The sequence below is a fragment of the Mobilicoccus massiliensis genome, from assembly GCF_000826525.2.
Lineage (GTDB): Bacteria > Actinomycetota > Actinomycetes > Actinomycetales > Dermatophilaceae > Mobilicoccus > Mobilicoccus massiliensis.
Window position 1 is genome coordinate 57,672 of sequence record NZ_LN651323.1, and the last position, 40,605, is coordinate 98,276.

Consider the following 40,605-nt stretch of genomic DNA (forward strand, 5'->3'; position numbering starts at 1 on the left):
CCGCGGAGTGCTAACGGCGCTCGACGAGGCGGGGATCTCATTGCGGGCGTTCGTCGCTCACGACCTCGACAGCGACAACCTCGACCTGCTCCGCGCCGGTCGTCTCACCGCCGTGCTGCACCACGACGTGCGCGTCGACGCCCGTCGCGCGATCAAGGCGGTACTGCAGCTGCAGGGACTGCTCCCTGGAGCGCCGGCCTCACTCGCCACCCCGGTCGGCGTCGTCACCCCGCACAACATCCCCTCCCGACTGTGACGAACGAGGCGGGAGCGTGGCGTCGTGTTCCGGCAGGTCAGCGCAGGGCGAGGACGACACCGGAGGCCAGGGCGACGAGCAGGATCGTCCACTCGAAGACGTCGCGGCGGATGCGTCCGATGAGCCAGCGGCCGAGCGCCGCCCCCAGGAGCACGAGCGGCACGAGTGAGAGCAATAGGCCGAACCGCTCGAGCCGCACGAGGCCGATGCCGATGCTGAAGGGCAGCTTCATGAGGTTGACCACGGCGAAGAACCACGCGAACGTCCCCACGAAACCGCGCACGGGCAGGTCGGCGCGCACGAGGTAGAGGCTCATCACCGGTCCGCCGGAGTTCGCCACCATCGTCGTGAACCCGGCCAGGCTCCCAAACGTGTGACCGGCGGTGCGCGAGTGCGCATCGGTCAACGGGGGAACGGCGGCAGGAGCCTGCGAGTCGCCGGCAGAGCGAGCGCGACGCCGTCGGGCCCGGACCCGCGCGAGTCGCTGCCCGATCTCCATGAGCGACATGACGACGACGATGCCGCCGATGAGCGGAGCGATCCACCCGCTCGGCGCCCACTGCAGGAACGCCGCGCCGGCGAGCACCCCGACGAGCACCGGCGCGATGAGCCGGCTGAGCAGGGGCAGGTCGGCGTCGCGACGGTAGGTCCACACGGCGATCGCGTCACCGAGCAGGAGCAGGAGCAGCAGGGCGCCCGTCGACTCCCGGGTCGGGAGAACGGTGGCGAACGCGATGACCGAGATCGTCACCGCCCCGCCGATCGCGGTCTTGCCGAACCCGACGAGCAACGCGCCGAACGCCAGCACCAACCACCCGGTCAGGTCGACACCCAGGTCCATCGGGTCTCCTCCCGCGTCGTCCTCTCGCCACCTGCCGCGCGAGACCTTTCCTCAGGCAGCGGCATCGTCACAGGCGGGTGCGCGCCGCGCCACACGGCGACGGCGGCCGCTGCGGGCCGCCGTCGACGTTCTACGAGCCGGAGGAAGAGTCAGAGGTACTGGCGCTGATCCGCCTTCTCGGCGGTGTACTCCTCGAACGCGGTCCGGGTGCTCTCGAGGTCGGAGACCTGGCTCACGGGCACGTCCCACCAGGCGGTCGCGGGCGGGTTGGGGCCGGTGAGGTCGGTCTCGATGTAGAGCACGGTCAGGCGATCGCTCGCGGCGGCCTTCTCGTAGTTCTCGCGGAAGGCGGCGATGCCGTCGCAGGTCAGCACGTCCGCCCCCCAGCTCGCGGCGTTCGCGGCGAGGTCGAAGGGCACGTTCTCGCCGTCGAGACGCCCGGTGTCGCGGCTGCGCATGCGGTACTTCGTGCCGAAGCGCTGGGAACCGCGGGATTCCGACAGCGCGCCGATCGAGGCGTAACCGTGGTTCTGCAGGAGAACGATGATGACCTTGAGGCCCTCGGCGACCATCGTCGCGATCTCCATCGGCATCATCTGGTAGGTGCCGTCGCCGACGATGGCGACGACCTGCCGATCGGCATGGCCGTGATCCTCGAGCGCCATCTTGGTGCCCATCGCGGCGGGGATCTCGTATCCCATGCAGGAGTAGGCGTACTCGACGTGGTACTGCTCGGGAGTGCTCGCGCGCCACAGGGCCTGCAGGTCGCCGGGCATCGAGCCGGCGGCGTTGATGACGACGTCCTTCTCGCCCATGAGTTCGTTGAGGGCGCCGAAGACCTCGGTCTGGGCGGGCAGTGGGGTGTGGTCGCGGTGGTAGCACTCGTCGGTGGCGCGGCGCCACTGCGCGGCGAGCTCTCGCGTGCGCTCCCGGTAGGCGTCCTCGACGCTCCACCCCGACAGCTTCTCGGTGAGGGCGATCAGGGCGTCACGGGCGTCGGCGACGAGCATCGTCGCGCTGTGCTTGGCCGCGTCGAACGCCGCGACGTTGATGTTGGCGAAGCGCACGTCGGGGTTCGCGAAGATCGTGTGGCTCGCGGTGGTGAAGTCGGAGTACCGGGTGCCGATGCCGATGACGAGGTCGGCCTCCCGCGCGAGAGCGTTGGCCGAGGAGGCACCGGTCGAGCCGACGCCACCCACGGCGCACTCGTGATCCCAGTTGATGGCGCCCTTGCCGGCGTGGGTGTCGGCCACGGGGATGCCGGTCGCGCTCGCGAAAGCGCGGAGCTGCTCGCTCGCCTCGGAGTAGACGACGCCGCCACCGGCGACGACGAGCGGGCGCTTCGCGGCGCAGATCTGCTCGATGACCCGGTCGAGCATGACCCGTTCGGGCGCCGGGCGGGCGACGTGCCACACGCGCTTGCGGAAGAACTCCACCGGCCAGTCGTGGGCCTCGGCCTGGATGTCCTGCGGCAGGCAGATCGTGACGGCGCCCGTCTCGGCCGGGTCGGTGAGCACGCGCATCGCGGCGAGCAGGCTCGGGACGAGCTGCTCGGGCCGGTTGATGCGGTCCCAGAACCGCGAGACCGGACGCAACGTGTCGTTGACCGAGACGTCGAGGCTCGTCGGATCCTCGAGCTGCTGCAGCACGGGGTCGGGCGCACGGGTGGCGAAGATGTCGGAGGGGAAGAGCAGGACGGGCAGCCGGTTGGTCGTCGCGAGCGCGGCGCCGGTGACCATGTTCGTCGCGCCGGGACCGATCGAGGTGGTCACGGCCATCGTCTGCAGCCGGTTCGTCGTGCGCGCGTAGGCCGCCGCCGCGTGTACCGCGCCCTGCTCGTTGCGCACGAGGTAGTACGGCAGCTCGGAGGCCAGCCCGCCCGCGGCATCCCCGGATTCGGTGGCGGCGAGTTCGGCCTGGAGCAGCGCCTGCCCGAGGCCGGCCACGTTGCCGTGGCCGAAGATGCCGTAACAACCGGGCACGAGGCGCTGCTCGACGCCGTCGCGCTCGCTGTACTGCTGGGCGAGGAACTTCACCACGGCCTGGCCGACCGTCAGGCGGACCGTGTTGCTGGACGCCATCGTCTCTCCTTGAGGATGCTGCGGGCGGGGGCGCCGGCCTCCGCTCGCGGTGGTGTTGCGGATCAGGGGGCCGGGATGAGGATGTCACGCACGATGCCGTCGAGATCCTCGTCAGCACCGAGGAACTGGCGCAGCGTCTTGCGGGTGGCGCCGAAGGTGATGAACTCCTCGGGCGTCATGCCGTCGACGTCGAACGCCTTGACGAACTCCGGCATCGTCTTGAGGGTCTCGAGGACGTGGGCGTCGACGGGGACGTCGATCCGCGGCTGGGGGTCGATGTCGCTGGCCTGGAAGCGCTGCTGCCACGCGAACGGCGGGGAGAGCACGACCTTGCCGCCGACGAACTCCGTCCACTGCAGGGCGTTGCGGTAGGCCGCCGAGAGCAGGCGGGCACGCAGGCCGCGCTCGCCGAAGATGCGGTAGGCCTCCTTGAACACGGCGACGCCGGCCCACTCGAGGTAACCGGGGTCGAAGCACAGCTTGTCGCGGTCGTAGACGTGCTTGAGCCAGTCGTCGAGGCGACCGCACATGATCGTGACGACCGGGCCCATGTCCTCTGTCGGCAGGCCCTCGGCCTCACGCCTCTTCAGACCACGCTCGATGGCCTCACCTGCGGCGACGGCCTGGGGAACGGTGAACGAGACGGTGACGTTGACGCTCACGCCGCGATACGTGGCGTCCTCGATGGCCTCGATGCCGGTCTGCGTGGCCGGGATCTTGACGATGATGTTCGGCGCGAGCGAGGAGAAGTGCTCGGCCTGGTCGGCGAGGGCCTTGGCGTCGCGGTGCAGGCGGGGGTCGGTCTGCATCGACAGGCGGCCGTTGACGCCCTTGTACTTCTCGAACGACGGCATGAGGAGCTTGGCCGCGTCGATCGAGACCTCCTCGACGACCTTCCACCCGATCTCGGACTCACCGGCGGTCGGCATCTCCTTCGCGAGCTCGGCAATACGGGCCGACCAGCGCGGCAGGTCGGACTTGATCGCGGCGAGCGCGATGACGGGGTTGCACGTCGCTCCCACCGCGCCGTAGGAGATGGACTCGGTGAGCTCGGAGATCGTCGCGGAGTCGTTCCAGAGGACGGTCGGGCCGTTCTCGACCATCGTGTTGAGCGGGCGGCTGTTCGTCATCGGTTCCTCCACGTCGAGGGCGGTCGTGGGCGTCGTGCCCCGTCGCCTCTCATCCCACCAGCGAACAACGGCTCTGTCAATCTATTGTCCTGACATTTTTCACTGATGGCCCGGATCTTCGATGGTCAGGGGGCCCGGGTACGTCTGCTCGGCTCTCAGACCCGGGAATCGGTGCGGTCGAGCACCGCGGCCGTGATCGCGATGACGGCGGCGGCGAGGACGAGCGAGGTCACCACCGTCGTCGCCGAACTCCCGAGGCTCAGATCGGTCACGGTGAAGCTCGTCATCTGCATCCGGCTGCCGATCTGCGTGGTCTGCGTGAGCAGGGCCTGCGGCAGGAGGAACGCGGCCGGCACCTTGAGGAGCAACGCCATCGTCCCGACCCCGGTGAGCACGAGGGCGAGTGCCACCGGCACCGCGAACGACCTGATGAACGTGGAGAGCGCCGACTGAAGTGCGGCGACGGGAATCTGGGCCACCGCGATGAGCAGGCTGGTGACCACGTAGGTGCCGGGCAGCATCCCCGGCAGCCCGAAGGCCACCTTGCCGAGCACGACCACGGTGAGCAGGAGCACGAGCTGCATGACGGCGGCCAGGATCGAGACGGCGGCGGTCTTGCCGGCCACGATCGTCCACGTCGGCCGGGTGCCGCTCATCAACGCGTTCCAGTTGCCGCCGCGGTGCTCCACCCGCCAGACGAGGGAGGCGAGGATGGCGATGCCGGCGGACACGACCGCCATGCCGTAGAAGCCGATGGAGCGGATCCACAAGGTGTGCCACCCGTCGGAGAACCCGTCCGAGACGGCGGTGCTCACCGAACCGGCGACGACCATCGTGACGGGCAGCACCACGACGACGGCCCAACTCAGCGAGCGCTTGAGCTTGACGAATTCGAGCAGGATCGCGGACATGTCAGGCCTCCTGACGGTCGAAGCGGTCGGTGACGAACCAGAACAGTGCGGTGCCGGCGAGAGCGAGGACGACGACACTCGCACCGGGCGGGTCGAAGTACACGAGTTGCTCGCCGACGAAGTCGGCCTGCGTGGTCAGGGGGTAGTGACCCCAGGGAAGAAGATGCGCGAGCCACGCCGGGAACAGCTGCCCGAACACGGCCAGGAAGATGCCGATGACTCCGACCCCGATGCACACGAGTTGGTTCTCGACCTTGGCCGACAGCAGGACGTGGAACGCGAGCACCGCGAGGTTGACGACGACGAGAGCGGCGACGTACGCCATCCACCGCGCACCGGGGACCGGCGCGGTGACTCCCATGACCGTCCCGAACGCCACGACGAGCAGCCCCGACATCACGGTCACCGCCACGACCGGCAGGGCCAGGGAGACGAACTTGGCACGGCAGACCCGGCCGGGGGTGTGCCCGGAGGTGCTCGACGCCAACCAGCCGTTGCCGAGATGTTCGACCTCCACCTGCCGACTGGCGATCACCGCCAGGAGGACGGGAGCGGCGAGGGACATGGCCATGCCGAACCCGGCGAACAGCATCTTCCAGCCGTGCCCATCGGGGGAGGCCGCGTGGTCAAGCAGTCCCGAGAGCAACGCGTAGAACATGGTCAGGCCCGAGGTGCCCACCATGAGCAGCGCCATCACGGGCACCACGTGCAGGCGGCGCATCTTGGCGTACTCGTTGCGGACGAGGGCGTTCACAGCCGACCTCCTGCCGTGATGTCCATGAAGACGTCCTCCAGCGACTGCTCGTCGCGTCGGACGTCGTAGATCGCGCAGTTCGCGCCGACGAGGGTCCGAACGATGTCGGCGGTGTCGTCCTCGTCCATGCCGCTGATCCGGAGGATGTCGTCGTCGAGGTGCGCCGGCACGCGACCGGAGAGCGCGTGCAGGGCCGCCTCCTGGTCGGCGGTCCGGATGAGCACGTCGGGCGTGGAGGCCGAGAACAACTCGGCCCGGGTGCCCTGGAACACCATGCGCCCCGCACTGAGAATGCCGAGGCGGTCGGCCGTCCTGTCGATCTCACCGAGCAGGTGGCTCGAGACCATGACGGTGACTCCACGGTCGGCGAGGGTCCGCACGAGGCCCCGGATCTCCTCGATGCCGGCCGGGTCGAGGCCGTTCGTCGGCTCGTCGAGGATGAGCAGTCGAGGCTCCCGAGCCAGGGCCATCGCGATCCCGAGACGCTGCTTCATGCCGAGGGAGTAGTCGCGGACGCGCTTGTTCATCTGCTCGCCCATCCGCACGATGTCCACCGCGCTCTGGACCTGGCCGTCCTCGAGACCCAAGGAGCGCTGCACGATCCGCATGTTCTCCCCGCCGGTCAGATGCCCGTATCCCGGCGGGGCCTCGATGAGCGAGCCGATCTGGGTGAGCAACTCGCGCCGGGTTCGACGGGTCATCGGGCGTCCCAGCACCTCGACCTCGCCCGAACTCGGCTGCACGAGGGAGAGGAGCATCTTCATCGTCGTCGACTTGCCCGATCCGTTCGGGCCGAGGAATCCGTACACGCACCCGGCCGGGATGAGGAGCTCGAGATCGTCGACGACACAGTGCGATCCATACGTCTTGCCGAGTCGATGAGTGGTGACGATGTCCATGTCTCGACGATGCGTGTCGGCGGTGCCGTGCGTCGCCCTGCTCGAGGACGATTCGGCGCCTCCTCCCGGGGGAGGAGGATGCCCCGGCGCGCAACTGCCACGACCCCACCACCCGCACCCCGCGTACCCCGGGCCACCCGAGATGGCAGATGGGGTGGAAGCAGACCTGGGGTGATCACCCCCGAATCGCCGCCATCCCGCCTTCCACGACGCCTGCCATCACGGGTCGGTCAATCGGGGACGGTGTCCTCGTCTCCGCCTCTCACGGCACCGCAGTCCCACACCCGGCAGCACGGCTCGACGACACTCGCGCAACAAAGACCGGTCACTGTGCCGACTCGAACTCCGACCTGCGAGATCTCCCCTGGTCAGGGGCCTGACGCCGAATCGAGCCGAGACAGTGACCGGTCTTTGTTGCGCGAGTTTCCCGACACCCCGTCCGCCGCTGCAGGCAGATCGCGTCTCCGAACGCCTCGATCCTCAGCGCCGGCCGAAGACGATGACGTCGTCGAGGTAGCGCCAGACGACGTCGGCCTCGGTCCAGCCCGCGGCGCGCATGGACTCGAGGTGGAACGAGAGCGGAGCAAGGGCGTTCGGACTCACCCCGGCCCACACCTGCGCCCGTCGTTCGGCGTGGGCGGCCATGCCCTCGAGCGGTCGAGAGGTTCGGGAGCGGAGCACGCGCACACGTATATGAGAGTGGTTATCGTTTAACTGACGGGTAGGGGACAGTGGCCGACCCTCGGAGCCTCCCCTGACACGGCGCCCGTCCCCACATCTCCGCCATGTTGCCTCGACATGGAAGACGGGATGGCAGCGGAAGTGGGGTGATCACCCCGGATCGCTGCCATCCCAACTTCCACGACGTTTGCCATCGCGGATCGGTCACTTCGCGAGGACGTTCTCGATCCGCAGGCGACCGGACAGCGGCCTGAGCTCGGCGTCGCAGCTCGCCGACACTCGCGCAACAAAGACCGGTCATCACGCGGCCTTGGATCACCTGCCCGCGAATCTCCGCTGGTCACAGACGTCCAGCAGGATCAGGTCGGCAGACTGACCGGTCTTTGTTGCGCGAACTCCGCGATGCCGTATCGGTGTCCGCGTCAGTCGCCCGGGTGGAGGCCGAAGTCCACGGGGTGGCCGGCAGGGCTGACGTAGGTGGAGAACAGCTCGTTCCCCTCGGGGTTGTCGGCAAACGGTGGCTGGCTCAAGCCGGTCTTCGACGAGGGCGTCGGCGCGGCCGTCGACTCCTGGTTCGACCGGTGCGGAGCGCTTCTGCTGGGGCACCGGACCTACGACAAGGCCGGCCTCCAGGGGCTCTTCCCAGAGGATCGGGGCCTGCTCCCACTCGAGGTGGAAGATGGGATGGCAGGAGGAGTGGGGTGATCACCCCCGAATCGCTGCCATCCCATCTTCCACGACGAACCCCGTGCGCGTCGGTCTCGGTCGTCGAGGTCCGGTGGATGGCCGAACACGCACACCCCCGGAGCCGCCAACCCGTTCGAGTCCGCACTGCGGGCGTGCGTGCTGGACGTTCCGGGACTGACCGTGAGACCTCAGGTGGAGATCCGCGGCGTAGCGGCATTTCGACTACATGAACGGCACCCTGCTTGAAAGAACCGCAGGTCACGAGGCTGTCACACCGCCAGGGGCCGCCCGTATCGTCGAAATGCAGCTACGCCTGACGACGCCCCGCAGAACGACGCGGTGTCGTCAGCCGCCCATCGCGCGCACGCCGTGGAGGATGCCCTGTGTCAGCACCGGATCGGCGAGCATGTGCGGCAGGGCGTGCCCGACGAGCACGGGCGTGAGGCTGCGCCGGCCCCACACGTACAGCGCCGAGAGCAGCGCGAACATGATGAAGGACGAGATCGCGTACGTGATCGTGTAGTGGCCGCCGACGAACCCGTGGTAGCTGCCCATGGCCACGCCACCGAACACGATCTGCAGCCAGACGGGCACCCGCGCCCGATGCAGGTTGTGCAGCATGAAAGCCCGCGCTACCTCCTCGCCGAACGCGAGCACCGGGCCGGCGAGGATCATGGGCCAGCGCTGCCACGGCATCGCCAGCGGATCTCCGCCTCGCGCGAACGTGAGAGCCGCCCACAGCACGCCGAAGACGACGCCGACCACGAGGGCAGACGTCGTCGTGGGGCGACGCCATCCCAGGTCGGCGAGGGTTCCGCCAGTGCGTCGGTGCCAGACGAGGGTGATGGCCGTGACGACGAGGAAGCCGGCCACGAACACGATGTCCAGCAGGAACGCGGCCTGCACGTCGACGCCGGCGTTGTCGTGCACGTAGCTCGCGCCGAAACCGAAGCATCCCAGACCCAGCACCAGCCACAGCACGGCGGTCATGCCGAGAGCTCGACCCCACGCCGTCCCCGCCCCGAGGGCGAGCGTGGAGGTGTCCGATGTCGTGGTCGTCCGCATGATGCCCCCGTGCTCGTGTGGGTCCCGGCCCGACACCGGGAGCCTCCGGTGACCATAGGGACGGACCTGTCACTCGCTCAGGACAACAGCGTGAACTGAGCGCGGCGGGCAGGTGTCTGCCGGGTGGCGGGGTGATCGATCGAGGCGAAGGGCGAGGGGTCGCGGTCAGCGATGCTGGTCGAGTGCGTCCGTGACGGCCCGGGTCCTGGCGTCGAGCTCGTCGGGCACGAACGGGCCCAGGTCCACGTGGGCGCACAGCTGCCCGTCGGCGAGGACGAGGAGCCGCTGAGCCCGCGCCGCCACGCGGGGGTCGTGGGTGACGAGGACGACCGCCACGCCCTCGGCGTTGACCTGCAGCAACAGGTCGAGCACCGCGTCCGAGGCCCCGCTGTCGAGCGCACCCGCCCGGCCGGGCACGACGCCTGTCGTGGAGTCGAACGCCTCACGCTCGGTGTTTCACGGCGCCAAGACAGCTCTGACATCGCCATCACGCACCGATCGCGCACCGAGGACGAAGCAGGTCGCCGCCACGATCGGCGCTGTCGCCCGACCCAGCCCACCTCGGCAGACCACGATCGGCGTCGCACACCAGTGCCGCCGCGGCCACGAACAGCAGGAGAGTCGGACCCTGCTCACGCAGACGAGCTGCGAGAACGCGGGTCGTGGAGAACTCTCTCCAGACGCGAGCAGAGGCCACTCTCTTTGAAGAGAGGGGCCTCTGACCAGGTGAAATGTGGAGCCTAGGGGACTCGAACCCCTAACCCCCTGCTTGCAAAGCAGGTGCGCTACCAATTGCGCCAAGGCCCCGTGAACGACCGGTCTGGCCGTTCGATGTCGAGATCAGTGTGATCCGACGAGGTCGCTGCGTTCCGCCGGAGCGGGACGGTGCGTCGAGTCGAGGTGGTCGTGCGGTGCCGGGTCGGTGATCTCGGCCCACAACGCCTGTTCGGCCTGACGCGCCTGCCACCGCTGACCGATGACCGCCGCACCTGCGGCTGCGACGACGAGCGCCACGATCCGCTTCATGCCACATACCCCTTCGACGCGATCGAGCCGCCGATCAGGCGGCTCCCCACGATGATACCGGCAACCCCGCCCGCCCCCGAATCGCCGCGCGCCGCGCCTGACCTGGCCGCCGGCGCACACCACACAACGCAAGAAGCCGACCCTCGTGGAGGATCGGCTTCTCGAGCGGGTGGGCCTAACAGGACTTGAACCTGTGGCCTCTTCCTTATCAGGGAAGCGCTCTAACCGTCTGAGCTATAGGCCCGCTGGGTACGTGCCCACCGATCGTGTCGATCGGCCGGGCGCCCACCCACGTTAGCGCACGAGCGGAGCAACACCAAAACGACGTGAACCCGCTCCCAACACCCGGGAGAGCAGGCCTCTCAACCGGCCTCAGACGTCGGTGAACGTCGAGGACAGGCCCCCGACCAGCGCCGCACAGATGTTGTAGATGACCGCCGAGAGCGTCGCGATCGCGGTGACGAGGATGACGTCGGCCACCCCGAGCACGATCGCGAGCGAGAGCACCCGACCGAAGCTGAGGATCTCGAGCACGTTGATCTCGGTGGTCTGGTTGGTCGACTGCGCGAGCTCGTTGAGCGTGTCGTTGATCGTGGAGAACACGCCCATGCCCTGCAGCATCATCCACAGCGCCGCGACGACGACCACGCCGGCGATCGCGACGGCCACCGACAACAGGAACGAGATCTTCATGACCGAGAACGGGTCCAGCCGCGACAGCGTCAACCGCACCTTGCGGGGCTCGTCACCCCGCGAACTCGGAGCCGGGCGCTGCGCCGGACGCTGCTGGGCCTGAGGCTGGGTCTGCGTCGCCGTCGCCGATCGAGCCGCCGGGCCGCCCGGCTCCTGACCCGAGGGGCGGGAGGTGCGAGGCGAAGCTCCGGACTGCGACCCCGCGACGGGTCGACCTCCTGAGGTACTCACTCCGAACCCTCCTCGTCAGATTCGGCCGAGCCACCGTGACCCCGCCCAGACGACCGTACTTCATCACCGGATTCATCGAGGTCGTCGCGGCCGTCATCCGTCTCGGCCACGTCGACAGGTTCGACCGCGTCGACATCGTCGATCTCGTCGGTGGCATCGACCACGTCGGCCACCTCGACCGCACCCTCGCCGTCAGGGCCCGCGCCCTCGACGATCTCGGCCTCGACCTCGTCCTCGACGGCCTGCTCGCGGCTGCGGGCGACCTTGACGATCTGATCCCCACGGTCGGGCTTGGCGAACTGTACGCCCATCGTGTTGCGGCCGGTGCGACGCACCTCGTCGACGCGGGAGCGCACGATCTTGCCCTTCTCCATGACGACCATGACCTCGTCGGTCTCGTCGACCGCGAGCGCACCGACGAGGTCGCCGCCGCGTTCGCTGATCGCCGCCACCCTCACCCCGAGGCCGGCGCGGCCCTTGACGGGGTAGTCCGAGGCCGGGGTGCGCTTGGCGAGCCCGTTCTCGAAGACGACGAAGATGTCGGGGTCCTCGCCGTCGCGGATGAGGCACATCGCGAGCAGGTCGTCGCCGTCACGAAACTTCATGCCGGTGACGCCGCTGGTCGCCCGGCCCATCGGGCGCAGGATGTCGTCGCTGGCGTGGAACCGCGCCGACTGCCCCTTGCGCGAGACGAGCAGCAGGTCGTCCTCGGCCGAGCAGATCCGCGCTCCGACGAGCTCGTCGCCGTCGCGCAGGTTGACGGCGATGAGGCCGCCGCTGCGGGGGGAGTCGAACTCCGCCAACCGCGTCTTCTTGACCAGGCCGTTCCTCGTCGCGAGGACGAGGTAGGGGGCGGCGTCGTAGTCCTCGATGGCGAGGACGCCCGCGATGTGCTCATCGGGCTGGAACGCCATGAGGTTGGCGACGTGCTGGCCGCGGCTGTCGCGCCCGCCCTCGGGCAGCTCGTACGTCTTCGCGCGATAGACCCGGCCGAGGTTGGTGAAGAACAACAGCCAGTGGTGGGTGGTGGTGACGAAGAACTGCTCGACGATGTCGTCGCCGCGCAGGGTCGCTCCGCGCACACCCTTGCCGCCGCGCCGCTGCGAGCGGTACTCCTCGACGCGGGTGCGCTTGGCGTAGCCGCCGCGCGTGATCGTCACGACGACCGACTCGCGCGGGATGAGGTCCTCCATCGAGACCTCGCCGTCGTACGGCACGACCTCGGTGCGCCGGTCGTCGCCGTAGCGGGCGACGATCTCGGCGAGCTCCTCCTTGACGATGCCGCGCTGCCGCTCCGGCCTGGCGAGGATGTCCTGGTAGTCGACGATGAGCGCCTCGAGCGCGTCGTGCTCGTCGATGATCTTCTGCCGCTCGAGGGCCGCGAGGCGACGGAGCTGCATGTCGAGGATCGCGGTGGCCTGGATCTCGTCGACGTCGAGCAGCTCCATGAGGCCCGTGCGGGCGACATCGGCCGAGGGCGAGCGCCGGATGAGCGCGATGACCTCGTCGAGCGCGTCGAGGGCCTTGAGGTAGCCGCGCAGGATGTGGATGTCCTTCTCGGCCTTGGCCAGGCGGAACTCCGTGCGCCGGAAGATGACCTCGATCTGGTGCTCGACCCAGTGACGCACGAACGCGCTGATCGGCAGCGTGCGCGGCACGTCGTCGACGAGCGCGATCATGTTGGCGCCGAAGCTCGTCTGCAGCGCGGTGTGCTTGTAGAGGTTGTTGAGCACGACCTTGGCCACCGCGTCGCGCTTGAGCACGATGACGAGGCGCTGGCCGGTGCGTCCGGAGGTCTCGTCGTTGATGTCGGCGATGCCCGCGAGCCGGCCCTCCTTGGCGAGCTCGGCGATCTTCTTGGCCAGGGTGTCGGGGTTGACCTGGTAGGGCAGCTCGGTGACGACGAGGCACGTGCGGCCCCGGATCTCCTCGACGTTGACCCGCGCGCGCATGACGATCGAGCCGCGCCCGGTGCGGTAGGCCTCCTCGATGCCCTTGCGACCCATGATGAGGCCGGCGGTGGGAAAGTCGGGGCCCTTGATGAGCTGCAGGCACGCCTCGAGACGCTCCTCGCGGGTGGCGTCGGGGTGGTCGAGCATCCACGTGGCCGCCTCGGCGACCTCGCGCAGGTTGTGCGGCGGGATCTGGGTGGCCATACCGACGGCGATGCCGGCGCTGCCGTTGACCAGCAGGTTCGGGAACCGCGCCGGCAGGACGACGGGCTCCTGGTTCTTGCCGTCGTAGTTGTCCTTGAAGTCGACGGTGCCCTCGCGGATGTCGCGCACCATCTCCATCGCGAGGGGCATCATGCGGCACTCGGTGTACCGGCTGGCCGCCGCGCCGTCGTCGCCGGCGTTGCCGAAGTTGCCCTGGCCGTCGATGAGCGGGTAGCGCATCGCCCACGGCTGCACGAGTCGCACGAGGGCGTCGTAGATCGCGGAGTCACCGTGCGGGTGGTACTGCGCCATGACATCGCCGACGACGCGGGCGCACTTGTTGTACCCGCGGTCGGGGCGGAACCCGCCGTCGTACATCGCGTAGACGATGCGGCGATGCACCGGCTTGAGGCCGTCGCGGACATCGGGCAACGCGCGGCTCACGATGACGCTCATCGCGTACTCGATGTAGCTGCGCTGCATCTCCGCGTTGAGGTCGACCGGCTCGACCCGGTCGGTCATCGGCGTCATGTCGGTCACGAGCAGAGTCCTTCGTCAGAGATCGAAGCGAGGGGCAGGTGGGCGATCACGCAGCGAGGGGGGCGGATGGCGTTGCCCCGCCGCAGGAGGCGCCGCGGCGCTCGCCTTCGTCGGCAGGGCGTCATGCGTCCAGGAACCTCACGTCGCGGGCGTTGCGCTGGATGAACGAGCGGCGCGACTCGACGTCCTCGCCCATGAGGACCGAGAAGATCTCGTCGGCCGCCGCGGCGTCGTCGAGGGTGACCTGCAGCAACACGCGGTGGTCGGGATCCATCGTCGTCTCCCACAGCTCGTTGGCGTTCATCTCGCCCAGACCCTTGTAGCGCTGGATGCCGCTCTCCTTGGGCAGACGCCATCCCTTGGCCAGGCCGGCGGCGACCCGCTCGTCGCGCTCACGGTCGGAGAACACGAACTCGTGCTCGTGGTTGCTCCACTTGATGCGGTACAGCGGCGGCTGCGCGAGGTAGACGTAGCCCGCCTCGATGAGCGGCCGCATGAACCGGAACAGCAGCGTGAGCAACAGGGTGCGGATGTGCATGCCGTCGACGTCGGCGTCGGCCATGAGGATGATCTTGTGGTACCTCGCCTTGGTGAGGTCGAAGTCCTCACCGACGCCGGTGCCGAAGCCGCTGATCAGCGCCTGCACCTCGAGGTTGGCGAGCACCTTGTCGATGCGGGCCTTCTCGACGTTGAGGATCTTGCCGCGGATGGGCAGGATCGCCTGGTTGAACGGGTTGCGACCGTCCTTCGCCGAGCCGCCCGCCGAGTCGCCCTCGACGATGTAGATCTCGGAGACGCTCGGATCCTTGCTCTGGCAGTCGCGCAGCTTGCCCGGCAGGCCACCGGACTCCATGAGCCCCTTGCGGCGCGTGGCCTCGCGGGCCTTGCGGGCGGCCATGCGTGCGGCGGCGGCGTTGACCGCCTTGCGCACGATGTCCCGGCCCTCGTTCGGGTGCGCGTCGAGCCAGTCGCCGAGCTCCTCGGTGACCGCACCCTGCACGAACCCCTTGACCTCGGAGTTGCCGAGCTTGGTCTTGGTCTGCCCCTCGAACTGCGGCTCGCCGAGCTTGACCGAGATCACCGCGGTGAGACCCTCGCGGATGTCGTCGCCGGTGAGGTTCTCGTCCTTCTCCTTGAGCAGGTTCTGCTTGCGCGCGAACTCGTTGATCAACCGGGTCAGCGCCGCGCGGAAGCCCTCCTCGTGGGTGCCGCCCTCGTGGGTGTTGATCGTGTTGGCGTAGGTGTGCACCGATTCGGAGTACGCCGTGGTCCACTGCATCGCGATCTCGAGCGAGAGCGCCCGCCGGGGGTCCTCGAGTTCGAAGTCGATGACCTCCTCGTGCACCTTCTCGCTGCGCTTGCTCGCGTTGAGGTGGGTGACGTAGTCGACGAGCCCGCCGTCGTAGCGGTAGACCACGCGACGTCCCGTGGCCCGGCCGGTCTCGTCGGTCGCGACCTCGCCGGAACGGGCGTCGTCGGCCGCGGCCTCCTCCTCGGACTTGGGCTGCGGGTCACCGCTCTCGTCCTCACCGGAGGCGACGGCCTTGGCGACGTCGGCGTCCTCGGACTCCTCGAGCTCGTCCTCGGCCGTGGCGACCGCCTGCTCGCGCTCGTCGGTGAGGCTGATGGTCAGGCCCTTGTTGAGGAATGCCATCTGCTGGAACCGCGAGCGCAGCGTGTCGAAGTCGAAGTCGAGGGTGTCGAAGATGTCGCCGTTCGGCCAGAACGTGATCGTCGTTCCGGTCTCGCTCGTCTCCTCCATCATCTCCAGCGGAGCGAGCGGCACACCGTTGTCGAACGCCATGCGGAAGACGTGGCCCTTCTGGCGCACCTCGACCTCCATGCGCTGCGACAGGGCGTTGACCACGGAGGAACCGACGCCGTGCAGACCACCGGAGACCTTGTAACCGCCGCCGCCGAACTTGCCGCCGGCGTGCAACTGCGTGAGCACGAGCTCGACCGCCGAGACGCCCTCGGTGGCGTGGATGTCGGTGGGGATGCCGCGGCCGTTGTCGCGCACCCGCACGCCGCCGTCGGCGAGCAGGGTGACGTCGACACGGTCGGCGTATCCGGCCAGCGCCTCGTCGACGGAGTTGTCGACGATCTCCCACACGAGGTGGTGCAGACCGCGCTCACCGGTCGAGCCGATGTACATGCCGGGCCGCTTGCGCACGGCCTCCAGGCCCTCGAGGACGGTGATCGCGGTGGCGTCGTAGATCGGGCCCGCGGCCTGGCCGTCACCCGAACTCGACGGGTCCGAGGCCTCCTGCGAGCCGTTGGGCACGTCGGGATCCTCGTCGAAGGGGGGTGTCGACACGCTTCTCCTCGTCGCCGGTGGCCGGGCCGCACCACGGCTGTCCATCGGTGGCGAACCGGATGGTCACGAACAGCAGCGGGTCCTTGCGGCACGAACTGGTGAGATTGACGATTCAGTCTACCGTCCCCGTGTGTCAGGGACCGTCACCAGGGCGCCGAACCGCCGGTGAGAGGCACGAACACCCTCGGCCCGGAGTCCGGGTACGTACACCCACCCACACGCGCGTCTGCGAGCGCCGCAGGGAGCCGAACGGGACACCGGGGTGGGCGCGGACGTGCAGACACGTGTCGACGGGGCCCGTCTCGGGCTCGGGAACCGGCCTTGACCTGGACAGACGTGGCAGTTGGACTATCGTTCCGAACGGGTGATCAGGGTCGGGGAGGGCCCGACTCGGCGAGACGAGGGGACGACTCATGACCGATCCGACACCGCCCGACGAGAACTCACCGTCACAGCCGTCACCGGCGCAGCCCGCGACCCGGCGGGAGCTCATGGCCGGCCGCCGCCCCGACCGCCACTGGGCCCTCATCGTGCTCGGCGTCTGCGCCCTGACGATCCTCGGACTCGTGCTCGCGTTCCTCCGCCCCGGCGCGAAGGACGAGGCGTCCACGCCCGAGGGTCGAACGGCGCAGGACGCGGACGGGCAGGCCGCCGTCAAGGGCCCGGGCGGGGATTGCGCCCATCCCGTCCCCGTCGCCGTCGCCGCCACCCCGGAGATACGTCCGGTCGTCGAGAAGGCCGCGAGCCGCCTGACCTCGACGTGCGCCACGTTCCACGTCGCCACCCAGTCTCCGGACGCCACCCTCGCGACGTTCGGGGACCGCGCCACGCGCCCCCACCTGTGGATCTCCGACTCCTCCGTGCAGCTCATGCGCGCGCAGAGCCGGTTTCCCGACCTGCAGCTCACCGGCGGCGCGGCGTTCGCCACCTCGCCGATCGTCGCCGCCGTGCCACGTTCGGCCGCCAAGGCAGGCACCCTCGAGTGGTCCCAGGTGTTCGCCCGTCCCGACCAGGTGCACCTCGCAGACCCGATGACGAGCTCGACCGGGCTCATGGCTCTGATGTCGGCCGACCCCACGCCCGCCGTTCCCAACAGCACCTCGGCCCCGACCGCCGCCTCGACCGCCGGACCGATGGGACTCGCGCTCGCCCAGGCCGGCGAGCAGAAGACCGCCGAACCCACTGCCCTGCCGGGCCGGCGGCAGAACGCGACCGGCACCTACCTCGTCTCCGAGCAGCAGTTCGTGCGCCACACCGCCGATCACCCCGCCTCGACCCTCGTCGCGGTGGCGCCCAAGACGGGGTCCGTGCCGCTCGACTACCGCGCCGTGCCCCTGCCCACGACCAACCCACAGATCGCCGAGGCGGTGCGATCTCTGGCCGACACGCTGCGAACACCCGAGACGCAGGGCGAGGTTCGGGCCACCGGGTTCCGGGTGCCCGGTGACGCCGAGGGGCCGCAGGTACGCACCCCGGGCGGCGACGCGCGCCTCACGACCACCACGATGCCCGTGCCCGACGCCGCCACCATCCGCACGACGATCACCCAGTGGCAGTCGATCGCCTCCGGCATGCGCCTGCTCGCGATCATCGACACCTCCGGGTCCATGCGCCACGGCGACACCGGCAACGGCAACCGCATCGAGCTCGCCGCCAAGGCCGCCGCAGGCGGGGCGATGGCATTGCCGCCCAACACCGACCTCGGCCTGTGGGAGTTCTCCACGGGGCACGGCTCGAGGAGGTGGCGCGAGCTCGCACCGGTGACGCGGCTCGTGAAAGGCACGAATGCCGCCCACCGAGACCGTGTGCTCGCGGCAGCGCAGAGCCTGCCCGGGCGGGTCGGCGGTGACACCTCGCTCTACGACACGGTCCTCGCCGGCGTCCAGCGCCTCCACGAGGGCTACGACCCCAAGCGCATCCAGGCCGTCATCGTCATGACCGGCGGCCGCAACGACGTACGCGGTGGACTCGACCTCACCTCGCTGCTCACCTCGTTGAAGCTGCAGAACGTGCCCGGCCGCGAGGTCTCCGTCGGCGCCATCGCCATCGGCCCCGACGCCGACAAGGCCGCCCTGAAGAAGATCGCCGACGCCACCGGCGGCGGCTACTTCTTCGCCGAGAAACCCGAGGACATCGGCCAGATCGTCGTCTCGGCGCTGATGAACTTCACCCCCACGGCCAAGGACACCGACCCCCTGCCCTGAACCCCACTCACGCCGAGACGGCCACCGTTCCCGGCCCTTCTCACGACGGGCCGGAGAGTTCTCGGGGCTGTCGTGAGACGGCGGCCGTCTCGGCGTCGGGTCGCTCAGCCGTAGGTGTCGCGGGGGCCCTGGCCTCGGGCACGGCGCGGGCCGCGACTCCACGACGGGGCCGAGGGTCCGGTGATGCGCAGCTCGACGACGACCCCCGGACCCGCCTCCGCGGCACAGCGTTCGAGGATGGCCGGGACCATGAGGCGCAGTTGGGTGGCCCAGGCGGTGGAGTCGGCGCGCACGACGAGAACCCCGTCCTCGAACGTCACCGGCGTGCAATGCCGGGCGATGTCGAGGCCGACGATGACCGGCCACCGCCCCATGACCGACCCCGCCGCGACGTCGACCTTCCAGCCCCGATCGAGCAGGAGACGATCGAGCTGGTCACCGAGAGGCTGCGGGTCACGGGCGTCGTCGGCCGTTCCGCTGAACACCGCCTCCGTGCGTCGCCGCCGCCGGGGAGCGGGACGCACCCCTGGCCGCAGCCCCTTCGCGCGAGCCGCCTCACGAGCCCGGGCCAGTGCGCTCGCGGCGGCCTGCCCCAGCGTGTCGTCGTCGGGGGTCGCGACGGCCGGATCCTCCGAGCCGGTGCCGGCCGCCTCGGCAGTGGCGTCCACATCAGCATCGCGCGGAGCCTCACCGTCGTCCGGCCGTGTCCCCGCGTTCATGAGCGACGATCCTCGTCGATCGCGCCGACCTCGTCCTCGCTGCCCTCGCCGGCCGGCTCGTCGTCGTCCGGGCGGGGCTCGTCGCTCGGGCCGACATCGCCCTCCGGCGCGTGCGTCTCATCGCCTTCTTCGGATGCGGTGTGCTCGACGTCCTCGACCTCCTCGTCGTCTTCGTCGTCCCCGTCGGGCTCGTCGAACGTCTCGATGCCCGCGGAGGTATCGCCGACGACGACCTGACCTGGTCGGACGCCGTAGCGCGCCCCGGTCAGCCCCTCGGGGATGTCGCCCGCGACCGCCGCCGTGACGACGACCTGCTCGCCGTCGGAGACGAGCCGGGCGAGGCGCTCGCGGCGGCCGGCATCGAGTTCGGCGAAGACGTCGTCGAGGATGAGGACGGGATCGTCGTCCAGGTCGTGGCGAAGCAGGTGGTAGGCCGCGAGCTTGAGGCCGAGCGCGAACGACCAGGACTCACCGTGCGAGGCGTAGCCCTTGGCCGGCAGCTCGCCGAGGGAGAGCACGAGCTCGTCCCGGTGCGGACCGACGAGGCTCACGCCGCGGTCGAGCTCGGCACCGCGACGCTCGCGCATCGTGGCGACGAGCAGGTCGCGCAGCTCCTCCGGCGAGAACACCTCACCACCTTCGACGGCCGCGGCCGAGACCTCGTCCAGCGAGGAGCGATACGTCGCCCGAGCCTCGGAGACACTGGCGCTGACCTGGCGGTATGCCTCCGTCAGCAGGGGACGCAGGTCGCGCAGGAGACGCAGCCGCGCGTAGAGAAGCTGGCCACCCACGAGCGCGAGGTGGTCGTCCCAGACCTCGAGGGTCTCCGGCGTCGGCGGCGCCGCGGCACGCCGGCGCCCCGGGCCACGCCGAGGCGAGGCCTCCCGCAGCAGGGCGTTGCGCTGCTTGAGGATCTTGTCGTAGTCGCTGCGCACCCCCGCCCATCTCGGCTGTCGCGAGACGAGCAGGTCGTCGAGAAAACGCCGGCGATCGGAGGGGTCACCCTTGATCAGCGCCAGGTCCTCGGGGGCGAAGAGCACCGTGCGCAGCGTGCCGAGCACTTCGCGCGGACGCAGCGCCGTGCGGTTGAGTCGCGCCCGGTTGGCCCGGCCGGGCACGATCTCGAGCTCGACGAGGCTCTCACGACCATCGCGGACGACGGCCCCGCGCACCACCGCTCGCTCGGCCCCGAAGCGCACGAGCGGCGCGTCCTGGGAGACCCGGTGGGAGGACAGCGAGGCCAGGTAGCCGACGGCCTCGACGAGGTTGGTCTTTCCGACCCCGTTGAAACCGACGAGAGTGCTCACGCCGGGCTCGAGGGCGAGCTCGGCGGTGGGATAACTGCGAAAGTCGGCGAGGGTCAGATGACGCAGGTACACGATCGCCACCCGCGCCGACCTCGCGGGCGGCGCACGTTCACGAGGATCAGCCCGGGAGCCGGACGGGCATGAGCACGTAGCGGTAGGACAGGTCGGCCTCGCCGTCGAGCTCCGCCTGGCCCGAGATGACCGCGGGCCTGCTGCTCTGGGTGAACGCGAGGCGGGCGTAGCTCGTCCCGAGGACGTGCAGGCCGTCGAGCAGGTAGTGCGGGTTGAACGCGATCTCGATCTCGGGACCGGTGAGGCTGCACTCCACGGCCTCGCTCGCCTGGGCGTCGTCGCCGGTGCCGGCATCGATCGCGACCTGACCGTCCATGAACCGCAACCGCACCGGGGTGTTGCGCTCGGCGACGAGCGAGACGCGCCTGACGGCCTCGACGAGCGCCGCGGTCTCGACGACGGCCTCGGAGTCGACCGAGCTCGGCGGAATGGAGGAGACCTTCGGGTACTCGCCGTCGAGGAGCCTCGTGGTGGTGCGCCGCTGGCCGGCCTCGAAGCCGATGAGCCCGTCACCCCCGGCGGCGCCACCGAGGGCCACCTCCACGGAGGCGGCCGCGCCCAGCGCCTTGGCCGTGTCGGACAACGTGCGCGCCGGCACGAGGACGACGGTCTCGATGTCGGTCGAGGCCGGGTTCCACGTGAGGTCGCGCATGGCGAGCCGGTACCGGTCGGTGGCGAGCAGCGAGATGCGGTCGCCGGAGACCTCCATGCGCACGCCGGTGAGGATGGGCAGCGTGTCGCTGCGGTCGGCCGCGATGCTGACCTGGGTAACGGCCTGGGTGAACACGTCACCCGGGATGGTGCCGCTGGGTTCGGGGGACGTGGGCAGCGTCGGGTACTCCTCGCCCGGCATCTGCAACAGGCTGAACCGGCTGGAACCGCACGTGAGTTGGACCTTGTTGCCCTCGGTCGTCACGTCGATCGGACGGTTGGGCAGGTTGCGCGAGATATCGGCCAGCAGCCGGCCGAGAACGAGGACCCGGCCGCCCTCGGTGACGTCGGCAGCGACCGTGATGCGGGCCGAGACCTCGTAGTCGAAGGCCGAGAGGGTCAGCGTGCCCGTCTCGTCGGCGTCGATGAGCACACCGGCGAGGACCGGCACCGGCGGACGGGCGGGAAGTCCACGGGCGGTCCACGTCACGGCCTCGGCCAGCACGTCGCGTTCGACTCGGAACTTCACCGGGCACCGCCCCTTCGTCGCAGGCGTCACACAGCACGGACACCCTGGTGGTCAAGAGGTCCGGCCGAAGCGCCACCCGACAACGGGGCGAGGGCGATCACGGCGGACGGTCTGCGGACGACTCTAGTCGCCGCCTCCGACAGGACCAATCCGCGTGGGGACGACACGCACGGACAATCCGTGCAGAGACATCTTCGGTGAACTCCTCAGATCCGTTGTCGTTCTGCCGATCGGAGAACGACGAGGGTTCCGGGCCTGTGCATCCACACCGTGCGTGGGGAGATCGGATCCAGATGGGAGTACTCATCGTTGTCATAGGTGGTGTGGACGCTGTGGATGACGCGCATTCGTGCTGGTCGAAGGCGGTGTCTCGATGTGGAGCGACCGTGGACGAGCACGGTGGACGACGCGTTGCGGATGTGGATCGAGAAGTGTCGTGCACAGGCTCGGTCGGCTGTCCACGGATCTTCCACAGATGACACCGTTGTGGTTCTCCAGGACGGGAGTTTTCCACCCACAGGGGGTTGTGGACAGCGGTAATCCACAGGCTTTTCCCCATCTGTGGAAGCATCGTTGCACGTCAGAGACGTGATGCAGGTCCACCGCCCGGGTCGAGCGTCCATTCTCCACAGCTGTGGACATCCATGTGGACAGCTGTCTTGAACGTCGTTGGGACGCGCGTGAATCCGATGAAGGGCGCAGTTCACCGCCCCAGGCTCGACTCGCTGAGTCAGGAGGCCTGTGAGCGGATGCGCGTCGTGAGCTCGGTGACCTGGTTGTAGACCGACCGGCGCTCGGCCATGAGCTGGCGGATCTTGCGGTCGGCGTGCATGACGGTCGTGTGATCGCGGCCGCCGAACTGCTGGCCGATCTTGGGCAGCGACAGCTCCGTCAGCTCCCGGCACAGGTACATCGCGATCTGTCGTGCGGTGACGAGACCACGTGAGCGCGAGGAGCCGCACAGATCGTCGATCGACAGCCCGAAGTACGCGGCCGTCTGCCCCATGATCATGCTGGCCGTGATCTGACTGCTCTCCTTGTCGGGAATGAGGTCCTTGAGCACGATCTCGGCCAGGCTCATCTCGACCGGCTGCCGGTTGAGGTTGGCGAAGGCCGTGACACGGATGAGAGCGCCCTCGAGCTCGCGGATGTTCGTCGAGATGCGGCTCGCGATGAACTCCATGACCTCGTCGGGAAGTGCGAGATGCTCCTGGACGGCCTTCTTGCGCAGGATCGCGATGCGCGTCTCGAGGTCGGGCGGCTGGACGTCGGTGAGCAGGCCCCATTCGAACCGGCTGCGCATGCGCTCTTCGAAGCCCGACAACTGCTTGGGCGGCACGTCCGAGGTGATGACGACCTGCTTGTTGGAGTTGTGCAGCGTGTTGAACGTGTGGAAGAACTCCTCCTGGGTCTGCATCTTGCCCTGGAGGAACTGGATGTCGTCGATGAGCAGCACGTCCATGTCGCGGTAACGACGCTGGAATCCGGCCGCCTTGTCGTCGCGGATGCTGTTGATGAAGTCGTTCGTGAACTCCTCGGAGTTGACGTACTTCACCTTGACGTGCGGATACAGGTTGCGCGCGTAATGGCCGATGGCGTGCAGCAGGTGGGTCTTGCCGAGGCCGGAGTCGCCGTAGACGAACAGCGGGTTGTAGGCCTTGGCCGGCGCTTCGGCCACCGCGACCGCGGCGGCGTGGGCGAACCTGTTGCTGGCCCCGATGACGAACGTGTCGAACGTGTACTTGGGGTTGAGCTGCGACGACTCCTCCCGGCGGCCGGTCGGCGCCGGCCGCGGACGACGCTCTCCGACGGGTGCCGGTGAGTCCTCGACGGGTGGGGAGGCGGGCGCGGCCGCCGTCGGGGAGGCCGCAGGAGGCTCCGCTGCCGCGACGTCGGAGTCCGGATCGGCATATCCCTCGAGCACGGGCTGCTCGGCCGCGGCGATCTGTTCGCGCAGCGAGGCATCGACGGTGACGGCGAGCCGGACCTCGCGACCGACCTGCTCGGTCAGGGCCTTGACGAGGTAGTCACGGGCGCGGGATTCGACGATCTCCTTGGTGAAGTCGTCGGGTACGGCGATAAGGGCCGTCGTGTCGAGGACGCCGACGAGCATGGCCTGCCGCAGGAACGCGCGTTGCGGTGCGGGGATACCGGCCTGGTCGAGGGCCCGAAGCGTGGCTCCCCAGATGCGCGCCGGGTCGTCGACGGCAGGAGTGGTGGGAGGCTCGCCAGATCCGGACATGGGGCACAGCCTACGCAAGCCGCCGGTGGGTACAGCGGGTGGTAGAAGGATTGTCCACAGGCATATGCACAGGATGTGGAAATAGTTTCGCCGCATCGTGCGCCACACGCGCGCCTCGATGCAAAGGGGTTCTGCCTATGTCGCTGTGCCGAGCTCGAGAGCCATTCTGCTCGATGACCGCAGCCCCCGAGATCCGGTCGGAAGATGTAGACGTAGACCCGACCAGAAGTTGACGAAACCGTACAACCGCTTGACCCCTGCTCCAAACCACGCGCTGAAAGCCGTTGTCGGTGAGGGACGTTGGGCCTGTTCCGGGCCGCATCGGCGCCCCGATCGTGATCGGGACGCCGGGTGACGCGGCGGTGAACCACCCCTTCGGCCCGGGCGCGCAGACCGCACCAGGAACGTCGTCGAGCGCGACCGGCGTGGCGTACCGCGAGCGGGGCGACCGGGTGGTGTAGGGATCAGTTTGACCACGGCGCCTCCCGCTGCGTACCGTAGATGACTGGCCCGAATCATCCACGGCCTCTCGCCGTGCCTGGTGCCCGCTGCGTCCTCTCGCGCGGGCCCGCGCGCGTGAAGGTGCCGTGACCCCGCGGCGTCGCCGTCCTGCCAACCCAGTGACGACGTCGATCCGTGGATCCCATCGCGCGAGCCCTCGCGCAGTAACGGAGAGCATCGTGAGCAAGCGCACCTTCCAGCCGAACAACCGCCGCCGCGCCCGCAAGCACGGCTTCCGCCTTCGCATGTCGACCCGCGCTGGGCGTTCCATCATCGCGGCCCGCCGCCTCAAGGGTCGCAAGAAGCTCACGGCCTGACGACGCAGATGCTGCCGGCCGGGCACCGTCTGCGCCGCCGCGAGGACTTCGCCCGTGCGGCGCGCGGCCCTCGCAGTGGCAGCCGGCTTCTCGTCGTCCACGTGCGCGCCTCGCAGCCCACCGTGCCGCAGAGCAGGGTGGGCTTCGTCGTGTCCAAGGCCGTGGGCAACGCCGTCACGCGCAATCGCGTCAAGCGGCGATTGCGGGCGATCGTGGCCGGGCTGCTGCCTCTGCTCCCACCCGCCCACGATGTCGTCGTGCGAGCCAATCCTCCTGCTGCGGACGCCGGTTACACCGAGCTCGAGACCGAGACCCGTCGGCTCGTGCAGGCGGCCTGCGACAGAGCAGGGGTGCGCGCGTGACGAACTCGGACCGGATTCGACGCTGGATCCGGATGCCCTTCCTCGCAGCGGTGCGCGTCTACCAGATCTGCCTCTCGCCCCTGCTGCCGCAGAGCTGCCGATTTCATCCGAGCTGCTCGGCGTACACGTTCACCGCCATCGAGCGCTTCGGACCGATCCGCGGCGTCTGGCTCGGTGCGTGTCGACTCGCGAGATGCCACCCGTGGAACCCTGGGGGCGTGGACTACGTTCCCGAGCGGGGAGAGGACGGACGTCCGGTACGGCAAAATGACCGTGGTCCCCTCACCGGACACGACCGACCGCGGCCCGAGACGGCCACCGAAGATCTGAGCGACTGACGCTCATCCGCGGCGCCACCGCGCCTGAGGAAGGAAGACATGGAACGAGGTTTCTGGGGCACCCTGTTGTGGCCGATCGAATGGGCGGTCGAATGGGTGCTCGTGGCTTTCCACAGCCTGAACACGGCCTTGGGGCTGCCCGAAGCCTCCGGATGGAACTGGGCGCTCGCCATCGCCGGCCTCGTCGTCGTCGTCCGTATCCTGCTCATCCCGCTGTTCGTCAAGCAGATCCAGTCCTCGCGACGAATGCAGCTCATCCAGCCGGAGCTGCAGAAGATCCAGAAGAAGTACAAGGGCAAGAAGGATCCCGAGTCCCAACAGGCCATGACGGCCGAGACAATGGACCTGTACAAGCGCACGGGCACCAACCCGTTCAGCTCGTGCATGCCGATCCTCTTGCAGATGCCGATCTTCTTCGGCCTGTTCTACGTGCTCAACGGCCTGAGCAAGGTGGCCTCCGGTGAACGGCACTCGGCCGGCCCGCTCGGGCCGACCCTCGCCTCCCAGGCGGAACAGTCGACGCTCTTCGGTGCCCCGTTGTCGGCGACCTTCATGAGCTCGCCGGATCTCAACACCAAGGTCCTCACCGTCATCCTCATCGTGCTGATGTCGGTCTCGACGTTCATCACGCAGCACCAGCTCATGCGCAAGAACATGCCGGACTCGGCACTGAACAACCCGTTCGCGCAGCAACAGAAGATGATGCTCTACCTGTTCCCCATCATCTTCGCCGTCTCTGGCGTCAACTTCCCCATCGGTGTGCTGATCTACTGGCTCGTCACGAACGTGTGGACGATGGGCCAGCAGTTCTACGTCATCAGCCGCATGCCGGCGCCCGGCTCGCCGGCCGAGAAGGCACTCCAGGAACGTCGCGCCAAGCGGGGCAAGGAGCACCGCGCGTTCACCGTTCCCGGCCTGCACCGCGACCACTCGGAGAGCGAGGGCGGAGCCACTTCCGCGGAGGCAGCTGCGGCAAGCGGCACCACGGTGGAGGGAACGCTGTCCTCTCCCGTGCGCGAATCAGGTCAGCGCCAGCAACCCAAGCGACGCAAGAAGCGCAGGTAGGCCCCTCTCGACCCGAGGAAGCCCACCCGTTCCAGACAGGAGCCCGACATGACCGACGCCGACGTCGACCCCACCGGCACGCCGAACACCGGCGAACCGTCCTCCGAGCCGGCCCCCGCGGCGCCCGACGAGGCACCCGCCCAGGCCCCCACGGAGGCGACTCGTTCGCGTTCGACCACGCGCATCGCCCAGCTCGAGCGTGAAGGCGAGGTGGCGGCCGACTTCCTCGAGCGCCTCCTCGACATCGCCGATCTCGACGGCGACATCGACGTCGACATCGACGGCGACCGCGCGGTCGTCGCCATCGTCGACTCCGATGAGGGTCGCGTGCCCCGCCGGCTCGTCGGCCCCGACGGACGCGTGCTGGAGGCTCTGCAGGAGCTCACGCGCCTCGCCGTGCAGACCGAGACCGGCGATCACACCCGGCTCATGCTGGATGTCGCGGGGCACCGCGCCGAGCGTCGCCGCGCCGTCGTGGAGATCGCCAAGGTGGCTGCGGAGGAGTGCAAGAAGACCGGCGAGCCGCAGCCCCTCGAGCCCATGTCGGCCTTCGAGCGCAAGGTCGCTCACGACGAGGTGCTGCGCGCCGGGCTGCACTCGGAGTCCGAGGGTGTCGAGCCGCGCCGGTACGTCGTCGTCCACCCGGCCTGAGGGTCATGATGTCCGTGGCGCGACCAGGGATGATGCCCGCATGAGCGACGCTCACGGCAACCCCGACGCTCACGACAAGGCCACCGGCGCCGCATCGCAGGATGCGGCGCCGGCCGTTTGCGGCCCGCCCCAGGACGAGACGCCTCTACCCCCGCCGGCACCCGCCGCCGAGCGTGTGTTCGCGGATCGATTGCCACTCGCCGTTCGCTACGCCGAACTCCTCGCTGACACGGGCGTTTCCCACGGCCTCATCGGGCCGCGCGAGGTCGAACGACTGTGGGAGCGCCATATCCTCAATTGCGCCGTCGTCGGCGATCTCGTTCCCGAAGGTGCCGAGGTGGTCGACGTCGGCTCCGGCGCGGGCCTGCCGGGGCTCGCGATCGCGATCGCGCGCCCGGACGTGACGATGCACCTCGTCGAGCCGATGGCTCGCCGCACCGAATGGCTCGAGGTCGCGGTCTCGGAGTTGGGCCTCACCGGTGTGCAGATCCACCGTGGTCGCGCCGAGGAGGTGGACGTCACCGGCGATGTGGTCACGGCCCGCGCCGTCTCCAAGCTCGCCAACCTCGCGAGATGGATGGCGCCGCTGGCTCGGGAAGGCGCACTCATGCTCGCCCTCAAGGGCAGTTCGGCACCGGACGAGGTCGACCGCGACCGCCGCATCGCGACTCGCGCGGGGTGGACCGACCTCGAGGTCGTCACCGTCGGCGAGGGGATCGTGGATCCCGCGACCACGGTGGTCCGGGCAATACGCGCGGCGGAACGACGAACGACTCGCCGCTCGACGCACTCGCGACGACGCTGACGACGACACGCCCTGCCCGACGTCGTGGGCGAATCCGTGCGGGGCGCGGAGTCGGCGCCGCCGAGCGTGAGAGAACCGCACGGTCAAGTCCCTGGTAGTGGTGTAGCGCTGCGTTCTCCTTCTTGATGGGTCAGGCGGTCAGGGCGGGCAGGTCATCAGCTCCGATCTCGGGTTCGGTGTTGGGGACGATGTTGACCCGGCAGCGGGCGAGGACCTCGAGTCCGAGGTAGCGGCGGCCTTCGGCCCATTCGTCGGTCTGCTCGGCCAGGACGGCTCCGACGAGCCGGACGATGGCGTCGCGGGTGGGGAAGATGCCCACGGCGTCGGTGCGGCGCCGGATCTCGCGGTTGAGGCGTTCGGCGGGATTGTTGGACCAGATCTGGGTCCACACGTCCTTGGGGAAGCCGGTGAAGGCCAGGATGTCGGCGCGGGCGCCGTCGAGGTGGTCGTGGACCTCGGGCAGCTTTCCCTCGACGTAGTCCAGGAGTCGGTCGAACTGGGCGTGGACCGCGGGACGGTCGGGCTGGTCGTACACGCTGTGCAGCATCGCCTTGACCGCGGGCCACATGCTCTTGGGTGTCACCGACATGAGGTTCGCGGCGTAGTGGGTGCGGCACCGCTGCCAGGACGCTCCGGGAAGGTTCGCCGCGATCGCCTCGACCAGACCCTGGTGCGCGTCGCTGGTGACCAGCCGGACACCGGTCAGACCGCGGGCAACCAGGTCGGCGAAGAACTCGTTCCACACCGAGCCGGTCTCAGCAGTGGCCACGCGCATACCGAGGACCTCGCGGTGCCCGTCGCCGTTCACGCCGGTGGCCAGCAGCACGACGGCGTTGACGACCCGCCCGCCTTCGCGGAGCTTCATGGTCAACGCGTCCGCGGCGACGAACGTGAACGGCCCAGCTGCGTCCACCGGCCGGTGGCGGAACTCCTCGACGTGCTCGTCGAGCTCGGCCGCCATCCTCGAGACCTGCGACTTGGACAGTGAGTCGATCCCGAGGGTCTTGACCAGCTTGTCCATCCGCCGCGTGGACACGCCGGCGAGGTAGCAGTCCGCCACGACCGTGATCAGGGCGGTTTCGGCGCGCTTGCGGCGCTCAAGCAGCCACTCGGGGAAGTAGGTGCCCTTGCGCAGCTTGGGGACTGCGATGTCGATGGTCCCGACCCGGGTGTCCAGGGGGCGGTGACGGTACCCGTTGCGCTGCGCGGTCCGGCCCGGGCTGGGGCGGCCGTACTCGGCACCGACCACCGCATCAGCATCAGCCGAGAGCAGGGCGTTGATCATCGTCTGCAACAGCGAGCGCATCAGATCGGGTGAGGCTTCGGCGAGTGCTTCGCCCAGCAGACGTGCAGGGTCGACAATGTGGGGAGCGGTCATCGTGATGACTCCATTCGAGAGATCTGTGAGAGGTGAACTCGAAGGATCACGCGGTGGCCGCGCCTGCGTCCGACGTCCACGCCGGTGACGATCTCGACGACCGCGCTACACCACTATCAGGGACTCAACTAACCGCACTCGATGGCCTGGATCACGTCAGCGCTGTGGAGGGTCATGTGTGGGTCGGACGCTCGAGCGACTACCGTGAGACGGCAGTTCCCCGCCACGTCGAGAGGATCACGGGTGCTCCACGGAATGAACCATCTCGGATGGCCGGGCGACGATGCGTCGATCGCGTCTACGCCGCTGGGTTGGCCGTCGATGGACGACGTTTCACGTGAAACCGGCCGTGCTGTCGGGGGCACTGACGAAGTTCAGGTTTCACGTGAAACACGAGTGCCTGAGGAGCGCGGGAACGAAGCGGCGGGGACGCAGCAGCCGGACTCCGGACGCGAGACATCAGAAGTGGACGAGGCAACCGGCGTCGGTGACCCCGGTGACGGTCGCTCCGCGGCCTTCGTGCACGACACGGTGATTCCCGAACAGGCCTCCCCAGAGAGGGGCGAAGATGAGACGCCCCCGGACGTCGCTGGCACCCCCGGCGGGCAGCTACACACCGGGTCCGCGGACGCCGCCACCCCCGATGCCGTGACCGGGGCCCGCGCCGCCGAGGAGGCGGCCGGACCCGTCACAAATGAGGCGCCGAGAGAGCGGCCGTCGATCCCCCCGCCTCCTGGAGCACCGTTTCCTCGGCCCGAACGCACGCGGATCTTCACCATCGCCAATCAGAAGGGCGGCGTGGGCAAGACGACGACGGCCGTCAACCTGGCCGCCGCACTGGCGGCCGGTGGCTCCCGCGTTCTCGTCATCGATACCGACCCGCAGGGCAACGCGAGCACCGCTCTGGGAATCGACCATCGAGCCGGCGTTCCCAGCGTGTACGACGTGCTCGTCGAGGACGCGCCCCTGGCGGAGGTCGTTCACGACTGCCCTGACGTTCCCGGCCTAACCTGCGTGCCCGCCACGATCGACCTGGCCGGAGCCGAGATCGAGCTCGTGTCGTTCGTCGCGCGAGAAATGCGCCTCCAGCGGGCCGTGCGGGCGTACCTGGAGACGGTGGCGGAGGCGCCCGACTACATCCTCATCGACTGCCCGCCGAGCCTGGGTCTGTTGACGATCAACGCGTTCGTCGCCGGACATGAGGTGCTCATCCCGATCCAGTGCGAGTACTACGCCCTCGAGGGATTGTCGATGCTGCTGCGCAACATCGAGATGATCCAGCGCCACCTCAACCCCGATCTGCGCCTCTCGACGATCCTGCTGACGATGTACGACGCGCGAACTCGACTCTCCTCGCAGGTGGTCGACGAGGTGCGCAACCACTTTCCCGACCAGGTGCTCAGAGCGACCGTGCCCCGTTCGGTGCGCGTGTCGGAGGCACCGAGTCACGGTCAGACCGTGATCTCCTATGACCCAGCGAGCACCGGAGCCCTGGCCTACTGCCGGGCTGCGGCCGAGCTCGCGACGCGGCCCGCACCGGCCGTGAACGAGAGGAACGCACAGTGACAGAACGTAGACGGGGCCTCGGACGCGGACTCGGAGCGCTCATTCCCGACTCGCCGTCGGGGGTGACCCGGCCGCGCGACATGTTCTTCACCGACGGAGCACACACCGTTTCTCGGTCGACGGAAGCCGTTTCACGTGAAACAGGAGCCGCACGCGCGTTCCCTGTTCCCGATCCGGCGAACACCACCTCGACTCCTGCCGCCGCCGCCGGCGGGGGCGTACCCGAGGGACTCGAGAGTGTGCCCGGCGCGAGCTTCGCCCACGTTCCTCTCGATCGCATCGTTCCCAACGCACGCCAGCCGCGCGAGGTGTTCGACGAGGACGACCTCGGGGAGCTCGTCGACAGCATCCGCCAGATCGGCGTCCTGCAGCCCATCGTCGTGCGTCCGCTGGAGGGCGACGGCGCGGGTGAAGCGCGCTACGAACTGGTCATGGGAGAGCGTCGTTGGCGGGCGAGCCGCGCTGCGGGCCTCGATGCCGTACCGGCGATCATCCGCTCGACGAGTGACGACGACATGTTGCGCGACGCGCTGCTGGAGAACCTCCACCGTGCCCAGCTCAACCCGCTCGAAGAAGCAGCCGCCTACCAGCAGCTTCTCGAAGACTTCGGCTGCACGCACGAGGACCTGGCGTCTCGGCTCGCACGCTCCCGTCCGCAGATCACCAACACCCTTCGCCTGCTGCGTCTCCCACCGCTGGTGGCGCGTCGTGTCGCTGCCGGCGTGTTGTCGGCCGGCCACGCGCGAGCCCTGCTCGGACTGCAGGATCCCGCAGCGATGGAGCGTCTCGCTCAGCGCATCGTCGCCGAGGGGCTCTCCGTGCGGAGCGTCGAGGAGATCATCGCCCTGGGCGAGGCCGGATCCCCCACGCGTCGTCGCGCGCCGCGGGCTGTCGCACACCACCCCGAGCTCGACGACGTCGCGTCGTCGCTGGCCGATCGACTCGACACCCGTGTCGCCATCAACATGGGGCGCAAGCGCGGCAAGCTCACGGTCGAGTTCGCATCGGTGGATGATCTCCATCGGATTCTCGACGTGCTCGGAGCATCGGAAGCCGCTCCACACGCGTGAGTTTCACGTGAAACGACGGCAAGCAGCAGTGAAGGCTCGACAGACGCGTATTGCATCCCGCGCCGGAAGGCAGTAGCTCTTCTTCGGCCGCATCAGTCATTCGGGACGGTACGAAGGATCGAGGTCTGCCGGGCCGGGGAGGCCATGACCGCCGACCCATTCGGCTCGCGGACCCGCGGAAGAGCTCACCGAACGGCACAAAAGACAAGCTCGGTTGTCAGCGAGATCCTCGACCCGTGTCCGGTTCGATGCCCTTGATGGCCTCCGTCGCTTCGATAAAGCCTGAACCGGTGCGCTCCCGGTGGTGCTTGACGGCGCGGACGCTTTCTCCCTCGGCGACGAGTCTGCGCTCCTCCGCAGCCGGAGCCAGTGGGTCAGAAGTCGCGACATCCACGTCGAGTCTGCGCGCCAGTTCTGTCATGACGGCCTCCTGCCGACGCAAGCGGCGCTCCAACGAATCGATGCGCCGGTGCAGGGCGGTGATTCCGAACACGATCCACTCCTGTCTCTTCCGCGCCCGTAGGGCACCAGTCTTTCCGAGTCGGCGGGACGCCGAAAAGTGAGGGATGACGACGAACGGCCCCACCCCGATCCGGGATGAGGCCGTTCGTGACAGAGAAGGTCAGCCGATGAACGGCTCGAGCTCACGCAGCAGCTTGGGCTTGGGCTGGGCACCGACGATGCTCTTGACGAGCTCCCCGCCGGAGTAGACGTTGAGCGCCGGGATGCCGGTGATGCCGTAGCGGGCGGTGATGGCCGGGTTCTCGTCAGTGTTGAGCTTGACGATCTTCAGCTTGTCGCCGTGCTCGGCCGCGATCTCCTCGAGGATCGGGGCGATGGCCTTGCAGGGGCCACACCAGGGGGCCCAGAAGTCGACGAGGACGGGCTGGTCGCTCTTGAGGACGTCGGAGTCGAACGAGGCGTCCGTGGTGGTGGAGATGGCTGCCATGGCGCAGGTCCTTTCGTGGATGGGTCAGCGGGATCGATGGATCAGGGAGTCGGCGAGAGGGTACGGGCGTCGAGGTCGGCGAGGTGACGTTCTGCGTCGAGGGCCGCCGCGCACCCGCTACCGGCCGCGGTGATGGCCTGGCGGTACGTGTGGTCGACCAGGTCTCCGCACGCGAAGACACCAGGAAGGTTGGTGCGGGAGGTGCGACCGTCGACGAGGACGTAGCCCTCCATGTCGACGCGAACCTGGTCGCGGACGAGTTCGCTGCGGGGGTCATGACCGATGGCGACGAAGAGGCCGGTGACGGCGAGCTCACGCTCCTCGCCCGTCACCGTGTCGGTGAGCGTGACCCCGGTGACCTTGTCGGTGCCGTGGATGGCCGTGACGGCCGAGTTCCACGCGAACGAGATCTTCGGGTCGTCCATGGCGCGCTCGGCCATGATCTTGGAGGCTCGCAGCTCGTCGCGCCGGTGGACGACGGTGACGGACCGGGCGAATCGGCTGAGGAAGGTGGCCTCCTCCATCGCGGAGTCGCCGCCCCCGACCACGACGATGTCCTGGTCGCGGAAGAAGAAGCCGTCGCACGTGGCGCACCAGGAGACGCCGTGGCCGGAGAGCCGCTTCTCGTCGGGGAGGCCGAGCTCGCGGTAGGCCGAGCCCATGGCGAGGATCGCGGTGCGGCTGCGGTAGGTGCGGCCCGAGCCGTCGACGAACGTCTTGACCTCGCCGTCGAGGGTCATCTCGACGACGTCGTCGGCGATGAGCTTCGCTCCGAAGCGCTCGGCCTGGGCACGCATGTGATCCATGAGGTCGGGGCCCATGACGCCCTCGGGAAAGCCGGGGAAGTTCTCGACCTCGGTGGTGTTGATGAGCGCTCCGCCCGCGGTGATCGAGCCCGTGAGGACCACCGGTGCAAGACCGGCGCGGGCCGCGTAGATCGCCGCCGTGTAGCCGGCGGGGCCGGAGCCGACGATGAGGACGTCGAGCAGGTCCGTGGTCTCTGAGGTCACGTGGGTTCCTTCGTGCGGGCGACCCGGTCGGGCAGGCACGGGGGCCGCGGCCGTGCTTCAGAAGTCAACCACGCCGCGGCGCCACTTGTTCCGCGCGGTCACTGGACGCGGTAGGGGCCGGCGAGGGGCGTCGTCACGTCGTCGGTGCCGCACGTGGTGGGGACGACGGTGACGGTGCGCCCCGGCGTACCTCCTGACGGGTGGTCGTCGCGGCCCACCCCGCGGCCGGAGACGAGGACCAGCGCGGGCGTGCCGTCGAAGGTGGCCGTGTCCACGAGCGTGTCGTGACCCTCAAGGGACATCGACTCCAGGCATCTGCGAGTCTCCGGAGCGGGTGCCACCGGTTCGCCGGACGCGTGACCCTGAGGGGACGCCACCGACGCGTCGCGACGGGTGAGGAGCTCGAGGACCTGCTCGGTGAGCCGCCCGCGGCGGTACTCGATTCCGCTGGCGAGCACGGTGACCGCGGTTCCACGCTGCCCGTCGTCGTCCGCGTCGTGCTCGGCCGGGGGCACTGTGGCCTCCTGGGCCGGGTCGTCCGCGTCGACGACGCCGTGCGAGGGAACCCGTCCGGCGGTCTGGAGGCGTGCGAATGCCTGCGCGGCCTGAGTACCCACGACATCGTCGTCGATGTGGAACACGAACGCGGCCGACACGACGACGGCTGCGAGCGACAGGGCACCGGCGGAGACGGCGATCGTCGCGCGGCGTCGCCCGGGAGAGGAGACCGCGGGATCGAAGTGGCAGCGAGCTCCGTGATCCTGCTCGCGCTCCTCGGCCTCGAGTCGGTGCGCGATGCGGGCGGCCAGATCGTCGGGCACCGGCTGCGAGTCGGCCATCGTGGAGAGCAGACGCCGGATACCGGTGGGGTCGTCGTCACGGCGGTCGTCGGCCACGGGCGTCCTGTTCGTCGGCGGGTCACGGGGAGAGCTGTGCGCGAGCTCATGTGATCGACGCCTGGGCGACACCAGGAGTTCCCGGGGCCGCAGCGGGCGCGACGGCCGACATCCGCAGCGGGCGCCGTTGTCGAAGGTTCGAGTGAAACCCAGGGGCCGGCCGTGAGTGAAGGCGCGCGTGCTCGTCCGGCGCCGAAGGCGGCCGCGATCAGCGCTGGGTCAGAGGGCCGTGACCTCGGAGATCACCGCGCGGTACTTGCCGTCGGTGTCCTCCATGGCCTTGGTGACCCAGACGATGACGTAGCGGGCGTTCGGGCGTGCGTCCTCGGGGACGTCGAACTCCTGGGCGCCGCTCGCGTCGCTGAAGGAGCCGGTCTCGGTGGCGTTCTCGACCGAGCGGGTGTCGGAGACGAACACCTTGGCGTCCTGGGGCCGCTCGCCGAGCACGACCGAGACTTTGGCGGGCTCGGCCTCCTGCGGCAGCTCGAAGGCGATGCCGACGCCGGCCTTCTGGCCCTGGAAGTCGGGCTGCTTGTACCCCTCAGACTGCCAGTAGGAGCCGGTGTCCCCGTCGTACGCCTTGGGGACTCCGCCGTTGTTCTCTCGCCCGTCGCCCTCGGGATCGAGCGCACGGGCACCCTCGAAGGCGATGGCCGACGCGGCGGAGGTGGACTCCGAGGCGGACGACGTGCTCGACGGCGACGAGGTGTTGCCCGGCGTCGATCCGGTGGGCGCCGGAGTTCGCGTGGGAGTGGGGGTGACCGCGTTCGTCATGTCCTCGACCGCGCCGAACAGCGAGCGGGCGGCCACGAGGGTGGCGATGAGGATGATCGCCGCGACGATGCCGAGAACGATCTTGGCGTATCGGCCCTCCCGTTCGAGGGGTGCGGCCACCAGCGGCGCGGGAGGCTCCAACGGGCCGGTCGAGGAGTCGAGCGCCTCGGGAACGTCGAAGAACCCCGGGTCGCGTCGGCGCGCCGCGATCTCGCGCCGGGCCTCGGCCGCCTGAGCGGCGCGTTCGTGAGCTCGCTGCTCTCGGTGGCTGGGCTTGGGACGCGGGGGTCGTGGTGGCCGGGCAGCGGGTGCCTGCCGGTTCTGGGCAGCTGCACCGCTTGCGCCGGCCGCGGCGCGGGCCCCGGTTGTACCGGCAGCTGCTGCGGCGCCGGCCTGGCCGGGGCGGACCCGCGGGATGAGTTCGGTCGGGGCCGACGTGGCCGTCGCCTTGGGTGCGACGTGCCGCACGAGGGTGTGGGACCAGGGACCGAGGCGTTGGGCCAGCTCTTCGGGGGTGCGCGGCGCGGCCGAGCGGGCGAAGGCGTCGCGACAGAGGTCGTCCAGATCCGGGGGCACCGCGACGGCGATCTCCGAGGGCGGGACGACGGAGCCTCCCACTCGGGGCGCGGCCTCGAGCCCCGGCACCGGGGTACGCAGCGGCCAGCGTGTCGTCATCGCGGCGTAGAGCAGCGCCACGGTGCCGAGCGCGTCGATGCGTTGGGCCTCGCCGTCGTCGGGCACCGATGTGCCCTCGACCGCGGCGGCGGTCGCGAGACCGGCGATCTTGATGAGTCCGGCCTTGGTGCGGCGCACGGCGTGGGGAGTCACATGGAGGTGATGCAGCCCGGCGCGTGCGGCGACGTCGAGGGCACTCGCGACTTCTCCCGCGATTCGCCGGGCCTCCTCGGGAGGCAGCGGACCCTCGACGAGCAGGTCGGCGACGCTCGTCGACTCCGACAGCGACTCCTCGACCACCCAGGCGATCTCGCCCCGAGACCCCACGTCGAGCACTCGCACGAGCCGGTGGTCGTTGACGGCGGCGGTGCGGCGCGCGGCCTCGAGCAGCGGTTCGGCGTGCGAGTCGGAGACGGGCAGGACCGTGACCGACACCTCACGCCCGAGCGTGCTGTCGGTGGCGGCCCAGACCTCGATGTTTCCCAGCGTGGCCCGGCGTTGGCGCAGGGCATACCGGCTCGCGATGAGACGACCGGTTCCGACCCCCTGCACGCGAACTCCCCTCTTCCCAGCCAGCTCTGACGAAGTCGGCCACCCCCTGCGCACGCGAGGGGAGAACGGGTCGGTCTGTCGGCCCGGCCGATTCGTGTCTCTCCTCGAGTTTAAGCGTCCGAGGTGCGTCGTGCCGACACGCCGCGCAGGCGCCGGAGGATCGGACCTGCGAATTCGTCGACCTCGTCGATGTGCATGCGACGTGCGGCCGCGAGGTACATCGCGAGGAAGACGCCCCCGCCGACGATCAGTGCGAGCACCGACGAGAGCCACCAGCCCTGTGTCGGGCCCGGCAGGTAGGGGTGGAGGAACTGACGGATGGGCAGGGCGACGGCCGCGCACACGAGGGCGGCGGGCAGGCAGGCGACGAGGGTGCGGATCCACGTACGGATGGTCACGTGCAGGTCGATGCCCCCGAGTCGGCGGCCGAGCCAGGCGATGCCGATGACCGCGGCAAGGACGTTGCTCAGCGCCTGCCCGCCGGCGACGGCGACGGCGCGGTACTCCGAGCTCACGAGGTAGCACGCGAGACCGACGACCACGAAGGCGCCGGAGTTGACCACCTGCAGCCAGAACGGCGTGCGGGCGTCCTCGTAGGCGTAGAAGGCGCGCTGCACGACGTAGAAGGCGCCGAACGCAGGGAGGCCGAGCAGCATGGCCATCGTGATGTAGCCGAAGGCGTTGGCGGTCTGGATCGAGGCCCCGACGAAGATCGCGGTGGTGAGGGCGGTACCGAGCACCAGCCCGCCGATGGTGACCGGGATGACCGTGGCACCGACGACACCGAGCCCGTGGGTGACGTCCTGACGCACGGCCGGGGTGTCGTCGGCCGCGGCGGCGCGGGACATCGAGGTGAACAACGCCGTGACGACCGAAACGGTGATGAGACCGTGCGGCGTCATGAACAGCATGAAGGCGCTGTCGTACGCGAGCTTGCCGCTGTCACCCGGATCGGCCGACGTGAGGACACGGGACTGCACGACGAGCGCGAGCTGCGAGACGACGAGCGCCGCGAAGGTCCATCCCGCCACCTTGCTCGCGCTGCCCAGCCCGACGCCGCGAAAGCCGAAGTTGGGACGGTAGCGAAAGCCGCTGCGCCACAGTGGAACGAGCAGAACGAGTGCCTGTAGCGCGACGCCTACGGTGAGGGATCCGGCGAGCAGCGCGATCATCGGAGACGTGTACTGCTCTGGCTGTCCGAGGCGAGAGCCGTACACGCCGAGGAACGAGCCGAGGCCGATGATCCACACGATGTTGCACAGCACCGGTGCCCACGAGAACCAGCCGAACTCCTCGCGCGCGTTGAGCACCTGCCCGAGGATCGCGTAGAGGCCGTAGAAGAACACCGCGGGCATCGCGATGAACGCGAACGCCACCGAGAGATCGTGAGCCGACCGCGGGAACCCCGAGTCGGAGAACACGTTCACCAGCACCGGAACCAGCGGGATGCACACGGCCGTGATGACCGCCAGACCCGTGAACGCGAGCGTGAGCAGCCGGTCGATGAAATCGGAGCCCCCGTCCTCGTGATGCATGGCCTTGCTGATCTGCGGCACGAGCACGGCGTTGATGGCGCCCCCGGCAAGCAGCAGGAACACCGTGTTGGGCAGGGTGTTCGCGACGCTCCACGCGTCTCCGGCAAGCGATCGACCGAAGATCATGACGATGAGGGCCTGGCGTACGACGCCGAGGATCCGGGAGACGAGGCTCCCCGCCGCCATGATCGCGCTGTTGCGCGCCAGGCTGCTCGTGGTGGTCATCGAGTGTCCGTCTCTGCTGGGGGGAATGGGCGAGTCCGCGGTCGCCATCGTAGTCAAGGGTTTCGCCGATGGAGTGGCGCTCATGGTTGCGGTCGGGTGGCACAACTCGAGGGTGCGCGGCCCGGCACCCGGGTCAGCGAAGGTCGAGGCCTCGCAGGTCGGCGGCGGCCACGCGGCGTTCGCCTGCGCGCAGGGCACGGAAGAGGCCGAAGACGAACACGAGACCCACGATTCCGCCGGCGGCGAGGAGGATCCAGCCGTTCGTCGGTTGTACCCGCACCCGTACGGTCGCGTCCTCCCCGAGGGGGGTCCCCGAGGCCGTGCGCAGTGAGGCCGTGATCGGCACGGTGCCCGCGGCGAGGGCCTCGACGTCGAGCCGGACCGTGGCGCGGCTGTGCGGGCGGATCGTCAGGGTCGGCGGAGCACTGTGGATGACGAGGCGGGAGGGCCGGCCCTGGACCTGTGTGAGCAGTCGCACGTCACGCACCTCGACATCGAGGTCGTTGACGACGGTGACCTGCAGCGCGCCGTGCTCGGCGAAGAAGTTGATCATGCTCGGGACGACGTGGACGCCCTGGGAGAGGTCGTGGATCCGGCGATCGAGGCGGTCGTAGGCCGCGCGCCAGGCGGGACCGTGTCCGCGCCAGCGGGTGGAGGTGAGGATCTCGCCGATGTGCTCGGGGACGACGTCGCCGGCACCGAGCGAGGGTCGCAGGCCGTCGGCGAGGCGGGCGAGTTCGAGCACCTGGTCGTCGTTCGACGCGGTCAGGGGTGAGGCGGGTCCTTGCGGCGGCGTGGTCGCCTCGACGATCGGGGTCGGGCCCGGTGGGGTCGCGAGTACGGTCTCGCCGCTGACGGGAGCGATCCAGGGCGCCGAGCGCAGCGCCTGCAGGGACGCATCGAGACCGGCCGGGTCGACGCCGCGACCGGGCAGGAGCAGCACCGAGCGGCTGAGGCCGGGCGACTCGGCCAGCAGCGTCACGCTGTCGGCGAGGAGTTGCTGGGTGCGGGCACCGGTGGTCGACCCGAGCAGGCCCGACATCCGGTCGTCGACGACGAGGATCCGATGCCCCTGGTCGTCACGGCGGGAGGCACCACCGGTGCGGTCGGGATCGGGATCGGTGCGGGTCTCCTGCATGAGGATCGCGCTCGGGGCGGGGTCGGACGCGGCCACCACCGCGCGGCGGACCTGGGACGAGGCGGAGCCGGCGGGCCAGGAGACGGTCGGGGTGCGCCGATCGGTGCCGGGCAGGGTGCGTGGGGCGGGCGGCAACGTCGGCAGCGATGCGGTCTGCGATGCGCTGGCGAGCGCGAAGACGTCGGGGTCGCCGGGTGGGACGAACCACACGTCCTGGTCGAGGGCGGCGAGCCGCCGGGCGAACTCCGCGCGCGGGTCGCCGGCGGTCGTGCCGGTCGCGGTCGGGGCGCTCGCCGTCGGGGTGGGGCTCGCGCCGGCAGGTCCAGACGGCGCGGATTGTCCGGTGCTCGGTGGCGGCGGGGGGAGCAGGCCGGGATCGACGACGAGCGTGGCGCCGGTGGCGTCGGCGACCCGGAGGGTGCGGTCGATACGCGAGCCGGCCTCGAACATGCGGGCCAACGCCTTCGTGCGTTCGGCGGGGGTTCCGGTGAGCAGAACCGGGTCGGGATCGGCCGTGATCGGCAATGCGACCGCGAGCTGCAGCGGCTCGTACTCCTTGATGACGTGATACGGCAGGAACGACGCCACCGGTGTTGCCCCCGTCAGCCCCGAGACGGTGACGGTGAGTGGCAGCACCCCGTACGGGCGAGGGAGATCCACCGCCCCCGCGGCGAGGGTGACAGGCACCACCGTCTCGGCGTTCGGGCCGAGGGCGGGGATGTCCACGCGCGCCACCGTGGGCAGCGTCTGCGGCCGTTGTGCGTGGGCGGCCACCTCCGATCGGTTGCGCAACCGTTCGCCCACGC

The 40,605-nt window shown here is 69.4% G+C and carries 35 protein-coding genes and 2 tRNA genes (1 of these 37 cut by a window edge); 10 read left to right on the forward strand and 27 right to left on the reverse strand.

All coding sequences use genetic code 11. The features are described 5' to 3' along the window. On the forward strand, positions 1-256 hold the final stretch of the coding sequence (locus tag BN1197_RS00770) for a LacI family DNA-binding transcriptional regulator (RefSeq protein WP_245851770.1). It extends 755 nt beyond the left edge of the window; only the last 256 of its 1,011 coding nucleotides appear in the window; its start codon lies beyond the left edge, outside the window; the stop codon is at positions 254-256. 37 nt (positions 257-293) lie between these two features. Here the strand turns inward: BN1197_RS00770 and BN1197_RS00775 are convergent, their stop codons facing one another. The 15 genes from BN1197_RS00775 to gyrB all read right to left on the reverse strand — a co-directional run bounded on the left by BN1197_RS00775 (position 294) and on the right by gyrB (position 16,313). Next, positions 294-1,097, reverse strand: coding sequence for a sulfite exporter TauE/SafE family protein (locus BN1197_RS00775; protein WP_040155312.1), 804 nt, complete (start codon positions 1,095-1,097; stop codon positions 294-296). Between the two features lie 149 nt (positions 1,098-1,246). Then, entirely contained in the window at positions 1,247-3,178 is a 1,932-nt protein-coding gene (gene iolD, locus BN1197_RS00780; protein ID WP_040155313.1) for a 3D-(3,5/4)-trihydroxycyclohexane-1,2-dione acylhydrolase (decyclizing), read from the reverse strand. 62 nt (positions 3,179-3,240) lie between these two features. Beyond that, on the reverse strand, positions 3,241-4,308 hold the full coding sequence (locus BN1197_RS00785) for a transaldolase family protein (protein ID WP_040155366.1): 1,068 nt from the start codon (positions 4,306-4,308) through the stop codon (positions 3,241-3,243). 155 nt (positions 4,309-4,463) lie between these two features. Continuing rightward, positions 4,464-5,219, reverse strand: coding sequence for an ABC transporter permease (locus tag BN1197_RS00790; RefSeq protein WP_040155314.1), 756 nt, complete (start codon positions 5,217-5,219; stop codon positions 4,464-4,466). A gap of 1 nt (position 5,220) precedes the next feature. Continuing rightward, on the reverse strand, positions 5,221-5,973 hold the full coding sequence (locus BN1197_RS00795) for an ABC transporter permease (protein ID WP_040155316.1): 753 nt from the start codon (positions 5,971-5,973) through the stop codon (positions 5,221-5,223). Continuing rightward, on the reverse strand, positions 5,970-6,872 hold the full coding sequence (locus BN1197_RS00800) for an ABC transporter ATP-binding protein (protein WP_040155318.1): 903 nt from the start codon (positions 6,870-6,872) through the stop codon (positions 5,970-5,972). Before BN1197_RS00800 ends, BN1197_RS00795 begins: the two co-directional genes overlap by 4 nt. Before the next feature lie 480 nt (positions 6,873-7,352). Beyond that, positions 7,353-7,553: a hypothetical protein gene (locus BN1197_RS00805; protein WP_141397156.1), complete on the reverse strand. Its 201-nt coding sequence runs from the start codon at positions 7,551-7,553 to the stop codon at positions 7,353-7,355. A gap of 1,032 nt (positions 7,554-8,585) precedes the next feature. After that, positions 8,586-9,230, reverse strand: a complete 645-nt coding sequence (locus BN1197_RS00815) for a CPBP family glutamic-type intramembrane protease (protein ID WP_217991124.1) — start codon at positions 9,228-9,230, stop codon at positions 8,586-8,588. A gap of 240 nt (positions 9,231-9,470) precedes the next feature. Continuing rightward, positions 9,471-9,722 (reverse strand): P-loop NTPase family protein, encoded by a 252-nt coding sequence (locus BN1197_RS00820; RefSeq protein WP_040155322.1) that lies wholly within the window; start codon positions 9,720-9,722, stop codon positions 9,471-9,473. Between the two features lie 317 nt (positions 9,723-10,039). Continuing rightward, positions 10,040-10,112, reverse strand: a tRNA-Ala gene (locus BN1197_RS00825). Between the two features lie 33 nt (positions 10,113-10,145). Then, positions 10,146-10,331: a DLW-39 family protein gene (locus BN1197_RS00830; RefSeq protein ID WP_040155323.1), complete on the reverse strand. Its 186-nt coding sequence runs from the start codon at positions 10,329-10,331 to the stop codon at positions 10,146-10,148. A 170-nt stretch (positions 10,332-10,501) separates the two neighbouring features. Next, positions 10,502-10,575 (reverse strand) — tRNA-Ile (locus BN1197_RS00835). 128 nt (positions 10,576-10,703) lie between these two features. Further along, on the reverse strand, positions 10,704-11,255 hold the full coding sequence (locus BN1197_RS00840; protein WP_082043496.1) for a DUF3566 domain-containing protein: 552 nt from the start codon (positions 11,253-11,255) through the stop codon (positions 10,704-10,706). Further along, positions 11,252-13,942, reverse strand: coding sequence for a DNA gyrase subunit A (gene gyrA, locus BN1197_RS00845; RefSeq protein WP_082043503.1), 2,691 nt, complete (start codon positions 13,940-13,942; stop codon positions 11,252-11,254). Before gyrA ends, BN1197_RS00840 begins: the two co-directional genes overlap by 4 nt. Before the next feature lie 130 nt (positions 13,943-14,072). Beyond that, positions 14,073-16,313 carry a DNA topoisomerase (ATP-hydrolyzing) subunit B gene (gyrB, locus tag BN1197_RS00850; protein ID WP_082043497.1) on the reverse strand — a complete coding sequence of 747 codons (2,241 nt, stop codon included), beginning with the start codon at positions 16,311-16,313 and terminating at the stop codon, positions 14,073-14,075. Positions 16,314-16,681: 368 nt separating this feature from the next. Here gyrB and BN1197_RS00855 point away from each other — a divergent pair, with 368 nt between their 5' ends. Continuing rightward, positions 16,682-18,472 (forward strand): substrate-binding domain-containing protein, encoded by a 1,791-nt coding sequence (locus BN1197_RS00855; protein ID WP_040155327.1) that lies wholly within the window; start codon positions 16,682-16,684, stop codon positions 18,470-18,472. Between the two features lie 104 nt (positions 18,473-18,576). Here BN1197_RS00855 and BN1197_RS00860 read toward each other — a convergent pair whose 3' ends face one another. The 4 genes from BN1197_RS00860 to dnaA all read right to left on the reverse strand — a co-directional run bounded on the left by BN1197_RS00860 (position 18,577) and on the right by dnaA (position 23,992). Further along, complete coding sequence (locus BN1197_RS00860; RefSeq protein ID WP_082043498.1) at positions 18,577-19,191, reverse strand: DciA family protein; 615 nt, start codon at positions 19,189-19,191, stop codon at positions 18,577-18,579. Continuing rightward, positions 19,188-20,570: a DNA replication/repair protein RecF gene (gene recF / locus BN1197_RS00865; RefSeq protein ID WP_082043504.1), complete on the reverse strand. Its 1,383-nt coding sequence runs from the start codon at positions 20,568-20,570 to the stop codon at positions 19,188-19,190. The genes BN1197_RS00860 and recF overlap by 4 nt, the downstream gene beginning before the upstream one ends. Before the next feature lie 46 nt (positions 20,571-20,616). Then, complete coding sequence (gene dnaN, locus BN1197_RS00870; RefSeq protein WP_040155329.1) at positions 20,617-21,750, reverse strand: DNA polymerase III subunit beta; 1,134 nt, start codon at positions 21,748-21,750, stop codon at positions 20,617-20,619. Between the two features lie 730 nt (positions 21,751-22,480). Continuing rightward, complete coding sequence (dnaA, locus tag BN1197_RS00875; RefSeq protein WP_052465811.1) at positions 22,481-23,992, reverse strand: chromosomal replication initiator protein DnaA; 1,512 nt, start codon at positions 23,990-23,992, stop codon at positions 22,481-22,483. 680 nt (positions 23,993-24,672) lie between these two features. On the opposite strand from dnaA, the gene rpmH reads away from it, so the two are divergent. The 6 genes from rpmH to rsmG are packed head-to-tail and all read left to right on the forward strand — an operon-like array spanning position 24,673 to position 28,031. Then, complete coding sequence (gene rpmH / locus BN1197_RS00880; protein WP_040155330.1) at positions 24,673-24,810, forward strand: 50S ribosomal protein L34; 138 nt, start codon at positions 24,673-24,675, stop codon at positions 24,808-24,810. 8 nt (positions 24,811-24,818) lie between these two features. Next, positions 24,819-25,172, forward strand: a complete 354-nt coding sequence (gene rnpA / locus BN1197_RS00885) for a ribonuclease P protein component (protein WP_040155331.1) — start codon at positions 24,819-24,821, stop codon at positions 25,170-25,172. Between the two features lie 32 nt (positions 25,173-25,204). Continuing rightward, positions 25,205-25,510, forward strand: coding sequence for a membrane protein insertion efficiency factor YidD (gene yidD / locus BN1197_RS00890; RefSeq protein ID WP_095999821.1), 306 nt, complete (start codon positions 25,205-25,207; stop codon positions 25,508-25,510). A gap of 39 nt (positions 25,511-25,549) precedes the next feature. After that, the gene (gene yidC / locus BN1197_RS00895) at positions 25,550-26,575 is read left to right on the forward strand and encodes a membrane protein insertase YidC (protein WP_040155332.1); all 1,026 of its coding nucleotides are present in this window, start codon (positions 25,550-25,552) and stop codon (positions 26,573-26,575) included. Positions 26,576-26,623: 48 nt separating this feature from the next. Continuing rightward, the gene (locus BN1197_RS00900; RefSeq protein WP_040155333.1) at positions 26,624-27,226 is read left to right on the forward strand and encodes a Jag family protein; all 603 of its coding nucleotides are present in this window, start codon (positions 26,624-26,626) and stop codon (positions 27,224-27,226) included. Between the two features lie 40 nt (positions 27,227-27,266). Further along, the gene (gene rsmG / locus BN1197_RS00905; RefSeq protein WP_082043499.1) at positions 27,267-28,031 is read left to right on the forward strand and encodes a 16S rRNA (guanine(527)-N(7))-methyltransferase RsmG; all 765 of its coding nucleotides are present in this window, start codon (positions 27,267-27,269) and stop codon (positions 28,029-28,031) included. Between the two features lie 130 nt (positions 28,032-28,161). Here the strand turns inward: rsmG and BN1197_RS00910 are convergent, their stop codons facing one another. Continuing rightward, the gene (locus tag BN1197_RS00910) at positions 28,162-29,409 is read right to left on the reverse strand and encodes an IS256 family transposase (protein WP_040155334.1); all 1,248 of its coding nucleotides are present in this window, start codon (positions 29,407-29,409) and stop codon (positions 28,162-28,164) included. 720 nt (positions 29,410-30,129) lie between these two features. On the opposite strand from BN1197_RS00910, the gene BN1197_RS00915 reads away from it, so the two are divergent. Beyond that, positions 30,130-30,975 carry a ParA family protein gene (locus tag BN1197_RS00915; protein WP_052465818.1) on the forward strand — a complete coding sequence of 282 codons (846 nt, stop codon included), beginning with the start codon at positions 30,130-30,132 and terminating at the stop codon, positions 30,973-30,975. After that, the gene (locus BN1197_RS00920) at positions 30,972-32,045 is read left to right on the forward strand and encodes a ParB/RepB/Spo0J family partition protein (protein WP_040155335.1); all 1,074 of its coding nucleotides are present in this window, start codon (positions 30,972-30,974) and stop codon (positions 32,043-32,045) included. The genes BN1197_RS00915 and BN1197_RS00920 overlap by 4 nt, the downstream gene beginning before the upstream one ends. A gap of 217 nt (positions 32,046-32,262) precedes the next feature. Here BN1197_RS00920 and BN1197_RS00925 read toward each other — a convergent pair whose 3' ends face one another. From BN1197_RS00925 to BN1197_RS00955, 7 genes are all read right to left on the reverse strand, one after another. Further along, a complete protein-coding gene (locus BN1197_RS00925) occupies positions 32,263-32,538 on the reverse strand; it encodes a hypothetical protein (protein WP_052465812.1) in 276 nt (91 codons plus the stop codon). A 129-nt stretch (positions 32,539-32,667) separates the two neighbouring features. Further along, complete coding sequence (trxA, locus tag BN1197_RS00930) at positions 32,668-32,994, reverse strand: thioredoxin (RefSeq protein ID WP_040155336.1); 327 nt, start codon at positions 32,992-32,994, stop codon at positions 32,668-32,670. Positions 32,995-33,035: 41 nt separating this feature from the next. Further along, complete coding sequence (gene trxB / locus BN1197_RS00935) at positions 33,036-34,004, reverse strand: thioredoxin-disulfide reductase (protein WP_040155337.1); 969 nt, start codon at positions 34,002-34,004, stop codon at positions 33,036-33,038. Between the two features lie 98 nt (positions 34,005-34,102). Then, complete coding sequence (locus BN1197_RS00940; protein WP_040155338.1) at positions 34,103-34,900, reverse strand: hypothetical protein; 798 nt, start codon at positions 34,898-34,900, stop codon at positions 34,103-34,105. A gap of 219 nt (positions 34,901-35,119) precedes the next feature. Beyond that, positions 35,120-36,901 (reverse strand): protein kinase family protein, encoded by a 1,782-nt coding sequence (locus tag BN1197_RS00945; protein WP_040155339.1) that lies wholly within the window; start codon positions 36,899-36,901, stop codon positions 35,120-35,122. Positions 36,902-37,011: 110 nt separating this feature from the next. Beyond that, positions 37,012-38,661, reverse strand: coding sequence for a murein biosynthesis integral membrane protein MurJ (gene murJ / locus BN1197_RS00950; protein ID WP_040155340.1), 1,650 nt, complete (start codon positions 38,659-38,661; stop codon positions 37,012-37,014). Positions 38,662-38,794: 133 nt separating this feature from the next. Continuing rightward, positions 38,795-40,605 (reverse strand): DUF6049 family protein (locus BN1197_RS00955; protein ID WP_217991125.1); only part of this gene is annotated, 1,811 nt, incomplete at its 5' end.

Excerpts from the sequence above, each read along its gene's own strand:
- BN1197_RS00815 (WP_217991124.1), bottom strand. The coding sequence starts at position 9,230 with ATGACCGCCGTGCTGTGGCTGGTGCTGGGTCTGGGATGCTTCGGTTTC.
- iolD (WP_040155313.1), bottom strand. The coding sequence starts at position 3,178 with ATGGCGTCCAGCAACACGGTCCGCCTGACGGTCGGCCAGGCCGTGGTG.
- BN1197_RS00855 (WP_040155327.1), top strand. The coding sequence starts at position 16,682 with ATGACCGATCCGACACCGCCCGACGAGAACTCACCGTCACAGCCGTCA.
- BN1197_RS00900 (WP_040155333.1), top strand. The coding sequence starts at position 26,624 with ATGACCGACGCCGACGTCGACCCCACCGGCACGCCGAACACCGGCGAA.
- dnaA (WP_052465811.1), bottom strand. The coding sequence starts at position 23,992 with ATGTCCGGATCTGGCGAGCCTCCCACCACTCCTGCCGTCGACGACCCG.
- BN1197_RS00830 (WP_040155323.1), bottom strand. The coding sequence starts at position 10,331 with ATGAAGCGGATCGTGGCGCTCGTCGTCGCAGCCGCAGGTGCGGCGGTC.
- BN1197_RS00910 (WP_040155334.1), bottom strand. The coding sequence starts at position 29,409 with ATGACCGCTCCCCACATTGTCGACCCTGCACGTCTGCTGGGCGAAGCA.
- BN1197_RS00785 (WP_040155366.1), bottom strand. The coding sequence starts at position 4,308 with ATGACGAACAGCCGCCCGCTCAACACGATGGTCGAGAACGGCCCGACC.
- BN1197_RS00775 (WP_040155312.1), bottom strand. The coding sequence starts at position 1,097 with ATGGACCTGGGTGTCGACCTGACCGGGTGGTTGGTGCTGGCGTTCGGC.
- murJ (WP_040155340.1), bottom strand. The coding sequence starts at position 38,661 with ATGACCACCACGAGCAGCCTGGCGCGCAACAGCGCGATCATGGCGGCG.
- rsmG (WP_082043499.1), top strand. The coding sequence starts at position 27,267 with ATGAGCGACGCTCACGGCAACCCCGACGCTCACGACAAGGCCACCGGC.
- yidD (WP_095999821.1), top strand. The coding sequence starts at position 25,205 with ATGCCCTTCCTCGCAGCGGTGCGCGTCTACCAGATCTGCCTCTCGCCC.
- gyrB (WP_082043497.1), bottom strand. The coding sequence starts at position 16,313 with ATGGACAGCCGTGGTGCGGCCCGGCCACCGGCGACGAGGAGAAGCGTG.
- BN1197_RS00800 (WP_040155318.1), bottom strand. The coding sequence starts at position 6,872 with ATGGACATCGTCACCACTCATCGACTCGGCAAGACGTATGGATCGCAC.
- trxA (WP_040155336.1), bottom strand. The coding sequence starts at position 32,994 with ATGGCAGCCATCTCCACCACCACGGACGCCTCGTTCGACTCCGACGTC.
- BN1197_RS00860 (WP_082043498.1), bottom strand. The coding sequence starts at position 19,191 with ATGAACGCGGGGACACGGCCGGACGACGGTGAGGCTCCGCGCGATGCT.
- BN1197_RS00790 (WP_040155314.1), bottom strand. The coding sequence starts at position 5,219 with ATGTCCGCGATCCTGCTCGAATTCGTCAAGCTCAAGCGCTCGCTGAGT.
- rnpA (WP_040155331.1), top strand. The coding sequence starts at position 24,819 with ATGCTGCCGGCCGGGCACCGTCTGCGCCGCCGCGAGGACTTCGCCCGT.
- yidC (WP_040155332.1), top strand. The coding sequence starts at position 25,550 with ATGGAACGAGGTTTCTGGGGCACCCTGTTGTGGCCGATCGAATGGGCG.
- gyrA (WP_082043503.1), bottom strand. The coding sequence starts at position 13,942 with ATGACGCCGATGACCGACCGGGTCGAGCCGGTCGACCTCAACGCGGAG.